The organism is Aeromonas sp. HMWF016 (genome assembly GCF_963878195.1).
GTDB classification, from domain to species: Bacteria; Pseudomonadota; Gammaproteobacteria; order Enterobacterales; family Aeromonadaceae; genus Aeromonas; species Aeromonas lacus.
This window is the reverse complement of record NZ_CAWNWX010000042.1, coordinates 8,825-66,495: the sequence shown is the minus strand read 5'-3', so window position 1 is coordinate 66,495 and position 57,671 is coordinate 8,825. Positions and strand designations below refer to the sequence as shown.

Below are 57,671 nucleotides of genomic sequence, written 5' to 3'. Positions count from 1 at the left end.
CGATGATATCCCGCACCACGGCGCCGATATCGGCCTCGTCATTGAGGGCGGGCCGGGTCAGCACATCGGCCTGCTGGGCGGGAGAGAGGGTCTTCCAGATCAGGGTCTGCATGATGTCCCTTCCTTATTCCATCATTTTTTCGATGGGCAACACCAGAATGGAGCTGGCGCCGAGAGCCTTGAGCTGCTCCATGGTCTCCCAGAACAGGGTCTCGCTGGATACGACGTGCAGGGCCACCTGATTGGTGTCACCGGCCAGCTGCATGATGGTGGGGCGCTCGGCACCCGGCAGCAGATCGGTGATGGCATCGAGCTTGTCTTTGGGGGCGTGCAGCATGATGTACTTGCTCTCGCGCGCCTGCTGCATCCCCTGAATGCGGGGCAGCAGTTTGTCGATCAGCTTCTGCTTGGCATCGGACAAGGGATTGGGGGCCTGAACCAGCACCGCCTTGGAGCGGTAGATCACCTCCACCTCTTTGAGGCCATTGGCCTCCAGCGTCGCGCCGGTGGAGACCAGATCGCAGATGGCATCTGCCAGGCCCGCGCGCGGCGCCACTTCCACCGAGCCGCCCAGCATCACGCTCTTGAAGCCAAGCCCCTTTTCATCAAAGAAGCGCTTGAGCAGCCCGGGGTAGGAGGTGGCAATGCGCTTGCCCGCCAGACTTTGTGGCCCCGTGTAGGTCACATCTTCTGGCACCGCCAGCGAGAGACGGCAGCCGCCAAAATCGAGCTGCTTGAGGGTTTTGACCGCAAAGGACTGGTCCTGTGAAGCGCGAATAAGCTGCACCTCTTCCAGCACGTTCTCGCCGATGATGCCAAGGTCGACCACCCCTTCCATCACCAGCCCCGGGATATCGTCATCACGCACCCGCAGGATATCGATGGGCATGTTCTCGACATGGGCGATAAGGCGCTGCTCGCGCAGGTTGATCTTGAGGCCACAGCTCTTGAACAGGGCTTGGGAGTCCTGGCTCAGACGACCGGACTTTTGCATGGCGATACGCAGACGTTGTGTTTCCATTGCTCGATTTCCTTTTAGTCAAAAACGAAAAAACCCTCGGAAGTGGGTGCTTCCGAGGGTTTATGAATCTTGCGGTCCTTTTGGAAGTCACCAGTAACGTGTCTTCCAGCAGTCAACCTCCTGAAAGACTATTCGGGATGATGATGGTGGTGATGAGTCTTCAGGCTGGTGAACTGCATGTAATCAATCCTTTACAAATAAGATGTCGTTGTTGACGCCCGATTTAAACTACCTGCCTTGACGGAAAAAGCAACCGGAAAATGTAATTTGGTCGATTAAAGTTGAGAAAACGGTTTTCTGGTCGATAACTAGACAATAACCCCTGCAGGAGTCGCCATCATGCCCAGCCAGGACCTGTTGTTCCCCATTTTGCCCCGGGCACCTGCCACCCCAGGCAGCGAAGAGATCAAGCGGGAAGTGAACCAGATCAGCAAGAAGCATCAGCTGCGCAAGACCAGCACTGACAACAGTGACTCCCAGCAGCGCCAGCAGGCTTATAGCCAGAAAAAGCACGATCAGCAGAAGGTGGAAGAGAGTGATCAAAAGCCGGATCCCGACCACCAGATCGATCTCTTCGTCTGAGCAGATTATCTGTCCCGCTTTTGCCGCACTTTTGGCATAATGGCCGCTTTGACCGCGGGACGCCCCTTTGACCATCCAGACCCTGTTCAAGCCAGATGGCCCTCTGGCCAGCCATATCGACGGTTTCAAAGCCCGCGCTCCCCAGCTGGAGATGGCCGAGGCGGTAGCCCGCGCCATCAAGAGCCATGGTCGCTTGCTGGTGGAGGCGGGGACAGGTACCGGCAAGACCTACGCCTATCTGGTGCCGGCGCTGGAGTCCGGCAAACGGATCGTGATCAGCACCGGCTCCAAAAACCTGCAGGAGCAGCTCTTTTACCGGGATCTCCCGACCATCACAGGCGCGCTCTCCTATACCCCGCCGGTGGCCCTGCTCAAGGGGCGCAGTAACTATTTGTGCATCGAGCGGATGAACCGGCTCTTGAGCGAATCCCACCTGCAAAAACCGGAAGTGCTCAATGATCTGGTGAAGGTGAAATCCTGGTCCACCGCCACCGACAATGGCGACGTGGGGGATATTCCGGGGCTGCAGGAGAACGCCGAGATCCTGGCTCATGTCACCAGCACCAATGAAAACTGCCTCGGTCGGGATTGCCCCTATTACGACGACTGCCATCTGGTGGTGGCCCGCCGCCGCGCCATGGACGCCCAGGTGGTGGTGATCAACCATCACCTCTTCTTCGCCGATATGGCGGTCAAAGACACCGGATTTGGCGAGCTGGTACCGGAAGCTCAGGTCTATGTGTTTGATGAAGCCCATCAGCTGCCGGAGATCGCCACCAGCTACTTTGGCAAGTCGGTGGGTAGCCGTACCATTCAGGATCTGGCACAGGATATCCAGCTTGCCTATCGGGCTGAAGCTCACGACATGGCCCAGCTCGGCAAGGCGGCTGACCGGCTCGCCATCGCCAGTCAGGATCTGCGGCTCGCCTTTGGCGTGGATGGCGGTCGCGGCAATACCCGCGACATGCTGCGCCAGCCGCTCTGGGGCCAGGCACTGGCTCGCCTCAATGACGCCATCGGGCTTTGCTATGAGGTGCTGAAGCTGGCGCTGGGGCGCGGTGAACAGCTGGATCACGCCTTCGAGCGCATCAGTGAACTGCGCACCCGCCTTGGTGAAGTGCTGGCGGTCAATCAGACCGGCTTCTCCTACTGGTATGACTGCTCGCGGCTGCACTTTACCCTCAACCTGACGCCGCTCTCGGTAGCCGAGCGGTTCGGGGCCGAGGTACTGCGCTCTGAGGTAGCTTGGGTCTTTACCTCCGCCACCCTGACGGTTGATATGCGCTTTGATCACTTCAAGGCCGAGCTGGGGCTGGCAGGCAGCGCCGAGCTTATCCTCGACAGTCCGTTTGACTATGGCGAGCAGGCGCGGCTCTGCGTGCCGCGTTTCCTGCCCGAGCCCAACGCCTTTGGCCGTGGCGAGCAGTTGGCCAATCTGATGATCCCGCTGATCAACAAGACGCCGGGTGGCTGTTTCTTCCTCTGCACCAGTCATCAGGTGATGCGTCAGGTGGCCGAGGTGCTGCGCCGGGAGATTGGCCGCACTGTGCTGCTGCAGGGGGAGGACAACAAGCAGCGGCTGCTCAAGGAGTTTGTCGATAATGGCCGCGCCGTGCTGGTGGCGACCAGTAGCTTCTGGGAGGGGATCGACGTGCGAGGCGCTGCACTCTCCTGTGTTATCATCGACAAGCTTCCCTTTGCGAGCCCCGATGACCCTCAGCTCAAGGCACGGGTGGAGGATTGCAAGTTAAAGGGCGGCGATCCCTTTGCCGAACTTCAGCTGCCCAAAGCGGTGATTGCGCTCAAACAGGGGGTAGGGCGGCTTATTCGTGATCGCAGTGATCACGGCGTGCTGGTTATCTGTGATCCACGCATGGTCAACAAACCCTACGGTGCCACCTTCATCAAGAGTCTGCCCGCTATTCCGCGAACCCGGGAGCTGGCGACGCTGGGCAATTTTTTTGACCGCAGTCGAATAAACCCGCCTGAGATGTGGCCTATTGCGTCCGTTCAGGTGAGTGATTTTCGCTGACAAACGATTTGAACAACGGGCGTGCATCTCTCGCTTGTCCGTTATGTAATTGACTGATTTTATAGAGATTGGAAAGCATGAACGAGTTGAAGATCCTGGCCGTTGATACCGCCACCGAAGCCTGCTCCGCCGCCTTGCTGGTGGGTGACAAGGTATTCTCCCGTTGGGAGGAGGCGCCACGGGATCACACCCGCAAGATCCTGCCGATGGTTCAGGCTCTGTTGGACGAAGCGGGAATAACCTTGGACAAGCTCGATGCCATCGCCTTTGGCCGTGGTCCGGGTTCTTTTACCGGGGTGCGGATCGGTATCGGCGTCGCACAAGGGCTGGCGTTTGGTGCTGGCGTGCCGCTGATTGGCATCTCTACCCTGGCTGCCATGGCGCAAGGGGCTCATCGGCTGGAAGGGGCCGAGCGGGTGCTGACCGCCATCGATGCACGCATGGACGAGGTCTATTTCGGTCACTACGAGCTGATCGATGGTCGTATCCAGCTGGTGGGTGAAGAGGTGGTGAGTGGCCCGGCCGCACTGGTGGAAGCCCGTGGCAAGCACTCTGGCTGCTTTACCTGTGTTGGTACCGGTTTTGAGACCTATGGGGAAACCCTCAAGGCTCTTGCCGACGAGCTGGTGGTCAGCCAGGTGCGTTTCCCGGCCGCAGAAGACATGTTGCCGCTGGCCCGCACTGCCTGGCTGGCGGGTGAAGCGGTCGCGGTCGAGCAGGCGACCCCGGTATATTTGCGTGACAAGGTGACCTGGAAAAAGCTGCCGGGTCGTGAATAAGGGCAAAGGAGCCATGGCTTTCATGTCGCCTTTGCCCACCGAGACTCGCCCTGTCATGGGTTGGGTCGTGGCCTTGGGGCCGGTTCGGCGAGAGGAGAGTGACATGTTGAAACGTGCGATGGTGGTTGGGGCGACAGCCCTGCTGCTCGGGGCCTGCAGTACGGTGCCCAAGGAGCTGGTCTATCAACCGGAGAACCAGCTGGTGGCCTATCAGCCGGCTCTCGGCAGTATGGAAGGCAAGCCTGCCCGCTGGAGTGGCATCATTTCCGCGGTGCACAACAAGTCGGATCAGAGCGTCATCGAGGTGGTCTATCTGCCGCTGCAGGCCAACGGCGTGCCGGAGCAGACCGAGCAGAGCCCGGGTCGTTTTCTGGCCATCATGAAGGGCTTTGTCGACCCGACCCTCTATGCCAAGGGGCGCAGCCTGACGGTGCTCGGCACCATCGGCAAACCGGTGGATAGCCAGATTGGCGAGCACAACTATCGCTTCTCGGTGCTCAATGTGACGGGCAGCAAGTTGTGGCCGCCGGTCAAGGAGGTGGAGGTTCGCTATGTGGATCCCTACTTCTACGACCCCTTTTACGATCCCTTCTGGCCAAGACGGCCACTCCATCGCTAGGAGCAGGCATTGAGTACCCCGATGCAAGAGCGTTTCGTCACCCTGGCGGATGGCCGCCGGGTGGCCTTGCTCGAGAACCGGCAAGCGGGTTCCGAGCTGCCACAAAAGCCCCTGTTGATCGCACTGCATGGCTGGCTCGACAATGGTGCCAGCTTCCTGCCCCTTGCCCCGTATCTCGATGATTTTCATCTGGTGTGCGTCGATCTGCCGGGACATGGTCACTCTGATCACAAGCAAACGCCCTATGTCTTTGTCGACTGGCTCGACGATCTCTACCAGATCACCCAGGCCGCAGGCTGGTCCCGTTTCATCCTGCTGGGCCACTCCCTTGGTGCCCTCATCGCTTCTGCCTATGCCGGCGTTTTCCCCGAACAGATAGAGCGGCTCATTCTGCTGGAGGGGCTCGGGCCGCTCACGCAGCCTGACGAGGAAGTTCCTGCCCAGATAAGGAGAGCGATCCTCAATCGCTGCCGTACCCGCGAGCGAAGTGCGGCTGGTTTTGCCTCCATCGATGAAGCGGTCGCGGCGCGTTGCAAGGTGGCAGAGATAACGCCAGAGGCGGCACGCCTTATTTGCGAGCGGCAACTTGAGGAGCGGGCAGAGCGCTGGCAGTGGCGCAGCGATCCCCGCTTGCGAGATCTCTCGCCGCTTCGGATGAGCGAGGGACAGGCGCAGGCGCTGATCAAGGCAATCTGCTGCCCGGTGCTCTTTATCCGAGGTGAACAGGGATTTGCCGAGCTGGAGGCACAGTGGCAGTTGCGACAGGGGGCCTTCAGGCAGATAGAGCAGGTGATTTTGCCGGGAAATCACCATTTTCATATGGAAAATGGCGCAGCAACCGCCGTTTGTATCGTAAATTTTTGTCAAGTTAGGTAGAATCACCGGCTTTCTATAATTCCAGGTTTGTCATCCCCCTCACATTTTTCCGTTGTTAATTTGCTGTTAATTGATGTTGCGCTGTGTAAATATGGGCGGCATTAGAGTACGTGCTTAAAACAGTTGATTGAAATCGATGTGAACAGGGACGGAGGCAACAGAGTGAGCGCACAGGTGCTAGTTATGCAGGAGAAGTTCGTGGAAAAAGTTTGGCTCAAGCGTTATCCACAAGGGGTCCCCGCCGAGATCAATCCGGAGCAGTTCAGCTCGCTGGTCGAGATGTTTGAATCCTCAGTGAGCCAGTTTGCCGACCAGCCCGCTTTCGTCAACATGGGGCAGACCATCACCTACCGCCGACTGGAAGAGCAGTCCCGCGCCTTTGCTGCCTACCTGCAAAACGAGCTGAAGCTGGAGAAGGGTGATCGGGTCGCGGTGATGATGCCGAACCTGCTGCAATACCCCATCGCCGTGTTTGGCATCCTGCGTGCCGGCATGATAGTGGTCAACGTCAACCCGCTCTATACCCCGCGCGAGCTGGAGCACCAGCTCAAGGACTCCGGCGCCAAGGCCATTGTCATCGTCTCCAACTTCGCCCATACCCTGGAAAAAGTGGTCTACGACACCCCGGTCAAGCACGTCATCCTGACCCGCATGGGGGACAACCTGGGTCTGGCGAAGGGCACCCTGGTCAACTTCGTGGTGAAATACGTCAAGAAGCTGGTACCCAAATACAACCTGCCGCACGCCACCACCATGCGCCAGGCGCTGGCCAAAGGGCGTTATCAGCAGTACATCAAGCCGGAGATCGCCTGCGAAGATCTCGCCTTCTTGCAGTACACCGGCGGTACTACCGGTCTCTCCAAGGGAGCCATGCTGACCCACCGCAACATGATTGCCAACGTCGAGCAGTGCCTTGGCGTCTATGGCCCCATGCTGGAGCGGGGCAAGGAGTTCGTGGTCACCGCTTTGCCGCTCTACCACGTCTTCGCGCTGACCGTGAACTGCCTGCTGTTTATGCGCCTTGGTGGTTACAACCTGCTCATCAGCAACCCGCGCGATATCCCGGGTTTTGTCAAAGAGATCAAGAAGTACCCCTTCACCTGCATCACCGGCGTCAACACCCTGTTCAACGCCTTGGTCAACAATGCCGAGTTTCAGAGCATCGCCTTTGACAAGCTCAAGCTCACCATCGGTGGCGGCATGGCGGTGCAACGCGCGGTGGCGGAGCAGTGGAAGAAACTGACCGGCACCCCGCTGCTGGAAGGTTACGGCCTGACCGAGTGCTCGCCGCTGGTGAGCGTCTGCCCCTACGATCTGAGCGATTACAACGGCTCCATCGGCCTGCCGGTCTGCTCCACCGATATCCGTCTGGTGGATGACAACGGTCAGGTGATCCACGAATTCGGTACCCCGGGCGAGATGCAGGTGCGTGGCCCGCAGGTGATGGTCGGCTACTGGCAGCGTCCCGAGGCTACTGCCGAAGTGATGCAGGATGGCTGGCTCTGTACCGGTGATATCGCTGTGTGCGACGAACAGGGCTTCTTCAAGATCGTCGATCGCAAGAAGGACATGATCCTGGTCTCCGGTTTCAACGTCTATCCGAACGAGATCGAAGATGTGGTGGCGCTCCATCCGAAAGTGCTGGAGGTGGCCGCAGTCGGCGTGCCGCACAAGGTCTCCGGCGAGCTGGTGAAGATCTTTGTGGTCAAGAAAGATCCAAAGCTGCAGGAGGACGAGATTATTGCCCACTGCCGCAAACATCTGACTGCCTATAAGGTGCCGAAACTGGTAGAATTTCGTGACGAACTTCCCAAGACCAATGTGGGCAAGATCCTGCGCCGCGTACTGCGTGACGAGGAGATTGCCAAGCAGTAAGGCGCTGCACCGGGCTTTCTGGTGTGCCGCAGTGATGCAAAACCGTGGGTCATCCCACGGTTTTTTCTTTTTGGCCCTGATCAACCGCGCAGGCACAGATGCAATATCAACTTATCACTCAGCAAGCCGAACTTGAGCAGTATCTCGCTTCTCTGGCCGACGTTCCCCTGGCTATCGATACTGAATTCGTTCGCACCCGCACCTACTATCCCCAGCTTGGCCTGTTTCAGATCTACGACGGCCAGCAACTGGCGCTGCTCGACCCGCTCACTCTCGATCTGGCTCCGCTCTGGCAGCGGCTTGGTCGGGCAGGGCAGATTGCCATTTTGCACGCCTCCGGTGAAGATCTGGAGCTGATCCAGCATCAGGCCGGCCATCTGCCCAACCAGATGCACGACACCCAGCTGGCTGCCGCATTCCTCGGCCACGGCGTATCGGTCGGTTTCGGCGCGTTGGTCAAGGAGTTCCTCGGCGTGGAGCTGGAGAAGGATCAGGCCCGTACCGACTGGCTGGCCCGCCCGCTGACCCCGCGCCAGCTTGAATATGCAGCGGCTGACGTATTCTACCTGATGCCGCTCTACGAGAAGGTGATGGCCAAACTGCGGGAAAGCGGCAAGTTTGCCTGGTTCGAACAGGAGTGCCAAAACCACTCCGCCCGCAAGACCCAGGGCAGCGATCCCCGTCAAGCCTATCTCGATATCGTCAATGCCTGGCAACTGGGGCGGCGTGAGCTGGCCATCCTGCGTGAACTGGCCGCCTGGCGCCAGCAGGAGGCGGTACGCCGCGATCTGGCCCTCAACTTTGTGGTGAAAGAGCTGCACCTGTTCAAGGTAGCGGAGCGCCGTGCCGCTTCCCTGCGCGACCTCAACGAGCTCGGCCTCTCGCCTATCGAGATCAAGATCCACGGCAAGCGGATGCTCGATATCGTTGCCAAGGCGCAGCAGAGCGACCCTGACAGCTGGCCCGAGCCCATTCGCCGGCTGGTGGACTATCCCCAGTACAAGGGCGAGCTCAAGCGGATCAAGGCGCTGGTGGAGGAGAAGGCCAAGGCGAGCAACATTCCGCCCGAGCTGATTGCCAGCAAGAAGATCATCCACCAGTACTTCACCTGGAACTGGCGGATGGGAGATGCGGAGCGTGCCCGTGCCGACAAACCCATGCTGCTGCAAGGGTGGCGCCATGAGTTGGTAGGTCACCTTTTGGAACAATAAGCGAACTTATTGTTGCACCTATGAATCAATCCCCACCCTCGGGTGGGGATTTTTTATTGGACGACATTCAGAGAGAGGAATGATGGGGTGGCCGATCTGGCCAAGCGATCAATTTGGCTGGTGCTAGCGGAAATAGGGGAAGAGTGAAAAAGGCAGCGGAAACCGCTGCCTTTTTTGATCACCAGATAGGCTGGGTCAGGTAGGGGTTGCTCGCCTTCTCGCGGCCGAAGGTGGAGCTGGGGCCGTGGCCCGGGATAAAGACGATCTCGTCGCCAAGGGGCAGCAGAGTCTCGGTGATCGACTTAATCAGGGTCGCGTGATCGCCACGGGGGAAGTCGGTGCGGCCGATGCTGCCGGCAAACAGCACGTCGCCAACCCAGGCGAGTTTTTCGGCCTGGCTCAGCAGCACAATATGGCCCGGGGTGTGGCCGGGGCAGAAGTAGACCTCCAGCTCGCACTGGCCAAGCTGCACCTTGTCACCCTGCTCAAGCCAGCGATCCGGCGTGAAGGCGGGGGTATGGGCGAAGCCGAACATCTGGCTCTGCTGGGGCAGCATGTCGAGCCAGAAGGCGTCTTCCTTGTGGGGGCCAGTAATGGCGACGCCGGTCTTTTCCCGCAGCTCGGCGGCAGCACCAACGTGATCCAGATGACCGTGGGTCAGCAGGATATGGGTCAGGGTCAGGCCGCGTTTGGCGATGGCGGCCAGCAGTTTGTCCGCTTCGCCGCCCGGGTCGATCAGGGCCGCCTGATGGGTCTCGTCACACCAGATGAGGGAGCAGTTCTGGGCGAACTGGGTGACCGGGATCACCTCGAATTTCAACATAGAGTTCCTCTCTTGGGATGGGTCAGCAGCGCAGCGCGTTGGCATGTTGCTCGGCGAAATAGTCGAGGCAGGCCTGCTTGTCACCGCGAAACACGATGCGCTCCTGTTTGTTGCCAAGCTGATAGAGATACATGGGGTCGTAGTAACGGGTCAGCAGCAACGTGATCCAGGCCAGATGCAGCGCGGTATCTCCGCTCTTTTCCTGCTCGGTGAGAGCGGTCTGCATCAGGGCATCCAGCTCGCGGTGGGCCTGATCGCCGAGGCGGCGCTTGAGGCGAGCCAGCGCATCGGTGAGATAGGCGGCAAACAGCGGCCAACCGGCTTCCTGGCCATACATGGCTTGATAGCGCAGCCAGAGATCGTGCACGTAATCTTCACGGATCTGCTCGGCCCGATCGATCTGCGGTACATCCACTACTACCAGCGGTGCCTGACTCATGGCCTCATGGAGGGAGAGGGGCAGGCAGCAGCGGCCAATCAGCCGGCTCTCATCCTCGACCACGAAGGCCTGCTCGCCGCGATGGCGGCGTTTGAGCAGTTCGATGGCGAGGTTGTTTTCAAAGTTGATGTTGCTGGGCTGGCCGCCGGGCAGCTGGCCAAAGGAGGAGCCCCTGTGGTGGGCGTGCCCCTCCAGATCCACGGCTTGGGTCACCTGATCGAGCATATGGGTCTTGCCAGAGCCGGTCATGCCGGTCAGCACGCTCCAGTGACACTCGGCAGAGGCCTTGTCCTGGGTGTCGATCAGAAAACGGCGCAGCTCCTTGTAGCCACCGGCGACGCGGGGGCGAGTGACCCCCGCTTCAGCCAGCCACTGTTGTACGGTTTGCGAGCGCAGGCCGCCGCGAAAGCAGTAGAGCAGGGCATCGGGCTGCTGGCGCAACTGCGCCAGCCAGCCTTCGAGTCGCTCGGCACGTACTGCTCCCCCCACCAGCTTGTGTCCAAGCTCAATGGCGGCGGCCTGACCCTGCTTCTTGAAGCAGGTCCCCACCTGGGCGCGCTCATCGTCTGTCATCAAGGGCAGACTGGTCGAGCAGGGGAAGGCCCCCTCCTTGAACTCGATGGGGGCGCGCACATCAATCAACGGCACATCGCCTAAAAAAATCTGGGCGTAGTCCGTGGCCAGTGGCAATTCACTCATTGGACAATCTCGATATAGCGGGTGCCCTCAAGGGGCTTGATCTGGCCGATGGGCGAGAGCGCAAGGCCAGCTTCGCGCGCGATGGCGAGCAGCTCGGCTTCGCTCTCCTTGCTCACTGCAACCAGCAGGCCGCCGCTGGTTTGCGGATCGCACATGATGTTGCGGGTGCGATCGTCCATGGCATCGAGCTTGTGGCCGTAAGAGTCGTGGTTGCGCAGGGTCCCGCCCGGGACGCAGCCCTCGGCGAGGTAGTAATCCACCTCGTCCAGCAGCGGCAGCGCCTTGAAGTCGAGTCGGGCGCTGACATTGGATCCTTCGCACATCTCCAGCAGATGGCCCGCCAGACCAAAACCGGTCACGTCGGTCATGGCGTGAACACCCGGCAGTTCGGCAAAGCGTTGACCGATCTTGTTGAGGGTGCACATGGCGTTGGGGGCCAGTTGATCGTGTTCAGGCTTCAGCTTGCCCTTCTTCTGGGCGGTGGTGAGGATACCGATACCAAGGGGCTTGGTCAGATAGAGGGTGTCACCCACCTTGGCTGTGTCGTTCTGCTTGATGGCGTCGAGGGGCACGATACCGGTCACCGCGAGGCCGAAGATGGGCTCGGGGGCATCGATACTGTGACCACCGGCCAGCGAAATCCCCGCTTCATGGCACACCTGACGGCCACCGTCGATCACCTGCTGGGCCACTTCCGGCGCCAGGGTATTGATGGGCCAGCCGAGGATGGCGATGGCAACGATAGGCTTGCCGCCCATGGCGTAGATATCGCTGATGGCGTTGGTGGCGGCGATGCGGCCAAAGGTGAAGGGGTCATCGACGATGGGCATGAAGAAGTCGGTGGTGGAGACAATGCCCTGACCGTTGCCGATATCGACCACGGCCGCGTCATCCTTGCTGCTGTTGCCAACGATCAGGGTCGGGTCGTTGAAGCCCGGGATCTGGCTCGTGAGAATGGTGTCGAGCACCTTGGGAGAGATTTTGCAGCCACAGCCAGCACCGTGGCTGTATTGGGTCAGACGAATGGAAGACATACTTACCCCTTGTTTGTGCACCGTGTGCAGAGGCTCTGCGGGAGCCATCTTGGTCAATGCGCGGCCATCTACCGTCATGTAAAGAGCCGCAAAAATAGGTGGCCTTGGCTGCTTCTGGAAGCAGTGATGTCAGGCAGTCACGCAGGGCTGCCGGGTAGGACGGGGAAAAAGAGGCGACAGATGCGCCAACACAGCCCCGCCAAGGGCCACAGGACAGGGCATTATGCCACAAATGCCCCCTTCGGTTCGAACAGGAATTCACACAAAGCGAAGGGGATTGGCGGGTGGAAGGTAAGGGAGGAGGGCGCTGGCGTGAGCCGCTCAGTTATCGGCAGAGGGGAGAGCACTCGTGGATTTGCCCCGCAGAGGTTGGCTTAGCCTCTGCGGGGCAATCAGCTGGCGAAAGCAGATTAGCCGGCTTGCTCCAGCATCGGTTGGCGAGCCTTGCCCAAGCGGCGCAGGCGCCGTTGCAGTGGCCGCTCCAGCAGGTTGTAGCTCAACGCCGAGAGCCCGATCAGCACCGCCAGCATCAGCAAGGTTGCCACTACCCCCAGCAGCGGGTTGGTCTGGCCATACCACCACTCGGTGATCCCCGGTGCCAGATAGTGGATGAGCTCGCACCCGGTGAGCAGCACCAGCGCATGGAGCAGATAGATGGAGTAGGAGAGATCCCCCAGCCAGTTGGTGAAGCGGTTATCCAGGAGGCGCAGCAGCGGACTCTGGCGCTCCCCCTGAGCGGCACAAATCCAGATCAGCAGCACGTAGGAGCCGATCAGCAGCAGTGTCAGTGGTGGCGTCATGGTGAACTGCATCAGCGCGAAGGGCAGTACAAAGGCAACCAGCAGCGGCAGATCATGTTTCATCATGGGCAAGCCTTTCGCGGCCTTGACCCTCGGCAGCAGCCAGAGGCCGAGCACAAATTCACTCACCCCGCGCCCCACCGCCAGCGCCCCGCTGGTGACATCCAGGGTGCCGCGACTGTGCACGATAAAGGCCAGCACCGTCAGCGCCATCAGGGGGGCGAGATGGCTCCAGCGACTGCGGGTGACCGCCAGCGGAATAAGCAGCGGAAACAGCAGGTAGCTGATCCACTCTACGCTCAGCGACCAGGCGGCGAAGTTCCAGGTCAGTCCGTGGTCGGTCACCACCTGCAGCAGCAGGAAGGCGCTCGGCAACGCTTCGGCCGGGGTGAAGGGGGAGCCGAAGGGGGGCATCCCTTCCCACTCCCACATCTTGAACAAGGGGCCGGCGTAGAAGCCCACCCCATGCTGCGCCTTGTAAAGCTCCCAGCCGACCAGCAGCAGCAGGGTCACCAGATAGAGAGGGTAGACGCGGGTCAGCCGTAGCCAGAGAAAGCGGCCATAGCTCACGGTGCGGGGCGTGCGGGTGAAGGCCTCCCCATAGACATGGGCCAGCACCACGCCGCTCAAAATAAAGAACAGGTCGACCCAGAGGTAGCCATTCTCGATGAGTTGGGTGTGGCCTGCGATCGACTCCATCCACTGGGGAAAGAGCAGTAAGCGGGCATGGAACAGTACCACCATCAGGGCAGCGATGCCCCGCAGCGGCGTTAACAGCGGCAATGATTGATTCATAACGGGATCCCTTGTGATGTTCAGCTTGGCCTGACATCGACTTTTGTTGTTGTACCGTCCATCAATTCTGATAGGACGGTTGCCCCGGCTTGGTTGCCGCAGGCGGGATCACACTACGGAAAAGAGAGTCATACGGGTGTGATTTAAATCATGAATGTGCAGTTCTTGTGCAAACAAATTTAAACAAATGCAGGCGTGGGATGCAGGGAGGGAAGAGGAGGAGAGAGAACCCCAATAAAAGCAGATAGTGTGGTCATCGGAGCGAGGGTCAGGTCTATAGGCGTTAAGCAAAACAATCAGGCCCGCAAGGGGCCTGATTGATCACAAGAGGAGGGTGGTTGCCGATCAGCGGGCGCGTACCACCAGACCCTTGAGGTAGAAGCCTTCCGGATAGGCGGTACCGATAGGGTGATCAGAGGCCTGGGAGAGCAGCTCCAGGATCTGGGCATCGCGACCGGCGTCGAGCGCTGCATCGGCGACGATCTTCTGGAACAGGCTCTGCTCCATCAGGCCGGAGCAGGAGTAGGTCAAGAGCACGCCACCCGGCGCCAGCAGCTGGAACGCCAGCATGTTGATGTCCTTGTAGCCACGGCAGGCACCCAGCAGCTGGGCCTTGCTCTCGGCAAACTTGGGCGGATCCAGCACGATGACATCGAACTTCTCGCCCTTCTCGCGATATTCACGCAGCAGCTTGAACACGTCGTGACGGACAAACTGGGTGTTGCTGGTATCCAGCCCGTTCAGCTCGGCGTTCTGGCGGGCGATATCCAGCGCATTCTGGGAGAGATCGACGTTGACCACCTCTTTGGCACCGCCCTTGAGGGCATAGACGCCAAAACCGCCGGTGTAGCAGAAGCAGTTGAGGACGCGCTTGCCTTCGGTGTACTTGGCGGCAGCCTGACGGTTGTCACGCTGATCCAGATAGAAACCGGTTTTGTGGCCGTTGCGAATGTCTACCAGGATCTTGACGCCGCCATTCTCCTCGATGACGACCGGCTCGTTCGGGGTCTCGCCATAGATGACGCCAGTGCGCTCTTTCAGCCCTTCCTTTTTGCGTACTGCCACATCGGAGCGCTCATAGATGCTGCACTCAGGGTAGAGGGTACGCAGTGCTTGTGTTATCAGCTCGCGCTGGAATTCGGCACCGGCGGAGAGAATTTGGCACACCAGAAAATCGGCGTAACGGTCGATGGTCAGACCCGGCAGACCGTCGGATTCGGCAGCGCAGAGGCGATAACCGGTGAGCCCCTGACGCTTGATGAGCCCGTCACGGGACTCTTGCGCGTATTTGAGGCGACGGATGAAGAAGTCGAGATCGACGGTTTCATCCTTGTCGAAGGTCCAGACCCGGGCACGGATCTGGGAGCTGCCCGACCAAGCGCCACGAGCGAGCCATTTGCCGTCATGGGTGAGGATCTCGACGGTATCGCCGTCAATAGGGTTGCCCTGAACCCGCTCGATCCCCTTGGAGAAGATCCAGGGGTGGCGACGCAGCAGGGATTTTTCGCGGCCTTTGACGAGATAGATGGAAGCGCTCATGGATGTTTGCCAGATGGTCAAAAGAAAAGGGGCCACATTCTATGTGGCCCGCAGGTAAAACTCAAACGGCCCGGTGCATCAGCGTGCCCGAACCGGATGTGACTGACTGATCAGATCCGGATCCCCTTGAGTGCCCAGGTCAGCTCGCTGGCGGTGGCCTTGAGCCCTTGCGTGCCAGCTACTGAGGCGCTGGCAGAGGCTTCCACTTGCGCCGCTTCGTGGCGCACCTGATCCAGATTGTGGGTGATCTCGGCGGCCACCGAGCTCTGCTCTTCGCTGGAGGTGGCGATCTGGGTACTCATCTCCAGCACCGCATCGCTGTGATTGCTCAGCTTTTCGATATCGAGCCCCACCTCGCTGATCAGTTGCTGGCTGCTGGCCGCGCGACCCACGGTTTTTTCCATGATGTCGTTCAGCGCCCCGGTGCCGGCTTGCAGCTCTTCGATCATCTTCTGGATCTCGACCGTTGCCTGCTGGGTGCGGCTGGCGAGGGTACGCACTTCGTCGGCCACCACCGCAAAGCCGCGCCCCTGCTCACCGGCGCGGGCCGCTTCGATGGCGGCGTTAAGGGCCAAGAGGTTGGTTTGCTGGGAGATGGCGTTGATGACGCTTACCACCTCGTTGATGCGGTTGGCATTGTGGGTCAGGCGCTCGACCGCGCCGGAGGCATTGCCAATCTCGTCGGCCAGGGTGCGGATCGCCTCTATGGTACGGGCCACCCGGTTGGCGCCATTGGCCGCCTCTTCGCTCGATTGACGGGTCTGCTGCAGGGTGTCGTTGGCATTGCGCGCCACTTCGCGAATGGCGGCTGACATCTGTTCCATGGCGGTGGCCAGCGAATCCATGTGCTGGCGCTGGGCGCGCGCCATGTTTTCGCCTTCACTGGCGTGGTCGCGAAACTCGTCGGCGGCCATGGTCAGCGCCTCGGCAGACTCTTCGACCAGCTTGACGATCTGGTGCTGGCGATCGGTAAAGCGGTCGATGCTGCCCGCCAGGGTGGAGAACTCGTCCCGCACCGGGAAGAAGTTGAGGCGAAAGGTGAGATCGCCGTCGGCCACGGTTTGCAGCGCCTTGTTGGTGGAGTACAGGGCGCCGGAGACAAAGGTCATCATGTAGTGGATCACCAGTGCCATCAGGGCCGCCAGCGCGCCAATCATGGTGAGCGTGGTGCCCTGATCATCCCACATTGAGGACGTACTGGTGTCGAGCTCGCCGGTCACATAGCCAGCCTGACCCGCTGGTGCGGTGAAGCGGTAGCGATCGCCCTGTTGCTCGAGCCCGCTCACCCCTTGTGGCTGGATGCGCAGATCGGCTGGCAGAGTGAGCGTTGGCTGCTGGCTGACCAGTTGTGCGGTGGTCTCGACCCGCTGCTGCAACTGCTCAACCTTGAGTTTTATCTCCTGCTCGTGGCTGTTTGCCAGCAGATACCAGCTGAGAAAGGCGATGATCAGCAAGGGAAGCCAGAAGGCGATGTGGAATTTTTCACTGATGGTGAGGTGAATGAGATAGCGGTCAACCCACCGGAATTTAACTTCTTTCATAATGGAGCTGCATCCTGCAGAGATAGAGTGTCGGGCACATTATCGTCTCGGGAATTTTTTTCTTAAGCAGAAGGTGTGAGAAATGGGAGAGCAATCGTTTGTCATTCGGGTGTGGGGGCAGGTGCAAGGGGTCGGATTTCGCTATTTCACCCGCGAGCGTGCCTTGCAGCTGGGGCTGCGCGGCCATGCCTACAACCTGGAGGATGGCTCGGTGGAGATCCTCATCAGCGGGCCGACGCAGGGGGTACAGATGATGCTGGGCTGGCTGGAACATGGCCCGCGCACTGCCAGGGTGACCCGGATGGAATATGAAGAGGCGCTGCCGCCGAGCGGTCAGGGCTTTCATACCAACTGATCTGCCGGGGACATCATGACTGCTGATACGCGTGATCCCTTGCTGGCGCAGGCCCGGGTACTGGTTGCCAGCTACCGCCATGCCGCTCGCGCGGTGCGCCGTGAAGCGAGCGAGCCCCATGTCCATGGTTACCGCATCGCCGCGCGCCGCATGCAGGCGCTGCTCGCATTGTGGCGACCCGCCCTTTGTCATCCAACACTGGAACGACGGCTGCAGCGGGCCACTGGCCGACTCTCGGCCCTGCGTGATGCACAGGTTTATGCCGCGCGCTTTGGCGCGTCATCCATAGTCGTCTTGCCCAAGGTGACGGTTCCCCTTTTTTCGGGCTTGCTTGCCCGCTGGCTGGATGAATTAGAGCAAATTCCCGATACCTCAGGGCTGGCTCGTCACTACCGGCGCCACCTTGCCCGCCGCCTCGATGCTGCATTGAGCCGACTTGATGAGAACCAAGTCGGTAACGTCTCCCATCGCCAGCAGCTGCGTCGCTGGCATCATCTGCGCCTTGAGATAAAACAGGCGCGCTACGGTGCCGAGTTGCTGCTGGAGCTGGGGGCGGGGGAGGCGGAGTGGGTCAGCGCCTTTGGTCATTGGCAGGAGCAACTCGGCCAGTTGCAGGATTGGCGGCAGTGGCGGCGAGCCCTGAAAGGAAACAAGCGGCAGCGCAGAGTGAGGCAGAAACTCAAGCGCAAGATAGTGACGCGATTGCGCCGCCTCGATTACCAGCAGGCGGAACTGGTGGGGCTCAAGGTGGCGATGTTGGATAGCCCGCTCTAACCATCCTGCTGGATGCTCAATGGGAGCAATCCGCAGAGTCGCAGAGACTAAAAGAAAAAAGAGGCCCACAGGCCTCTTTTTTATCGGGTCGATGCGCTTACTTGACGCGCATACCTGGCTGGGCGCCTTCCTGCGGCTCCAGGATCCAGAGATCCTTGCCGCCCGGGCCTGCAGCCAGCACCATGCCTTCGGACATGCCGAAACGCATTTTGCGCGGCGCCAGGTTGGCTACCATCACGGTCAGCTTGCCTTCCAGATCTTCCGGGTTGTAGGCGGACTTGATGCCGGCAAACACCTGACGGGTCTCGCCGCCGATATCCAGTTGCAGCTTGAGCAGCTTCTCGGCCTCCGGTACCGCTTCGGCCTTCTTGATCAGCGCCACGCGCAGGTCAATCTTGGCGAAGTCGTCATAGGTGATGGTTTCGCTGATGGGGTCATCAGCCAGCGGGCCGCTCACTTTCGGTGCCTGCTCCTTGGCCAAGTCTTCTTTGGATGCGTCGATCATGGCTTCGATCTTGGCCGGCTCGATGCGGGAGAAGAGGGCCTTGAACGGCGCAACGGTGTGATCGACCAGCGGCATTTCGATGCCATCCCAACTGAGGGTCTCGGCCAGGAAGGCTTCGGCACGCTCGGCCAGCAGCGGCATGACGGGCTTGAGGTAGGCCATCAGTACGCGGAACAGGTTGATGCCGACCGAGCAGACCGCTTGCAGCTCGGCATCTGCCCCTTCCTGCTTGGCGATGACCCAGGGAGCCTTGTCGTCCACATAGCGGTTGGCCTTGTCGGCCAGCGCCATGATTTCGCGGATGGCACGGCTGAACTCGCGGCTCTCATAAGCCTCGGCGATGGCAGTACGGGCGTTGGCGAACTCGGCGTAGAGCTCGGGTTCGGCGCAAGTTGCTGCCAGCTTGCCGCCAAAACGCTTGGCGATAAAGCCGGCGTTGCGGGAGGCGAGGTTGACCAGCTTGTTGACCACGTCAGCGTTGACGCGCTGCACGAAATCTTCGAGGTTCAAGTCCAGATCGTCGATGCGGCTGTTGAGCTTGGCGGCGTAGTAGTAACGCAGGCACTCCGGATCCAGGTGGTTCAGGTAGGTGGATGCCTTGATGAAGGTGCCTTTGGACTTGGACATCTTGGCACCGTTGACGGTCACATAGCCGTGCACGTTGACCTTGGTCGGTTTGCGGAAGTTGGCACCTTCCAGCATGGACGGCCAGAACAGACAGTGGAAGTAGGCGATGTCCTTGCCGATGAAGTGGTAGAGCTCGGCGTCGGAGTCCGCTTTCCAGTAACTGTCAAAGTCGATGTCGCCACGCTTGTTGCACAGGTTCTTGAAAGAAGCCATGTAACCGATAGGGGCATCGAGCCAGACGTAGAAGTACTTGCCCGGGGCGCCCGGAATTTCGAAACCGAAGTAGGGGGCGTCACGGGTGATGTCCCACTGCTGCAGGCCGCTCTCGAACCACTCCTGCATCTTGTTGGCCATCTCTTCCTGAATGGCGCCGGAGCCGCGTACCCACTCTGCCAGCCATTTTTCAAACTGCGGCAGGTCGAAGAAGAAGTGCTCGGAGTCTTTCATCACCGGAGTGGCACCGGAGACGGCAGATTTCGGATCGATCAGCTCAGTCGGGCTGTAGGTGGCGCCGCAGCTGTCACAGTTGTCGCCATACTGCTCCGGAGACTTGCACTTGGGGCAGGTACCCTTGACGAAACGGTCCGGCAGGAACATCGATTTTTCCGGATCGAACAGCTGGGAGATGGTGCGGCTCTTGATAAAGCCACCATTTTTCAGGCGGCCGTAGATCAGCTCCGCCAGCTCGCGGTTTTCGTCGCTGTGGGTGGAGTGATAGTTGTCAAAGCTGATGTTGAACCCGGCGAAATCGGCCTGGTGCTCCTTGGAGACCGCAGCAATCATCTCTTCCGGGGTGATCCCCATCTGCTGTGCCTTGAGCATGATCGGGGTGCCGTGGGCATCATCGGCACAGATGAAGTGCACCTGATGACCGCGCATTCGCTGATAACGAACCCAGATATCGGCCTGGATATGTTCCAGCATGTGGCCAAGGTGAATGGAGCCATTGGCATAGGGGAGGGCGCAGGTTACCAGCATTTTACGAGGATCAGTTGCCATATTACGTTCTTGATGTGCTTGTTGGGATGATAGAGTGCCGTGCATGTTACCCGAATTGGGGGTAGCCTGCCTAGGGTTGTGGCTGTGCCGAGCTTGGCCGGATACACCATCTGTACCGCAGGCAAGCCACTGATTTGTGTGCGGTAACCGTTCACCTCAAGATAATGACAAGATAATGAGGAGTTAATGGTGATTGATTCAGTAAAACAGATCCTCGCCGAATTTAAGCCGGCAGGCTGGAGCAAGGATCTGGTCGGTGCCGGATTTGTGCTCGATGTCGTCAGCAAGGATCAAAGTCTCTCTATCCGTCTGGTGTTGCCCTTTGCCGCACTGTCGCTGCTCGATACCCTCAAGGAGGAGTTCGACGCCAGATTGCGCGCTGCCACCGGCGCCTCCCGTATCGACTGGGCACTGGAGATCGATGTTGCCAGTATGCCGCGGGCGCAGGGGCTTAATGCCGTGCAGGGGATCCGCAACATCATCGTCGTTGCTTCCGGCAAGGGGGGGGTGGGCAAATCCACCACGGCTGTCAATCTGGCACTGGCGCTGCAAAAAGAGGGGGCGCGGGTCGCCATTCTTGATGCCGATATCTATGGCCCCTCCATCCCCACCATGATGGGCACCCTCAAGGAGCGCCCGGTCAGTCATGACGGCAAGCTGATGGAGCCGGTGATGGCCTGCGGCCTCAAGAGCAACAGCATCGGCTATCTGGTCTCCGAGCAGGATGCCACCATCTGGCGCGGCCCGATGGCGAGCAAGGCGTTGGCGCAGATCCTCCACGAGACCCGCTGGGGCGAGGTGGATTATCTGGTGGTCGACATGCCGCCGGGCACCGGTGATATCCAGCTCACCATGGCGCAGCAGGTTCCCACTTCGGCGGCGGTCATCGTCACCACCCCGCAAGATGTGGCGTTGGCCGATGCCCGCAAGGGGATAGCCATGTTCCACAAGGTCAATGTGCCGGTACTCGGCATCATCGAGAACATGAGCTACCACGTCTGCAGCGCCTGTGGCCACCATGAGCCGCTGTTCGGTACCGGTGGCGGCCAGAAGATGGCAGAGCAGTATCAAGTGGCACTGCTTGGTCAGCTGCCGCTGCACATCGACATCCGCCAGCATATGGATGATGGTTGCCCGACTGTCTTCAGTTCGCCGGAAGGCAGCCTGGCTCAGGCTTATTTGAAGCTGGCGCGCAGGGTGGGGGCTGAGCTCTTTTTCAGCGCAAAACCGATTGCGACCCCGCTTTACACTGTCGCGCTGGATGAATAATCAGCTGTCGGTCACCTGAAGGGGATTTGAGGGTGGGCATGACCCACCCTTTTTTATATAATGGATCGGTTTAAACCATCCCCACTGCTCTTCTCTTTTAGGTATTTGTCATGTCTGATACTCAACATTCGTGTGTGATCATCGGTATTGCGGGCGCATCTGCGTCTGGCAAAAGTCTTATCGCCCAGACCATTTATGAAGAGCTGGTGGCCGAACTGGGCGCAGGTCAGATTGGTGTGATCACCGAAGATTGCTACTACCGTGATCAGACCCACCTGACCATGGAAGAACGGGTAAAAACCAACTATGACCACCCCAACGCGCTGGATCACGACCTGCTGGTACAGCACCTGAGCCAGCTGGTCAAAGGTGATGCGGTCGCCATTCCCCAGTACTCCTACACCGAACATACCCGGATGAGCGAAGTAACCCCGTTTGCGCCGCGCCGGGTGATTATTCTGGAAGGGATCCTGCTGCTGACCGACAGCCGTCTGCGGGATCTGATGGATGCCTCCATCTTTATGGATACCCCGCTCGATATCTGCCTTCTTCGCCGACTTGTGCGTGATGTGCAGGAGCGTGGCCGGACCATGGACTCCGTGCTCAAGCAGTATCAGAAGACGGTGCGTCCGATGTTCCTGCAGTTTATCGAGCCGTCCAAACAGTATGCCGATGTGATCGTGCCCCGTGGTGGCAAGAACCGCATCGCCATCGACATGCTCAAGGCGCGTATTCGTCACATGTTGATTGGTTAAGATGAAACAAGCCGGGTGATGCCCGGCTTTTTTAAAAGCACAATTTGTCAGGAGAGTCGCCCAATGCGTCTGTGTGATACCGATATTGAACGCCATCTGGATGAAGGCAAGATCGTCATTGAGCCACGGCCCGGGGTAGAGCGGATCAGTGGTGTCAGTGTCGATGTGCTGCTGGGTAACGAGTTTCGGGTATTTCGCGATCATACCGCTCCCTATATCGATCTGAGCGGCCCGAGCAGCGAGATGGCCGATGCCATCGATCGGGTAATGAGCGACGAGATCCACATCCCGGATGGTGAAGCCTTCTATCTGCACCCGGGTCAGCTGGCGTTGGCCGTGACCTATGAATCAGTCACCCTGCCGGCAGATATCGTCGGCTGGCTGGATGGCCGCTCTTCATTGGCGCGGCTGGGTCTGATGGTGCACGTGACCGCGCACCGCATCGATCCGGGTTGGTCCGGTCGCATCGTGCTGGAGTTCTACAACGGCGGCAAACTGCCGCTGGCGTTGCGCCCCAAGATGAAGATCGGCGCCTTGAACTTCGAGATGCTCTCCGGTGTCGCGGCACGTCCCTACAACAAGCGGGAAAATGCCAAGTACAAGAGCCAGCAGGGGGCTGTCGCCAGCCGTATCAACCAGGATTGATGCTGCCCGCAGGCATGATTGAAAACGAGGAGCACGCTGTGGCTCCTCTTTTTTTGGTTATGTTACAGGCGAGCGGGCGCTGTGAAGATACGGATGGCTCCTGGCTGGTCGGATGAGAATGGTTGGCAAACGATATTTTTATGCTTTTTTATGCCTGGTGGGGGTGAAAAAGGGGGCTGAAATGGACGTTTGTTGGCTGAATTGTCAGCAACTTTGTTGTTTGCTGGCAACAATTGCTCGCTTTAATTAATCTCTGGCAAGCCGCATGGTTACTGGCTGTAAGATATTTTTTACCAAAAAGCTCTTTTTTTTTATGGCTGAAATATTTCACGGATAGCTATGGTGTTGGCCGCCATCTGGCATAATCCGCCGCAACTCATAAACAGGCTTTTTTTTATGTTTGAAATGTTTAGTGGTTTGGGTTTGTGGTGGTCAATCGGTTTGGTATTGGCCGTTTTTTTTGTGCTTGCCTATGAATTCATCAATGGCTTTCACGATACCGCCAACGCGGTAGCAACGGTTATCTACACCAAAGCGATGCCCGCTCACCTGGCGGTTGTGGCTTCAGGGATCTTCAACTTTTTCGGTGTCATGTTTGGCGGTCTGGGTGTGGCCTATGCCATCGTCCATCTGCTGCCCATCGACCTGCTGCTTGGGATGGATTCCACCCAAGGGTTGATCATGGTCTTCTCGCTGCTCTTTTCCGCCATCGTGTGGAATCTGGGTACCTGGTTCTTCGGGATACCGGCCTCCAGCTCACATACCTTGATCGGTTCCATTCTGGGGGTTGGCGGTGCCTATGCCTGGATCAGCCACAAGCCGGTGACTGAAGGGATCAACGTGAGCAAGGCGATTGACATCATGCTCTCCCTGATCATCTCCCCCACCATCGGTTTCATCGTGGCAGCGCTGCTGCTGCTGGTTATGAAACGAATCTGGACCAGCAACAAGATCCACAAGACCCCGGAAGAGCGTCAACTTGTTGATGGCAAGAAGCACCCGCCATTCTGGGCTCGCCTCACTCTGGTTGCTTCTGCGATGGGTGTCAGCTTTGTGCACGGCTCCAACGATGGCCAGAAGGGTATCGGTCTGGTCATGCTGGTACTCATCTGCATGGCGCCAGCCTACTTCGCGCTGGACATGAATAGCCGCTCTTACGATCTGGACCGTACCCAGGATGCCAACCAGCGCATCATGGAAATCTACAAGCGCAATCAGGATGCGGTGAGTGGTGTTATCAATTTCAACTCAGCTTCTACTGTGCAAGAAGAGCTGATGACTCACTGTTCCGCAGACAGCGTGCTGCAGGCAATGAACACTCTGGATTCCCGTCTTGGTGCTGTACGTACCTATGAAGAGATGAGCCTGACCGATCGCCGTGAAGTGCGTCGTCTGCTGCTCTGTATCGATGATACTGCTCGCAAGGTAGCCAAGCTGCCACTGCCAGCGAAGGAGCTGACCGACTTGGCCAAATGGCGCAAGGATCTGACCGCGACCGCTGAATATGCTCCGACCTGGGTTATCGTCTCCATCGCACTGGCGCTGGGTTGCGGTACCATGGTGGGCTGGCGTCGTATCGTCCATACCGTGGGCGAGAAGATCGGTACCACTGGCATGACCTACAGTCAGGGCATCGCTGCCCAGATCACTGCGGCTACTTCAATCGGTGTGGCTAGTTTGACCGGCATGCCGGTATCCACCACCCATATCCTCTCCTCTGCGGTAGCGGGTACCATGGTGGCCAACAAATCAGGCCTGCAAAGCCAGACCATCAAGACCATCCTGATGGCATGGGTGCTGACCCTGCCGCTGACCATGCTGCTCTCTGGTGGCCTGTTCATCATCAGTCACCATCTGTTCTCATGATGTTTTCAAACACTTATATATCAAAGGGCCTTCGGGCCCTTTTTTATTTCGACATGAGTTCCATACCCTTTTTTCCCTATCGATTAGGACCTGTAGCACCTTGCTAATTCAGATTGATATTATGTAGAGCGACTACTAACAAGTAGGGTGGGGGAGGGATATCTCGTTCTTGGTACAAGCAAAAAGCCACACAGTGTTGCTCTTTGTTTGTTAGATACAACCCTGCTCGGTGTTTATCGCAGCTCGCGTTATCCTGCGATATCCGGTCAATAGATAGTCTTTCGTCCTTAGACATGAGCAAGAGAGCCGTAGCCAAGCGCTTTCCAATCAGCATCAGTGTTTTCTATTCACAGGAACCTGGGTTATTTGGTTGGTACATGTAATTAGCAGAGGGGAAGGATAACAGTATTTCCAGCCAGAAAACTACCGCTACAAAATATACGACTACATGATGCCGCATTTGCAGCGTTGTGAACCTGAGAATAGGATTTAGCTCAACCTGTAACGCTATAACTGATGTAAGTCGGATTGTGGTTTTATGTGGAGCGGACTTAATCTGGATAGTGGATAGATTCCTGATATCTAAATAACATTGACTGTTCAAGCTGTAATCAGCGACTCGGCAAAAATGAGTCGGAACTAGAACGAGAGATGTACTATTAGGCGCATGACCAATGAGTTTTGTATGCCAACAAACTAGTTTGTAACTTCAGCTTTTGTGGCCATATTTCGAATAAATAGTATTCAAGTAGAAAACTTAGTAAGTCTTTAGGTTTAAGGGAATAAACCAAGAACTGATAATTACGTGAATATCGCCCATAAAAAAGAGCCACACAATGTGTGGCTCTTTGCTTGTTCCAACAACAGAACTATTAAGGACGACCTGCCGGGCAGGAAGCTACATTGACTGCTGCGGTACTACCACCGTGACGGCCAGAGCTAACTACTTCACCACGAACCAGAGGCGGGTAGTCCACCGGTTCACGAGCTGGCAGGGCAGGGGCTTCGGCAGGGGTTGCCATCGGCGCAGATGCCTTGCGAGCTCGGGCCAACAGACCTGCACCGTGCTTAACCTGTTTGGTAACGGTTACGGGAGTCTCTTCAGCTACAACTTTTACCGGCTCTTCAGCAACAAGGTCTGCAGTTACTGCTTCGGTGACCTCAACTGCTTCAACTGCGGCTACCGGAGCTTCGGCAATAACTTCAGCCGGCTGTTCAGCTTGTGCAATCTCAACCTGAGTAGCTTCAACGACTACTGCGGCCGCGGGTGCTGCCACTTCAACAGCTTCAATGACAGGTGTTGCTGTAACTTCGGTCTGTACTGCATGAGCCTGTTCAGCTGACTCCTCAGCAACAGCTTCGACAACCACATGTTCGGTCAGTGCAGCAGAGGCTTGCAGGGCTGCAGCGACAGCTTCAGCGCTCGGGATGGTGACAACAGGCACTACCGGCTCTTCAACCTGCGCTTTGGCGATATCTGCCTGGGCGGCGGTAGTCAGAGTCGGTTCAACTTGCTGCTCTTCATCACGCTGGCTACGCGCTTCTTCATTAATGCGCTTGCGACGTTGGCCTTCGATACGCTGGCTGCGCGGAGTGCGGCGGGAACGGCGCTGACCTTCGGCCTGCTCGTCCTGGTCGCCAGTCTCAACAGCTGCAACCTGAACCTCTTCCACTACAGGCAGGGCAGGGGTGTCGCTCGCAGCAACATCAACGCGGATCTGCTTGCGCAGCTGACGACGTTCGCGGCGCTCAGCCACTTTCTGCTCTTTCTCCTGACGCGGTTCGATGGCATCAACGGCTTCCACCGCGTCAACGACGACCTCGGCACGAGGCTCACGGGGGGAGCGTGGCTCACGAGCCGGGCGTGGAGCACGGGGTTCACGTTCTTGACGCGCTTCGCGGGGTTCACGCTCCATCCGCTGTTCAGTGCGAACTTCACGTTCCTGACGGGGCTCGCGCTCTTTACGCGGACGGCGATTGCGGTTTTCACCACCTTCGCGGTTGCCATTTTCACGCTTCTCGCCAGCTTCCGCGTTGTTGCGATTGCCACGGTTGTCGTCACGACGAGGACGCTGACCACGGCCACGACCTTCTTCGCGCTGATGACGCTGACCCTCTTCCTTGCGTGCTTCACGAGTAGCCGGTTTATCAGCCGGAGCTTTTACTTCGGCAGGGGTTGCATCGCTGCTGAACAGGCCGGTAATACCTTTGATCAGCTTGCTGAAGAAACCTGCTTCGGCAGGTGCAGCGGCAATGGCCGGGGCTGTCTGCTGCTGTGCTGCAACTGGCGCGGGTTGAGTCGGCTGGGCAAAGCCTTGCAGCAGCGGCTGCTCACGCTCGATCACCTGAGCTTGCTTCGGCTGGTAGACCGGCTTGGCAATCTCGGTTTTCAGCTCATAGCTGGCCGCTTCCGGGATCTCGTTCTGACGAATGCGGGTCACTTCGTAGTGCGGGGTTTCCAGATGCTGGTTCGGAATGATGTAAACACGGACATCATTGCGCTGTTCCAGACTGGCGATGGCAGCACGCTTCTCGTTAAGCAGATAAGCGGCAACATCCACCGGCACTTGGCCGTGAACCTGCTCGGTGTTGTCCTTCATGGCCTCTTCTTCGATGAGACGCAGGATGGACAGGGCGAGAGATTCGTTGTCACGGATCACGCCTTGACCCTGGCAACGGGGGCAGATATGGCTGCTGGATTCGTTGAGGGAGGGACGCAGACGTTGGCGAGACATCTCCAGCAGACCGAAACGGGAGATCCGGCCCAGCTGGATGCGGGCGCGATCCTGATGAACCGCTTCACGCAGACGGTTTTCCACTTCGCGCTGATGGCGAACCGGCGTCATGTCGATGAAGTCGATAACGATCAGACCGCCCAGGTCGCGCAGACGCAATTGACGGGCAATTTCGTCGGCCGCTTCCAAGTTGGTTTGCAGCGCAGTCTCTTCGATATCACCGCCCTTGGTGGCGCGGGAGGAGTTGATATCGATGGAGGTCAGCGCTTCGGTCGGATCGATAACGATGCTGCCGCCGGAGGGGAGGCGCACTTCACGCTGGAAGGCCGATTCGATCTGGCTCTCAATCTGGAAGTGGTTGAACAGGGCAACTTCACCCTTGTACAGCTTCACACGGTTGAGGAAATCGGGACGTACCAGCTCGATATGGGCCTTGGCACGTTCGAAAATCACCGGATTGTCGATCAGGATCTCGCCCACATCGCGACGCAGATAGTCACGGATGGCACGCACGATGACGTTGCTTTCCTGGTGGATCAGCACCGGCGCAGCGCGCTCCTGGGAGGCCTTGTGGATGGAGTCCCAGTGGTTGAGCAGCACGTTCAGATCCCACTCCAGCTCTTCCGGAGACTTGCCCACACCGGCGGTGCGTACGATCAGGCCCATGCCTTCCGGCACGGTCAATCCACTCAGGGCTTCTTTCAGTTCAGTCCGCTCATCACCCTCGATGCGGCGGGAGATACCACCGGCACGGGGGTTGTTGGGCATCAGTACCAGGTAGCTACCTGCCAGGCTGATAAAGGTGGTGAGGGCTGCACCCTTGGTGCCACGCTCTTCCTTGTCGATCTGGACGATAACTTCCTGACCTTCACGGACCACTTCTTTGATGTTGGGACGACCCTGATAGGAGTAACCGGAGGGGAAGTAATTGCGGGCGATCTCCTTCAACGGCAGGAAACCGTGGCGCTCGGCGCCGTAGTCGACAAAAGCAGCTTCAAGGCTGGGTTCTACGCGGGTGATCTTACCCTTGTAAATGTTCGCTTTCTTCTGCTCGTGTCCCGGACTTTCAATATCCAGATCGTAGAGCTGTTGTCCGTCAACCAGCGCTACGCGCAACTCTTCTTCTTGAGTTGCGTTGATAAGCATTCTTTTCATTGAGTTCTCATTATTGTGTCATTTTGATTTCCTCCATCTGGGTCCTGCCAGCGCCGGCCTCGGGTCTTCAGCATACTGTGGCAACCTCCCGGTTGGGGTATGCATGAGGCGCAAACTAAGGGCGTTCTGGTCATCTTTTCTCGAGAAGAGATGAATAAGGATGCCGAAATGGAGACAAATAAACGGTGATGTTTGTGTTCTCCATGCGTTGTACCTCGCACCCGGGAACCGTCATGTTCTTCTAGACACGGTGTATCGGGATTGGGTGGCATACTTTTTGGCCACTTAGTACAAGGCTTGAACACAATGACAAAACCTTGTTTATTATCCCATTTAAACCTCTTTTATAGCAAGGCGCCATTTTTCAACAAACCAGCAGCCAAGGGGCGCTGGCAGTGGTAAAATCCGCGCCATGACACAGATACATCAACAAGTGCAGCTGCTCACCATCGAAGCTGAGCATGACGGGCAGCGCATCGACAATTTTCTCAAGACTCAGCTAAAGGGCGTCCCCAAGAGCCTGATCTATCGCATCCTTCGCAAAGGTGAAGTGCGAGTAAACAAAAAGCGCATCAAACCGGAGTACAAACTCTGCGCAGGCGATGAGGTGCGGGTTCCTCCCGTACGCGTTGCCGAGAAGAATGAGCTGCCTTCAGCAAATCTGGGCGTTATCCAGCGTCTGGAGAGCCAGATCCTGTTCGAAGACGATGCAATGATCGTACTGAACAAGCCCTCCGGCATGGCAGTACACGGTGGCAGCGGCCTGAGCTTTGGCGTTATCGAGGGGTTGCGCGCCCTGCGTCCGGAAGCTCGGTTCCTCGAACTGGTTCATCGACTGGATCGCGACACCTCCGGCGTGTTGCTAGTTGCCAAAAAACGCAGCGCCCTGCGCAGCCTGCATGAGCAGTTGCGGGTCAAGACCATGCGCAAGCAATATCTGGCGCTGGTGCGCGGCAAATGGCAGGCTCACGTCAAGGTGGTCAATGCACCTCTGCGCAAAAACGATCTGCAGTCTGGCGAACGGGTGGTACGGGTCAGCGCTGATGGCAAACCCTCCGAAACCCGTTTCCGTATCGTACGTCAATTTGCCGAAGCGACCCTGGTCGAGTGCAGCCCTATCACCGGTCGTACTCACCAGATCCGGGTGCACACCTTGCATGCCGGTCACCCGATTGCGTGTGATGATAAATATGGTGAAGCAGCGTTTGACGAGAAAATGCGCAGCCAAGGGCTGAAACGGCTCTTTTTGCATGCCTGGAAGCTCAGCTTCACCCATCCGGCCGATGGTCGCGAGATGCAGGTAGAAGCGCCGCTGGCACCTGAACTCGACAACTTCCTCAACGGCTTGCCACGCTGATGCAGGATATCCGGCTCGCCATTTTCGATTGGGACGGTACCCTGATGGATTCGGTGGGCCGGATTGTTGCCTGTGTGCAGGGGGCCGCCAGAGATTGTGAGCTGGCGGTACCAGCACCAGCCCAGATCCGGCAGATCATCGGATTGAGCCTTGATGTTGCCATGTCCCGCCTGTTCCTTTTACGTAGCGACAGTGGCACCGCCATTGATGAGTGCCAGATTGCCACACTCATCGATCGCTATCGTCATCATTATCTGCACGACACTACCCCCAGTCCGCTGTTTGCCGGGGCAGGGAAGCTGCTACATGACTGGCGGTCACGAGGGCTGCACCTGGCCGTCGCGACCGGTAAATCACGCCGTGGGCTGGATCGGGTATTGGATGAGACCGGGCTGCGCCCGTTGTTTATGACCAGTCGTGGGGCTGATGAGGCACGCTCCAAGCCTGATCCGCTGATGCTTGAGCAAATCCTAGACGAACTGGGGCTTTCACCCCGTCAGGCCGTAATGATTGGCGACTCTGTTCACGATATGGCGATGGCCGAGGCAATCGCCATGCCGCGCATTGGCGTCACTTGGGGGGTGGATAGTCATGATGCCCTCAGTCGTTACGGGCCAGTGGCAGTGGTTGACTCTATGACGGTTCTTCGCGCGCTGTTGTAGACGCCTCTCTTTGAGAGACATCAATCTGATTGATAAAATCCCGGTCAATTGGCCGGGCTTTTTATATCTTCTAGCTCATCTATTTGCCCACCATCAGGGCAGGGCGATGCCGTGGCACTCCAGCAGTTCGATCAGGCCGATCAGCGGCAGACCGATCAAGGCGTTAGGATCGCGCCCTTCCAGCCCTTTGAACAGCACGATCCCCATCCCTTCGCATTTGAAGCTGCCAGCACAATCGAGGGGCAGTTCAGCCTCTACATAGCGGCGAATGGCGGATTCGTCGAGATCGCGAAAGTGAACCGTAAACGGTTCAATCAATTGATGAATCTCATTGGTTGCAGCGTTAAGTACGCACAGGCCGGTGTAAAAGATGACGCTGCGCCCTTGAGCCGCCATCAGCTGCGCGATGGCATTGTCTATGGTGCCCGGCTTGCCGAGGATGCGGCCATCGCAGACACACACCTGATCAGAGCCAATGATCAGCCCGTGATCACGACTATTTGCAATGGCCAGGGCCTTTGCCCGGGCAAGTCTGGCCACCAGCTCCTGAGCGGATTCATCTGCCAGCGGTCGTTCGTCTACGTCGGGAGCTGCACATTCAAAGGGGAGGCCAAGCTTCTCCAGCAGGGCTTTGCGATAGCGAGAAGTTGAGGCGAGGATAAGATTCTGTGGCATAATCCGAATACCGATGAAAGCAAGTACCGGCATTCTAGGGACTTGTGGCGTTAAAATCATCGGCGGTAAGGACTTTTTCCTTTGACTATCAGTTGTTGGACCTATATTATTCGCGCCCTATGCAAAAGGTGAAGTTGCCCGTTAAGGTTGATCCAGTCCGTAGTGCCTTGAAGCTGCTCGACTATGTCGGGATAGTGGAAAAGTCGCAGATGCCCAGGCTGGAGGAATCAACCGCTGGCTTGCAGAGTGATATCGATGTATCACTGCACTTTGGCAAAGATGTCCAGAAGTTGACCGTTATGAAAGGCACTGCCCATGCCAAGGTTGACCTGGTTTGCCAACGTTGCGGAGAGACATTCGAGCACCTCTGCGAAGCTGAATTTATCTACACTCCGCTGTTCGAAAGAACAAACGAGGAAGAACTGCCGGAAGCTTATGAGCCCATTGAGTTGGACGAAAACGGCGAGATGGATCTTCATCAAATCCTGGAGGATGAACTCATCCTCTCGTTGCCTCAAGTCGCAATGCATCCTTTGGATGCCTGCCCGAGAGGAAACATGGATATGACTTGGGGTGAAATCGAACCTGCTGATGAGCGGCCGAATCCCTTTGCAGTTCTTGAAGAGCTTAAACGTAAGTGAATTTAGGAGTTAGCCTACAATGGCCGTACAACAGAACCGTAAAACCCGTGCCAAGCGTGGCATGCGTCGTTCCCACGATGCGCTGACCACCGCTGCCCTGACTGTTGATCAGACCAGTGGCGAAATCCATCGTCGTCACCACGTGACTGCCGATGGTTTCTACCGCGGTAAAAAGGTAATCGCTTAAGGATTGCCTTTGTCTACGCAAACTGTCGCGCTAGACATCATGGGGGGAGATATTGGCCCCTCGGAAACAGTGCCTGCCGCCGTGCAGGCACTGTCTCTTTTACCCCAGCTAAAACTGATCTTGGTCGGTGACCAACATCAGACATCCTCTCTGCTGCAGCAACATGGCTTGCTGAATCATCCTCGCGTTCGTTTCGTACATGCATCCCAGGTGGTTGGCATGGGCGATAAACCGATCGTGGCGCTGCGTACTCTGAAAGACTCCTCCATGCGGGTGGTTCTCAATCTGGTGAAAGCCGGTGAGGCCGATGCCTGCGTGAGCGCCGGCAATACCGGTGCGTTGATGGCGATGGCCAAGTGCGTGCTCAAATCTCTGCCCGGAGTCGATCGGCCGGCACTTATCAAGGCGCTGCCGACATTGAGCGGCAAACGTACCGTCATGCTGGATCTTGGTGCCAACGTCAGCTGTGATGCGGATACCCTACTGCAGTTTGCGGTGATGGGCGCCGTCGTTGCCGAGAAAGTCGAAGGCATCGCTTCTCCTCGTGTTGCCTTGCTCAACATCGGGGAAGAGGAGATCAAGGGTAACGATCTGGTGCGTCACAGTGCCGAATTGTTGCGCCAGTGCAACGCGCTCAACTATGTCGGTTTCATTGAAGGGGATCGCATCTTCAGCGGCGAGTGCGATGTGATCGTCTGCGACGGTTTTGTTGGTAATGTCGCCCTCAAAACGGCCGAGGGGGTAGTCAGGATGATGGCTCAGCTGGCGGGATATCCCCGCAAGAAGCGCACTTTTCTTGGCAGGATCGCCGGTTTTATGTTCAAACGGCGTTTTTCATACCTGAACCCCGACCAGTATAACGGGGCAAGTCTGTTAGGATTGCGCGGCATTGTGGTAAAAAGTCATGGGCGAGCCGAGCGGCGCGCCCTGTGTAATGCGATCCTGCTGGCCGCACAAGAGGCCAAACATCAACTTCCACTGCAAATAGCAGATCGCCTTGAAGCTGTCTTTTCCGACAGGGACCTATAAGAACTCTATGCATAGCAAAATTCTGGGTACTGGCAGCTACCTGCCGAGTTCAGTGCGTACCAACGCCGATCTCGAGCAGATGGTTGAGACCAGTGACGAGTGGATCGTGGAACGCACCGGGATCCGTGAGCGCCGCATTGCCGGTGCTGATGAGACCGTTGCCACCCTCTCTTACCAGGCCGCCCTGCGGGCCCTGGATGCCGCAGGCCTGACCGCGGCCGATCTCGACATGATTGTGCTGGCCACCACCAGCGCAGAAAACGCCTTCCCGGCAGCTGCTTGCGAACTGCAAGGGCTATTGGGTGTACAGGGGATCCCTGCCTTTGATGTGGCGGCAGCCTGCGCCGGTTTCACCTATGCGCTCTCCATTGCCGATCAGTTCGTCAAATCCGGCGCTGCCCGCCATGTGCTGGTCGTCGGGGCCGATGTGTTGTCGCGCATGTGCGATCCGGAAGATCGCGGCACCATCATTATTTTTGGTGATGGGGCAGGTGCCGTGGTGATTGGCGCCAGCGAAACACCGGGCATTCTCTCCACTCATCTTCATGCCGATGGCCGTTATGGCGATCTGCTCAAGCTGCCGCAACCCCGTCGCGGTATGCCGGGCGCCGAACTCGAAGCCTACATGTACATGAAGGGCAACGATGTGTTCAAAGTGGCGGTCACCCGTCTGAGCGAGATCGTGACCGAGACGCTGGCAGCTGCTGGTCTCGAGCCGAGCGAGCTCGACTGGCTGGTGCCTCATCAGGCCAACTTCCGCATCATCAGCGCCACAGCCAAGAAACTCGGTATGGGCCTCGACAAAGTGGTGTTGACCCTCGACAAGCACGGCAACACCTCTGCTGCATCCGTACCTATCGCCTTCGATGAAGGGGTGCGGGATGGCCGGATCAAACCGGGCCAGCTGGTCTTGCTGGAAGCCTTCGGCGGCGGTTTTGCCTGGGGCTCGGCGCTGGTTCGCCTCTGATCCAAAGCGGGATGAGCGAGTACTGTCATCCCGCAACGATTTCATTTTTGCTTATCTAAAAGGAATCAATGATGACCCAATTTGCCATTGCCTTCCCGGGACAAGGCTCCCAAACCGTGGGCATGCTGGCCGAACTGGCCGAGCAACATGCCGTGATCAAGGAGACCTTCGCCGAGGCGAGCCAGGTGCTGGGTTATGACCTGTTTGCCCTGGTAATGAATGGTCCGGCCGAAGAGCTGAACAAAACCTGGCGCACTCAGCCCGCGCTGCTGACTGCCTCTGTCGCCCTGTGGCGCCTGTGGCAACAGCAGGGTGGGGCAACGCCTTCCGTCATGGCTGGTCACAGCCTGGGTGAGTATTCCGCTCTGGTTTGCAGCGGTGCGCTGGCCTTTACCGATGCCGTCAAACTGGTCGAGCTGCGTGGTCTGGCCATGCAGGAAGCGGTACCGGAAGGTACTGGTGCCATGGCTGCCATCATCGGTCTGGATAACGAATCCATCGCCGCCAACTGCGAAAAAGCAGCGCAAGGGCAGGTGGTCTCTCCGGTCAACTTCAACTCCCCGGGCCAGGTGGTCATCGCTGGTCACAAAGAGGCCGTCGAGCGCGCCAACGTGCTGATGAAAGAGTCGGGTGCCAAGCGTGCGCTGCCGCTGCCGGTCTCCGTGCCGTCTCACTGCGCCCTGATGAAACCTGCCGCAGAAAAACTGGCAGCTGCGCTGGACGGGATCGAGATCAAGGTTCCTGCCATCGCGGTCATCAATAATGTCGACGTATCCTGTGAACAGGATCCGGCCGCCATCAAGCAAGCGCTGGTGCGTCAGCTGTTCAGCCCGGTGCGTTGGACCGAGACTGTCGAGCGGATGGCCAATGAGGGCGTTACCCTCGAAATCGAGATGGGACCGGGCAAAGTATTGACCGGGCTCGCCAAGCGCATCGACAAGCGCGTGGAAGGTATTCACGCCAACGATGCTGCCTCTTTCGAGCTGGCGCTGGCCCAGATCAAGTAAACAGGAGCAAGTAATGAGCTTTACCGATAAGGTTGTGTTGGTGACTGGTGCCAGTCGTGGCATCGGCCGTGCGATTGCCGAAACTTTTGCGGCCCGTGGCGCCAAGGTAGTCGGCACTGCGACCAGCGAGAGCGGTGCAGAGGCGATCAGCGCCTATCTGGGTGAGCAGGGTTGCGGCATGGCACTGAACGTGACCAGCCAGGAATCCATCGAAGCCATTTTCGCTGCCATCAAGGCGCGTTTTGGTGACATCGACATCCTGATCAACAACGCCGGTATCACCCGCGACAACCTGTTGATGCGGATGAAAGATGACGAGTGGAACGAGATCATCGATACCAACCTGACCTCACTCTACCGTCTGAGCAAACCGGTTCTGCGGGCGATGATGAAGAAGCGCAATGGTCGCATCATCAGCATCGGTTCCGTCGTTGGTACCATGGGCAATGCCGGTCAGGTCAACTATGCAGCCGCCAAGGCGGGTCTGGTTGGCTTTACCAAATCACTGGCGCGTGAAGTGGCCTCCCGTGGTATCACGGTCAACGCGGTTGCCCCCGGTTTCATCGAAACCGACATGACTCGCGCCCTGAACGAAGAGCAACGTGCCGGCATTATGAGCCAGGTGCCTGCCGCTCGTCTGGGTGATCCGAAAGAGATTGCCGCCGCTGTGGTATTCTTGGCTTCCGATGAAGCAGCTTATATCACCGGTGAAACCCTGCATGTTAATGGCGGGATGTACATGGTGTAATCAATTTGTCGTGAGTTCTGTTCAAATTTGCGATAGTACGCCGAAGTTTGGCGAATTTCGTGGTTTGACCAGCGGCAAGCTACTTGCAAACTCACGTCAATTGAATAAACTACCCCAACCAGACGCAATAGCGTATTTTTAAAGGAAAATTCAGGTCATGAGCAACATCGAAGAACGCGTAAAGAAAATCATCATTGAACAACTGGGTGTTAAAGAAGAAGACGTTAAGAACGCTGCCTCCTTCGTCGACGACCTGGGCGCTGACTCTTTGGATACCGTTGAACTGGTAATGGCGCTGGAAGAAGAATTCGATACCGAAATTCCTGATGAAGAAGCCGAGAAGATCACCACTGTTCAAGCGGCTATCGACTACATCACCGCTAATCAGGAATAAGTTCCTGTTCTGAAAGAAGCGGCCCAAGGGCCGCTTCTTTCGTATTTGTTTCTTTTCAAATCACCTCTCGGAGACTACCTCAGTGTCAAAACGCAGAGTCGTGGTGACCGGCTTGGGGATGCTTTCCCCGGTAGGCAACACAGCCGAATCCAGCTGGCAAGCCCTGCTCAACGGGCAGAGCGGCATTTCCCTTATCGACCATTTCGATGCCAGCGAGTTTGCAACCCGTTTTGCTGGTCTGGTCAAGGACTTCGATCCCGAGCAGTACGGTATCAACCGTAAAGACGCTCGCAAGATGGATCTCTTTATTCAATACGGTATTGCTGCCGGTATGCAGGCACTGGATGATTCCGGCCTCGTCATCAACGACGATAATGCCGAGCGCGTCGGTGTGGCGATCGGTTCCGGGATTGGCGGTCTGGGTCTGATTGAACAGAACCACGACAGCCTCGTCAACGGCGGCCCGCGCAAGATCAGCCCCTTCTTCGTTCCATCCACCATCATCAATATGGTGTCCGGTCATCTCTCCATCATGAAGGGATTGCAAGGTCCGAATATCGCTGTGACTACCGCCTGTACCACAGGTACTCATGCCATCGGCATGGCCGGCAGGATGATCGCTTACGGCGATGCCGACGTGATGGTTGCCGGCGGCGCAGAGAAAGCTTCCACCCCGATGGGGATGGGCGGCTTTGCAGCTGCCAAGGCGCTCTCCAACCGCAACGACGAACCGCAGAAAGCGAGCCGTCCGTGGGATAAAGATCGCGATGGTTTCGTGCTGGGTGACGGTGCCGGTGTGCTGGTACTGGAAGAGTACGAACACGCCAAGGCCCGCGGCGCCAAGATCTACGCCGAACTGGTCGGGTTTGGCATGAGTGGTGACGCCTATCACATGACTGCCCCTCCCGCTGATGGCAACGGTGGCGCTCGCGCCATGAAGAATGCCATCAAGGATGCCGGTATTGCCCCCGAGCAGGTGGGTTACATCAATGCCCACGGCACTTCGACCCCGCTGGGCGATGTGGCCGAACTGCGCGGCATGAAGGCGGTCTTTGGTGAGCACGCCAAGTCACTGATGGTCAGCTCTACCAAGTCAATGACCGGTCACCTGCTGGGCGCTGCCGGTGCTATCGAGGCCATCATCACTGTGCTGGCCCTGCGCGATCAGATTGCACCGCCCACCATCAACCTGGACAACCCGGATGATGAGTGCGATCTGGACCTGGTGCCCCACGTGGCCAAGCCGGGTAACTTCGAGTACGCCCTCTCCAACTCGTTTGGTTTCGGCGGTACCAATGGTTCCCTGATCTTCAAACGCGTATAATTGCCTGCGGGCAATGACAGAGGCCCGATACTGCCGGTATCGGGCCTTTTTTATCGGAGGGATCTCTTTGCTGATCAATGGATTGAAGCTCGATACCATCTCGGCCCGCGACCGTGGTCTGGCCTATGGCGATGGCCATTTCACCACCATGGCCGTAAGAGAAGGAAAGGTATTGCAGTGGCCAGCGCATCTGGCTCGACTGCAGCAGACCAATAGCCGGCTGGGGATGGTTGAACCGGACTGGGCACTGCTGACCCGGGAACTCGAAATACTTGTTGCCGGTGAACAGCAGTGTGTCGCCAAGGTGATGCTGACTCGGGGGGAGGGGGGGCGCGGTTATGATGGCAGCGAGTGTCAGCAGACAACCCGCATTCTCTCGCTGGCGCCTTTTCCTGCCCAGTATGCCCAGTGGCAACAAGAGGGGATCTACTTGCTGGTGTGCCGTCAGCGAATTGGTGATGCCCCCATGTTGGCCGGGCTCAAGACGCTCAACCGGTTGGAGCAGGTGCTGCTCAAGAGCGAACTTGTCAGCCGTGGTGCAGTCGAAGGAGTAGTGCTCAGCAGCCGTGGCGTGCTGGTCGAAGGGGTCAGTGCCAATCTGTTTTGGCGTCGGGGCAAGACGGTGTTTACGCCCGATCTGGCCCGTTGCGGGGTTGACGGCATCATGCGCCGTCAAGTCATGGCGATGCTGAAACAGATGAGTATTGAGTTGCGTGTGGTAGAGGCTCCGCTGGAGTCACTATGGCAGGCGGAAGAGGTGTGGCTCACCAATACCCTGATGGGGGTGGTGCCGGTCAACGGCATCGAGGATAAACAGTATCCCGCCCCGGTATTGAGCCGCCGTTTACAGGAGCGTTTGGTCATTGAAGTTTAATCGGCTTTACACCCTGCTCGCGGGGGCGGCACTGACTGTGGCCGTCGCCGGGGGCTATGTGCATTACAAATGGCAGCAGGTGGAGACGCTCACCAACAAGGGGCCGACTCGCCTCTTTACGGTAGAGAAGGGGGCTCATGCCGCTCGCCTGATCGCCGAGTTGGGGGATGGTGAACCCAGTCCGTGGGCGGTGCGCCTCTGGTTGCGCGGACATCCCGAGCTGGTTGCCATCAAGTCAGGCACTTATGAAATCAAGGAGGGGGCCCTGCTCAAGGATACCCTCTCGCTCTTTGCCTCGGGCAAGGAGTTTCACTTCAGCCTCACCTTCGTCGAGGGTTCCCGCTTTGAGGATTGGTTGAAGCAGTTGTCCAGTGCGCCTTATCTGGAACGGCTCACGGTTGAGTTGCCCGAGGCTGATCTGGCCAAGGAGCTTGGCATTGACAATGGCAAGCTGGAGGGATGGTTTTTGCCGGAAACCTACGCCTATACCACCCATGCCAGCGATCTCTCCATTTTGCGTCGTGCTCACCAGGACATGGAGACATTCCTGCAGCAGAGCTGGGAGAAGCGGCAGGCCAATCTGCCTTACAAGACCCCCTATGAAGCGCTGATCATGGCCTCGATCATCGAAAAAGAGACCGGTCTGCCTGAAGAGCGGGCACAAATTGCCTCGGTGTTCGTCAATCGTCTGCGTCTCGGCATGAAGTTGCAGACCGATCCCACCGTGATTTACGGGGTGAAGGATCGCTATGACGGCAACATTCGCCGCAGCGATCTGACCGACAAGAACCCCTACAACACCTATGTGATCGATGGTCTGCCGCCGACGCCCATTGCCATGCCCGGCAAGGCATCCATCGAAGCGGCACTCAACCCCAAGTCGACCGACTATCTCTATTTTGTCGCCAAGGGCGGGGGTGCTCACTATTTCTCCAAGACCCTCGATGAACATAATCGGGCGGTTCGCGAATACATATTGAAGAAATCCTGATGTCTAAATTTATCGTTATTGAAGGTTTGGAAGGGGCAGGGAAGAGCTCTGCCGTCCGTTACGTCACCGACTATCTGCAGCTCCACGGCATCGAGCGGATCGAATGCACCCGCGAGCCGGGCGGTACGCCGCTGGCCGAGCGGATGCGGGCCATCGTCAAAGAGGTGCATGACGAGCGCCTTACCATCGAAGCCGAACTGCTGCTGATGTATGCCTCCCGGGTACAACTGGTGGAGACCCGCATCAAGCCGGCATTGGCCGAAGAGGTCTGGGTGGTGGGGGATCGCCACGATCTCTCCTCCCAGGCTTATCAGGGTGGTGGCCGTGGTATCGATGCCGCTCTTATCGGTGCCATCAAGCAGGCGGTACTCGGCAACTTCAAACCGGATCTCACCCTCTATCTCGATATCGATCCTGCCCTTGGCTTGCAGCGCGCGCGCCATCGCGGTGAGCTGGATCGGATCGAACTGGAGCAACTGAGCTTCTTCGAGCGCACCCGAACTCGTTATCTCGAACTCGCCGCCAAGGATGATTCCATCGTGGTAATCGATGCGGGGCAAACCCCGGATCAGGTAAAAGCGGCGATTGAAGCTGCGTTGGATGCACGCCTATGTATCCCTGGCTGATCCCCGACTGGCAGGCTCTGAGCCAGACGGCGGCGGCCGGCAGACTGGGGCATGCCTGGTTGCTATTAGGCGATCCCGGTCTTGGCAAGGAGCAGCTAGCTGAACGGTTGGCGCGTTTGCACCTTTGCCAACAACCGGATCGCGGAGAGCCGTGCGGCCATTGCCACTCCTGCCAGCTCTTTGACAAAGGCCATCATCCGGATCTTGGTACCATCAGTCGCGACAGCAAGACCATCGGGGTCGAAGTGATCCGCGAGATCTGCAATCGACTGCAGGGCTCGGCCCAGCTTGGCCGTGGCAAGGTGGTGATCATTCCTGATGCGGAGCGGATGACCGAATCGGCAGCCAATGCTCTGCTGAAAACTCTGGAGGAGCCTGCCGGTGACAGCCTGCTGATCCTCATCGCCTCCCAGGTTTCCCGTCTGCTGCCGACCATTCTCAGCCGTTGTCACAAACATGTGTGCCAGCTGCCGAGCGAGGGTGAAACGGTGCGCTGGCTTGCTGAACAGGGACATCAGGCAACCCTAGCACAGGTGCGGATCTGTCAGGGGGCGCCGCTGCGGGTACTCTACTACATCGAGCAGCAGCAAGATGGAGCCCGCCGTGAGCTGCTGGAGGATCTGGTCGCCCTCGCCAAATCCCCGATCAAGGCGACCACATTGTGCAGCCAGCTCGGTCAGGAGACACAAGTTCGCCTGCATTGGGTGCAGCTCTTTTTGTGCGATGCCTTGAAAACTCAGGCAGGATGCGGTCACCATCAACTGGCGATGCCGGATCTGGCTACCTTGAGCCAGCAGTTTGCCGGGCTGCATTCCAGTGAAAAACTGCTGGATGCCGAGCAGCAACTGGTCGCCCTGAAAGCCGCATGTCAGCCGGGGCAGCTATCCAATCCCACCATTCATCTGATGAACTGGCTTAGTCGCTGGTTATAGAACGTCATTAGCAATAAAGGTTTTGTATGTTACTCGTTGACTCCCACTGTCACCTCGATCGTCTCAGCTATGGCAGCAAACAGAGCAATATGGCTGATGTGCTGGCCAAAGCGGCAGCGCAGGAGGTGGGATACTTTCTCTGTGTCAGCGTGACGCAAGAACAATTTCCGACCATGATGACGGCAATTGCCCCTTATCCCCAGGTGTTTGCCTCCTGCGGGGTGCATCCCCTGAATCAGGAACCCGGTGTCGATGCCGAGTTGCTGCTCAAGCAAGCAGCCGACCCACGTGTGGTGGCCATTGGTGAGACCGGTCTCGATTACTTCTACTCACCCGAGAACAAGGAGGTTCAGCAAGCCTCCTTCCGTGAACATATCCGGGTCGCCCGTGCGCTGAACAAACCGCTGATCATTCACACTCGTGATGCCCAGCAGGATACTTTGCAGATCATGCGCGAAGAGGGGGCGGATCAGGTTGGCGGCGTGTTGCACTGTTTCACCGAGTCTCTCGAGATGGCAGAAGCGGCAATGGAGATGGGGTTCTATATCTCCATCTCGGGGATCGCTACGTTCAAGAATGCCACAGCGTTGCAGGAGGTAGTGAAGGAGCTTCCCCTCGACAGATTGCTGGTCGAGACAGATGCCCCTTATCTTGCTCCGGTTCCACATCGGGGGAGGGAGAACGAACCCGCCTTCGTGCGTGACGTTGCCCAGTTTATTGCCGACCTGCGCCAAATCCCTCTCAGCGAACTGGCCGAAGCAACTAGTCACAACTTTTTTGAGTTGTTCAAACTCGCCCGGAAGTAAGAGCTGACGCCCCGCATTGCGGGGCGTTTTACTTTCAGTAATCCGATATAGGGCTAAAGAAAGAAGCAATACATAAATCCGTTATCTCTCACTTGCGCAGCATTGAATTGCTATCATCGCATTGACCCAGGTGCTGGATGGCATTGACACCAATGAACTGGCGGGACTTCGCGATCACACCCTGTTGCTGTTGATGTTCAGTGGTGCCTTACGCCGCTCGGAAGCGGCCCGAATTGAGGTGAGTGACCTCGATTTTGTGGGGCAGGGGATCCGGCTTCGCCTCAAACCAAGCAAGCATCAACTCCATGAGACCGAGATCGCCCTTATCCCCGGCAAGCACTATTGCCCGGTTGCAGCGATTGGCAACTGGCTCAAGAAGAGCCGGATCAATGAAGGACCGCTCTTTCGGCGGATGAATCGCTGGGGCCAACTCACACCAGACCCTCTGGGGCCGCAGGGTATCAACCTGATGATCAAGCGGCGCACCGGTCAGGCTATCGATGACCTTTATGTCAGTGGCCACAGTCTGCGTCGTGGATTTATCACCTCGGCCGTCACTGCCGGCAAACCGATGAACAAGATCATCGAGGTTACCCGACACAAGGATATGCGCACCCTGCAAGAGTACTTTGACGATGCCCATAAATTCTCTGATCACGCACTGGATGGACTGCTTTAGCACAAATGCGTCACTGCATTTTTTATGTTAAATGATATCCCATTGATCTGGTGGTATATTTGGTTGGCTTCGTAGTTAGCTGGCAGAGTAGGGGAAGCCCCCATCTTTCACCACTATGCGAAGAGAACGTGAGAGATAACCAGTAATAAAAACAAGTATTGCAAGGTCATATGAGCCAGGAAATCAACGAGCTTGAGGCAAAAGAGACCGCCTCACAGAACAATGCCAAACGCCAGCGTCAGCATGTAAAACGCAAACAAGAGAGTCATACCCGGTTGCAATGCTGGATCAGTAATCGCCATGCCGAACGGTTGGCGGCACTCGGCTTGCATCTTGAAGATAGCCAGGCATCACTCATCGAACAGGCGATCGATCTGCTCTATCACCATGAGCTGGGGAGCGAACCTCACGCAGAGAAAGTGGAGATAGCTCTGTTGGAAGAGAGTGTCGAGTAGCGATGAACTTGGCTCAGAAGAGATAAAAAAAGCCAGGTACGAATTCCGTGTACCTGGCATAGGGGAATTGGCTCCTTGCAGAGCCGTGCGCTAACTGGTGTTCGGATTGCCTTAAGCTTAGACAAGGCTCAAGGCTTTTCAAGAACCCGGTAAAATTTCAACCAGAGTGTGGGTTTTGCAGACTCGAACAGCATCGAGTCATCCTTCCTCGTTCAGTCAAAATCAGCCAAACAGATTGTTGTCGCGCACCAGCTCCCGGGGGAGGGCATTCTTGATCCGGCTACCCACCCATTTCCCCATTCCCAGGGTATGACCCTGATAACGAACGATCACCTCGCCAGAGCCTCTCTCCTGTTCGGGCCAGACGTCCCGTCCCATCATAAATTCACGGGCATTAACACTGTCGAGTTCAACAACGCCTTTGCTTGCTTTGTCGCCATATGCCAACGCCCACTCATGGGTCAGCCGGTAGCCTTTCTTGAACGTCTCGGCCAACTTGATGCCGATGCGATCGAAGCGCAGCTTGCCCTGAACCTGTTCAAACAGATGAGGAAAGAGCCAGATCTCGTCATTGCGGCCAAACAGTTGCCCTTGTGGCGCCACACCAAAATTGGCCTCAATCTCTCGCAGCATAGGCTCTGACTCTTTCGCTGCCAGTGGCAGGAAGGGGAATTTGCCGAGCTTGCCCGGCTTGAACATGGTGTTGGGCACAGAGTGATGTTTACGTAATCTGGCGACGAAAAAGCCTTCACTGTCGAAGATTTGGGGCCAAACGTGCAGGTATCCTTCGGAAGTACATGCCTGCTCTGCATGGGGGAACAGGTCAGCCAGCGAGTCAAAACTCAAGGCATCGCCAAACTTGTCCAGCAGTGACTGACAGACCTCCTGGTTCTCCTGCAAACTCAGCGTGCAGGTGGAGTAGACCAGTACGCCACCCGGTTTCAAGGCATGGAAGGCACTCTCCAGCAGTCCTTGCTGTACCGCCGCAATCTCGTCGATGCTCTCGATACTCCAGTTGCGCAGCGCATCTTCATCCTTGCGCACAGTACCTTCACCGGAGCAGGGGGCATCAAGCAGGATGGCGTCGAAGGTCTCCGGCAACCACTGGCCAAACACCTTGGCATCAAAATGGGTCATCCCCACATTGGTCACCCCGCAGCGCTGAATATTGGCGCTCAGCACCTTTAGCCGACTACTGGAAAACTCGTTGGCAACCAACATCCCCTGATTGTTCATCAGGGCGGCGATCTGGGTGGTCTTGGAGCCGGGGGCTGCCGCCGCATCCAGCAGCATGCCGTCTGCTTTGATCTTGTCGCTGGCAAAGAGCGCAGTCACTGGCAGCATGGAGCTTGCTTCCTGAATGTAGAAGAGGCCGCTCAAGTGCTCGGCCGTGTTGCCAAGCGGCACGTTCTCGTCTGTGCGGCTCAACCAGAAGCCGGTCTCGCACCAGGGCACGGGATCGAACTGCCAGCCTTGCGGCTGCATTTTTTCAACAAATTCAGAGACGGCAATTTTGAGCGTGTTGACCCGGATGCTGCGGCGCAGCGGTCGCCGGCAACTTGCAACGAACTCATCCATGGAGAGATGAGCAGGCATGATGGCCGCTATATGGCGCAAAAAGTGATCGGGTAGATAGGTATTGTCGTGCACTGTGCCGTCTCGTTGACCGAAAAAGAGGGGCGACATCTTATCACAGGGCTAGGAATATTCTTAAAGTGCAGCAGGTAAAAATGAACAAGCCCGGCCAAATGCCGGGCTTGGGTTGCTACGTGAGGGGAGGGCTCATGGCTTGATGCGGGGGCTCCACTCCTGCCACTCTTTCTCGGCCTTGCCGTAGAGGGGATAGCTGTGACCGGCCTTGACGGTCGGCCCCATCTCTTTTTCCGGTGTATTGAAGGCAATGCCGCCGGCAAGCAGACTCTGCACTGTCTCGACCTCGATAGTGCCACCGGTCAGGCCAATGTCCGCCTTGACCCCGGAGACATTCCAGAAGCGGGAGTTGGCGCGTACCAGATGGGCATACTCCTGCTCCACATTGACATCGATCACCACCTCGCTACCATCGCGGGCCAGTGCTACCTTGGTAACGCTGCCGACCACCATCTTGCGAAACAGCAGCGGGCTGCCAACCGAGAGACCATTAACCGACGGGCTTCTCAGGGTGAGGGCCAAACCGGCAAGGCCGCTCTGGCTCAGGGGGAAGCTGTTTCGACCAGCCCCTTTGCCAGGCTCAGCCTCGACAAAGGCCCCCTTGATCAGGGTATCGAGATGGGCAACACCGCCCAGACCCAGCTTGGCCTGCACCAGGGTAAAGCGCGCTCCGGATTGCAGGAAACGCTCGGCGTACTGGCCATCCAGCTCGGCCTTGAAGATCACCTGTCCCAGGGTCGGCTCCAGTTCAATCTGCTCAATCTTGCCGATATCCACCCCGCGATAGCGGATCGGGCTACCCATTCCCAATCCCGGGTTGCTCTCGGCCACCAGAGACAAGGTGCGGATCTTCGCCTTGGCTTGCTCCTTGTTGCCAAATAGCTGATGGCTGCTGCGGCCATTGGCCAGATAGTCGAACTCGATGGCACCGCGCAGCAGGGTACCGAGGTTGCCAACTTTAACCTGCACTCCATCGACCCGTACCCGGGTGTCGATAGCCGGTTTTTTCCAGAATTGCGGCTGACGAGCGAGGAGAGGGGCATAGATGCCGTCAATCTCGAGCTCGATCTCGACTCCCTCTTTGGCAGCACGCAGCTGTTTCACCTTGCCCGCTTCCAACCCCAGATAGAGCACGGGAGAGCCAATGCCGATGCCGTCCGCCTGATCAGCTTTGAGCAACCAGCGCTGGGGCTTGGCATCGCGGGTACCGAGCAACGCCAGCTCCTGATTGGGGTAGAGGCGGTTGATCCGCTCGCCGCTGCTCGCCTGCACCAGCTTGATGCCACCGCTCAACCAGGCACTGGCCGGACTGGTCTCCACCTTGATACCGCTAAGATCAGCATCTATTTGTAGCGGCGCCGCGCGATAGAAGCGGGCACGGTTCAATAGATGGGCGTAAGCGGGCTGGATCTGCAGGGCCACGCTGGCATTGCCGCGCCCATCGAGATCGAGCTGGCTGATGCGACCAACCTGCAGCCCCTTGTACCAGATGGGAGCATCCTGATTAAGGCCAGCCAGATCGTCCGCTTGCAACATCACCTTGATGCCAGCTTGTGGCGCCCGATCGGTCAGCCCCATCCTGGCCACTTCCTTGCCCGCCACATAGTCAAGGCGAATGGCTGGGCCGGAGAGCAGCCGATCGGCATTCTTCACGCCGGTCGGGGAGAGGGAGACGCTCTCCCACACCAGCTGACTCTTGTCGGTGATGCGATATGCCTGCTCCGGATTGATCAGCGCCGTCACCACCCGGCCCTTATCAGTGAGGTGGATGGGATCGACGCGACCAATTTCGATCCCTTCGAAGAGAATGGGCATCCCCTCCTTGATCGGCAGATCGCCCGCCATGATATCGATGCGCTTGCCGCGCGCCGCTTCTGCCAGCCCCTTGTAGAGGACGAAGGTCTGCCCTTTCTCCGACTCGGGAGACTCTTTGGGGGAGTCAAAGGCGATGCCGCCGCTCAGAATGGAAGTGAGGCTGCCGGCCTCAACGCTGACGCCAGCCAGACTGAAAGAGCCCTTGATGCCGCTGATGTTCCAAAAGCGGGTATCGGCTTTAACCAGATGTTCAAAACGAGGCTCGATCACCAGATCCAGAATGACGTTCTGGTTGTCCTGACCCAAGCGGGTATTGATGACACTGCCCACTTCGATACCGCGGAAATAGAGCTTGGCACCGATACCGACCGAGCCCAGCGAATCAGCGGTGAGGTGCAGCATACGCCCCTGTGCTTGATAACCGGGGGGAGGGCCATCGAGGGCATCAAATTTCTCCTGCAGCGGATTGCTCTCGCGCCCTGGTTGCAAGTTGATGTAGTTGCCGGAGACCAAGGTATCGAGACCGGAGATCTCGGTCAGCGATGCCTTGGGGCTCACCAGCCAGAAGTCGGATCCTTTGCGAATAAGCGGGCGAGCACGGCTGTCAATCTTGGCCAGCACTGCGATGCGGCGACCATCCTCGGCCAGCTCCAGCTCCTGCACCACCCCGATAGCCACCCCCTGATACCGGATCTGGGTCTTGCCCGGCAAGATGCCGTTACCCTGAGCGAAGTTGATCTGGATAAGCTGGCCGCGGCTCGCAATCTGTTGATAGAGAAAGCCGCCAGCCAGCAGCAGGGCGATAAGTGGTAACAACCAGACTGGCGATAGCCAGCGGCGCTTTTCGATGACGGGTTCAGCCCCGATCATAGTGACTCCTTATTGACCGGGCACAGCCGCCCATCAGACAGAAACAGAAAACGCATCAACGGGCCGCCTTGTCCCAAAGCAGCCGGGTATCGAGCATGCGGGCCGACATCATGGTCAACACCACCACGCCGGCAAAGGCGGTGGCACCCGGGCCAGCCCGGACGCTCAGCATGACGCCGCGATCGACCAGCGCCACCATCAGCGAAATGACAAACAGATCCAGCATCGACCAGCGGCCGATAAAGTCGATCACCCGATACATCAAGAGCTGGCGCTTGCGCCGCACCGGTTTGGCCCGTTGCAGCTGCCAGCAGATCCAGGCCAACCCGATTATTTTGCCCACCGGTACCAGTATGCTGGCGGTAAGCACTATGGTGGCAATCCCGCTCATCTTGCTGCGATAGAGCATCAGGATCCCGCTGAAGATGGTATCCGACTGCAATAGCCCCTTGTTGTAAAAGTGGGTGATGGGCAGCAGATTGGCGGGGAGCAACATAAAGGTAGCGAGAGCCAGCAAGCCCCATGACCAGGCTAGCGAATGAGGGATCCGCACCTGCAGCTTGCTATCGCATCGTGGACAGACACATCCCGCCTGATAACGCACCAGCAGGCCGCAGGTATGGCAGCGGCAGAGCCCCATCTCACGGGCGCTGGTCATCGCCTTTCTCCTTGAGCGGGATCCGATCCCAGTAGGGCGCCGGATCAAAGAGGATCAGCAAACTCATGTTGAGCAGCATCAGAATGCCGAGGCTGAGCAGCCCGCCGCCCAGCCTGACATCAGCGATATCGATCAGTTTGAACAGGGCAACCAGCAGGCTGACGATATAGACCTCCAGCATGGCCCAGTGGCGAAACACTTCGACTGCCTTCAAGGTTGGCGCAAGAAGATGCCAGCGTTTGGCAAGACCCGATGCCAGCGCAAAGATCCCGGTCAGCAGACCAATGGGGGCCAGCACGGCGCACCAGAGCACCAGAGAGGCAACCCAGAATTCACCCTCGCCAAACAGCACAAAAATCCCGTGCAGCAAATTGGCATCGGAGTTGACGCCAGCCAGCCGCAGATAGATGAGGGGCTCGAAAAAGGCGGAGGGGAGCAGCAGAAATCCGGTGATGGTCAGCGCCATCAATTGGGAGGGACGAAAAGCATAACGGCCATAGAGATGCTGGTGACAGCGAGGGCAGTGGGCATGACGACGCAGCGGCAGCGCCTTGCGTTGGATAAGCAAGTCGCACGCCGGACAGACGATCACGGAACCGGGCTCCATCATACCATTCAACCTGTTGAAGCAATTGGTGAAATTTACCCTAAAACCGGTGCCCTGTCTTGCCCGCCTCCTTAATGTTACGAAAGTATAATTGACGTTAACGTAAACGTGATATTAGATGGTCAAACCAGACAGATGAAAGGAGTCATGATGTCCAGTTTGCCCCCCTCGGCAGGGCTGCGTTTTCGCACCGCTCTTGCCAACGAAAAGCCACTACAGATCGTCGGCACCATCAACGCCTATATGGCGCTGATGGCCGAGCGCAGCGGCTTTCAGGCGATCTACCTCTCGGGTGCCGGTGTCGCCAACGCCTCCTACGGTTTGCCGGATCTCGGCATGACCTCCCTCAACGACGTGCTGATCGATGCTGAGCGGATCACTGCTGCCACCCGAGTGCCGCTGCTGGTCGATATCGATACTGGCTGGGGCGGGGCGTTCAATATCGCCCGCACCATTCGCTCATTCGAGCGGGCCGGTGTCGCCGCCGTCCATATGGAAGATCAGGTTGCCCAGAAGCGCTGCGGTCATCGCCCCAACAAGGCGGTGGTGTCGCTGGAGGAGATGTGTGATCGGATAAAAGCGGCAGTGGATGCCCGCGAGAATAGCGAGTTCGTCATCATGGCGCGCACCGATGCACTGGCGGTAGAGGGGATGGAGTCGGCTCTTGAGCGCACCGCCGCCTATGTGGCTGCCGGTGCCGACATGATCTTCGCCGAGGCGGTAACCGAACTGGCCCAGTACGACCAGTTCAAGCAGGCGGCCGGAGTGCCGATCCTAGCCAACATGACCGAGTTCGGCAAAACCGAGCTGTTTGACAAGGAACAGCTCGCAGCCCACGGGGTCGATATGGTGCTCTACCCCTTGAGTGCCAACCGAGCCGCCAATCAGGCCGCCCTCAACGTCTATCAGCACATTCGCCAGGATGGCCATCAGCGCGCCGTCGTGGCGACCATGCAGACCCGGGAGTCGCTCTACGACTTCCTCGGATATCACCACTACGAGCAGACACTGGATCGTCTGTTTTCAGCCAAGGAATAGGAGGCAGCTTATGGGACAACAGAAACCGTTGGGCGGAGCAGGTCTGCGCGGTCAAAGCGCAGGGGAGACCAGTATCTGCACCGTGGGCAAGAGCGGCACCGGTCTTACCTATCGCGGTTACGACATCAAGGAGCTGGCTGATAGCGCCCAGTTCGAGGAGGTCGCCTATCTGCTGCTCAAAGGCGAGTTGCCGAGTAACCAGCAACTGGCCGACTACAAACGCGAGCTGCGCCGCTTGCGCACGTTGCCGGCGGCGCTGCTCGAGGTGCTGGAGCGCATTCCCGCCGATGCTCACCCCATGGATGTGCTGCGCACCGGCTGCTCCATGCTCGGCGATCTGGAGCCGGAAGATGGTTTCGAGCATGAACACGAAGTAGCGGATCGACTGCTGGCCGCCTTCCCGGGGATCCTGATCTACTGGTACAAGTTCAGCCACGAAGGAGTGCGTATCGCCCTCGATACCGATGAAGAGTGCATCGGGGGCCACTTTCTGGCGCTGCTGCACCAGAAGGCGCCGAGCGAGCTGGAGCGTCGGGTGATGCATGTCTCTCTCATCCTCTACGCCGAGCATGAGTTCAACGCCTCCACCTTTGCGGCGCGGGTCTGCGCCTCGACGCTCTCTGACATGTTCTCCTGTATTACAGCGGCCATCGGCACCCTGCGCGGCCCGCTCCATGGCGGCGCCAACGAGGCCGCCATGGCGATGATCGAACATTGGCAGGATGAAGCGCAGGCAAGGTGCGAACTGCTGGCCAAGCTGGCGGCCAAGGAGAAGATCATGGGCTTTGGCCACGCCATTTACCGCACCTCGGATCCGCGCAACGTCATCATCAAGGAGTGGTCGGCCAAACTGGCCGAGGCGGTGGGTGATGATCGCCTCTATCGCGTCTCCTGCGAGGCGGAGAAGGTGATGTGGGAAGAAAAAGAGCTCTTTCCCAACGCCGACTTCTTCCACGCCAGTGCCTATCACTACATGGGGATCCCGACCAAGCTGTTCACCCCCATCTTCGTCTGCTCGCGGGTCACCGGTTGGTGTGCCCATGTGATGGAGCAGCGCGAGCACAACCGGATCATCCGCCCGAGCGCCGATTACGTCGGCCCGGCACCCCGTCACTTTGTCTCCCTACAACAACGATAAGGAAGTCACGATGTCCGCCAACGTCGACGTCAACCACAGACCCGAGCCCGATCAGGTGCTGGTCGATATTGCCGATTATGTCTGCAACCACCCCATTACCAGCGAAGCGGCCCTCGACACCGCCCGCTACTGCCTGATGGACACCCTTGGCTGTGGCCTGCTGGCTTTGCGCTTTCCGGAGTGTACCAAGCACCTTGGCCCCATAGTCCCCGGCACCCTCGTACCCCACGGTGCCCGGGTGCCCGGTACCCAGCTCTGCCTAGATCCGGTCAAGGCGGCCTGGGATATCGGCGCCATCATCCGCTGGCTCGATTACAACGACACCTGGCTGGCCGCCGAGTGGGGTCACCCATCCGACAATCTGGGGGGCATTCTGGCCACTGCCGACTGGCTCTCCCGTACTCGCGTCGCCGAGGGCAAGGCACCGCTCACCATGAGCGATGTGCTGGTGGCTATGGTCAAAGCCCACGAGATCCAGGGGGTGTTGGCGCTGGAGAACTCTTTTAACCGGGTCGGTCTCGATCACGTGGTACTGGTCAAGGTTGCCAGCACAGCCGTGGTGACTCATATGCTGGGGGGCAGCCGCAATCAGGTGATCGATGCGGTCTCCCAGGCCTGGGTCGATGGCCAGAGCCTGCGTACTTACCGTCATGCCCCCAATGCAGGGTCGCGCAAGAGCTGGGCGGCGGGGGATGCCACCTCCCGCGCAGTGCGCCTCGCCCTTATCACCATGAGCGGCGAGATGGGCTATCCCGGCGTACTGAGCGCGCCCAAGTGGGGTTTTTACGATGTGCTGTTCAAGGGTAACCAGTTCGCCCTGCATCAGGGGTACGGCAGCTATGTGATGGAGAACGTGCTGTTCAAGATCTCCTATCCCGCCGAGTTCCATGCCCAAACCGCGGTGGAGTGCGCCATGAAGCTGCATGGTCAGGTGAAGGGGCGTCTGGAGGAGATCGACCGTATCGAGCTCACCACCCATGAGTCGGCCATTCGCATCATCAGCAAGGTCGGGGCCCTCAACAACCCGGCCGATCGGGATCACTGCCTGCAGTACATGGTGGCAGTGCCGCTCATCTTTGGTCGCCTGATCGCCGAGGATTACGAGGATGACGTGGCGGCCGATCCCCGCATCGATGGGCTGCGCAGCAAGATGGTGGTGCAGGAGGACAAACGCTACAGCCGCGAATATCTGGAGGCAGACAAGCGCTCCATCGCCAACGCCATCCAGATCTTCTTCAAGGACGGCACTCACACCGCCAAGGTGGAGGTGGAGTATCCGGTCGGCCATCGTCGCCGGCGGGAGGAGGGGATCCCGCTGCTGGTGGAGAAATTCCAGCACAATCTGGCCACCCGCTTCCCTGCGAAACGGGTCAATGACATCCTTGCCCTCTGTCAGGACGGGCCACGGCTTGCCGCCACCCCGGTACACGCCTTTATGGATCTGCTGGTGATCTGACCGATATCTACAGGCAAATAGCGATAAACGAAAAGCGGGCCCATCGGCCCGCTTTGTCGTCTGGCAGCTGTTATCTGGCAACTTCATACCCAATCAGGCGTTGCTGCTTCTGCCTGTTACCAACGATCTGGCCTCGCGTTTTTGTTGTGTCACTACCACGGCCACCATCCGCTTCCCGCGAGCTGTTTCACTGACGCAACAATGATCCATTTCAACTCGATTTATTTGCAACAATCTGCGTCTATCGAGCTTAAACCAGCACACTGCTATCACCGCTAAAGAGCGCCGTCATGATGTCCGTCTCGCGACTGGCAATGGTTTCAAGAAACTCGTTGGCACGCCCCATCTGGTGACACACCTGATAGCCCCGCTCGACAAAGGAGAAGAGCTCGCCAAGCCCTGCCAGATGTGCCGGCCCCGACACCAGCTTCAGGGTTGCCCCCAGCAGCGGTTTTCTCGCCAGCCGATCCAGTGTCATGCCAAGCTGGCTCACCAGCGCAATCTGATGCTCCCGACGCGCCTGTTCACCCACGGCGCGATAGGCAATGGTGTAGTGTTCCGCGGTAATGGGATTGAGCCCGCCAATGCGGCGCAGTGCGACCACCATCAGGTAATCGAGCTCTTCGGAGAGGGCGTCGAGCTCGATCGCCTGCGCCAGCACCTTGTGGCCAGACTCCGGCAACAGCCGCTCTGCAGTCGGCATCACCCGCATCACGTCGGCATCGCGGCGAGCACTGTCACCCGGCCCATAGAGATCGGTCAGAAAGAAGCGGGCGGCCGGCCCATAACGATCGCTCTCCAGCAAGTCCCTGTGGGTGCGCCCCAGCCGGTCGGCCTGCCACTGACGCAAACAGTCCCGATCCTGCATATCCTGCGGATGGCTACGCATCTGCTCACGCAAAGCCGCCACCCGATTGAGCTGGCGATAGAGCTGGCCAAGGGTGCTCTCGTCATCGGGGGAGTGGGATTGATGGGTCATCGACAGCTCTCTGATTGTGTGTAACAGGACGGAGTTATAGATTCGAAATAGACAACCGAATGAAAAACAAACAGTTTTTACACCTTCTTCACTGCCAAGTGTAGCCTGAAGGCGACCGGGAATAAATCCTGCGCCACGCCAGCCCTTGCCACGACGGCAGACACTGTTAAGTGAGTCCCATTTATGTAAATGACTCTTTCACTTGTTGTGAACATGTGTTTAATATCAACAGATATGTCATTACCCTGAGTACTCATCATGTTTCTATACGATTCGCTCGCTGGCAGTCGCGGGCTCTCAACCATCCAGATCAGCCGTCAGCACCCGCTGGGGCTGGCCGGTGCCCGGGTGGCCGCAGAAGCCATTGCCCAGGACATGTGTGAAAACTATCAACTGGATTGTGAATGGGCGGATGAAGAGGAGACTGAATTGCGGTTTCGTGGCTCGGGCGTTCATGGTTCGCTCATTCTCGATGAGGATAATTTGCAGCTCGACGTTCATCTTGGCCTGATGCTGCTGCCGGTACGCAGTGTGCTGGAGCAGGAGATCCTCGATTATGTGGAGAATCGATTACCCTGCCCGAAACGGGTATGAAACCAATTTCACCCGCCATTTTAAATAGCGGTGAAGAGAGTAAGACATGTATTGAACAGGCTATTTCTGCTCGACTCTCTGATTATTGTTCGGTGAATGTTTAGCAATGCATTTTGGATTTTTAATATAGCCATCACTTTTCGTACTTAATATTTCGAGCCGGCCTGACTACCTCATCTTTAATTACGTTTTCCGCTCATTGCGAGATGAAGGGAGAAGGTTTCTGGCTGTCTCGACTATTTCATTTTGCAGGGAAACAGCATGCCAACGAGTGAATTTATCTCTTGCGTTGATACCGCATGGCTACGCATGGACAGACCCAACAACCTGATGCAGATCATCGGCGTTCTGATGTTTGAAGGGCAGCTTGATGAAGAGCGTCTGCGCAACGGGTTGCGCCACACCATTTCGGTACAGCCCCGCTTCCACCAGCGGGCCGTGCTGGAGGGGGGATCCTACTGCTGGCGCCATGATCCCGACTTCGATCTCGACCAGCACCTCAAGCGGGTGATCCTGCCCGGCAAGGCGGGCAAAATCGAGCTGGAGAAGCTGGTGGCCGATCTCGCCTCGACCCCGCTCAACCACCAGCGTCCCCTGTGGGACATGCACCTGACCGACACCTCGCTGGGCGGTCAGGCGCTGGTGGTGCGCATCCACCACGCAATGGGGGATGGCTTCTCGCTGGTACGGGCCATGCTCACCATGATGGACAACTCCCCGCAGCCGGTCACTCCCATCCGTCCCAAGGCTGCGCCGGAGCCCGCCGATGAGGAGGACGATGACGACACGCCCCACGGCAGCAGGCTGGTCAAGGCGGGCCTCAAGCTGACCGGCACCCTCTGGTCCAAATATGTCGAGGTGCTGACCCATCCCACCAAGGCGGTGGATTACCTCAAAGCCGGTCGCGATGTGGCCAGCGAGCTGTGCAACATTGCTACCCTGGGCGATGATTCACCCTCCCGCCTCAAGGGCAAGACGGCCAGCAGCAAGCGGGTTGCCTGGTCGGAACAGATCCCGCTGCCCGACATCAAGGCGGTGGGCAAGGTGCTGGGCTGCTCGGTCAACGACCTGCTGATCGCCGCCACCGCCGGCGCGTTCCGGCACTACCTGGAAGAGAAGGGTGACGATGTCGACAACATCGAAATTCGCGCCCTGGTGCCGGTCAATATGCGCTCGCCCGACGATGATGGTGCCCTTGGCAACCGCTTCGGGCTGGTGGCCCTCGATCTGCCGATCGATATCGCCCATCCGCTGCAACGCCTCTATGCGGTGCGGGATCGGATGCAGGCGCTGCGCAGCTCGCTGCAGCCTGTTGTGGTGCTCAATCTGCTCCATGGCCTTGGCATGGCCCCCAAAGCGGTACAACAGCAGGCGGTCGATCTGCTGGCGGCCAAAGCCAGCGCGGTGATCACCAATGTGCCGGGCCCCCAGCAGACCCTCTATCTGGCCGGCGCGCGCCTGCGCCAACCGCTGTTTTGGGTACCGCAGGCCGGAGATATCGGCGTTGGCGTCTCCATCCTCTCCTACGATCACGGCGTGCAGCTGGGGCTTATCACCGACAAGAAGCTGGTGCCGGACCCTGATCAAGTAGTCGACCGCTTCGCCGTGGAGTTTGAACAGCTGCTGCTGCTGGTGTTGCTGGAACCTGAGCTGCTGTTCGACCCGAACGGCCTTGATGCGCTGCTGGGCTGATCCAGCACATAAACATCCCGATAAAAAGAGGCCAACCTGCGGGTTGGCCTCTTTGCTATCTGTTGCCTGACGCTGCTGCGCAAAGCTTGGGATTAATCCTCCAGCTCTTCGCGCGCAGCCTCCACATCGAGACGTTCCATCGCATCCATCGGCTCGCACTCGGCCGCTTCGGCATAGAGGGCTTCGGCTGCTTTCAGGCGGCTTTTGCCATGCAGCATCACCTGGGCATTGGCATACTCCATCCGCGCGATGGCGGAGTCGGGGATCAGTGCCAGCGCCTCCTTGAAGTGACGCTCGGACTCCTCCTTCTTGGCGCCATAGGTGAGGCCGCCGATCATCGCACCCAGCTTGTCGACGATCTCGGCGTGCCATGCGCCAAAGGCGATATGGGCTTCGGCGTGGTCGGGTTCGATCTCCAGCGCCTTTTCCAGGCTTGCCTTGATCTTGTCGCCAATGCCCTGAGAGAGGGCTTTGGAGATGGAGATGACCTGACTGTAGCGCCCGAGGGCCAGAGCATGAAAGTACCAGGCGTTGGCATTGTCAGGCTGGCGTTTTTGCAGCTTCTCGGCATGGCTGGCAGCCCGCTCGAAGGCGGCACGCTTGGCATACTTGTCCTCCAGCAGGTAGCTGGCGTGGATCACCAGCGCCTTGTTCGCCACATTGAGACCCGCCTCACCGGCCGCTTCGCCAAGGGCGACGGCTTGGGCAAAATCCCCTGCGTGATAGGCCCGCCAGGCATCCTGTACCTGCTCATCTTCCGGCCATGGCTCGGCATCCCCCTGATGGAGGCGCTCCCAGTTATCAGCCAGCTTCTGGCCGGCATAGTCATAAGCCGAATCCGCGTAGGGGAAGGGGACGAATTCGAGTTGTGAGGTGGTCATGCTTGTTCTCCCTGTAGCATTTGAGTCAAACCTTTTCGGTGTATTGGTGGGCGAGAGCGCCCAGATGAACACGGGCATCGTCCCGCAGATAGGGGGCGACCAGCTGCATCACCTGAAAGACGCCCAGTGCAATATCGGCGTCGCTCCGGGGGTGCAGTGCCCGCTGGTACGAGATCCAGAATGTGCCCACCAGCGCCACGTTGGCAGCCAGTGAACGCAGCTGTTGGGGGCTTCCCTCCATCAGGCCGACCGTCTGCAGGTGAGTGCAGATGGTGATGGCTGTCTGCTCCTTGCGGCGCAGCAGGGCGGAGAAGCGCTGCTCGACCCGATGGTAGCCATTCATCAGAGTGGAGATATCGTAGTAGAAGAAACGGTATTTCCAGATGGCTTCAAACATCAGGTGGAGGAAGAGCCAGATATCCTCGGGCTCATCGGACGGGGCGCTGACCGCATCAAGCAGGCGCTCCATCTCCTGCTCGAACTCGTCGAACAGGGCATTGACGATCTCCTCCTTGTTGTGGAAGTGGTAGTAGAGATTTCCCTGGCTTATCTCCATCTCGGCCGCAATGGCCGAGGTGGTAACGCTGGGTTCGCCCAGCAGATTGAAGCGGGCGAGGGCAGTGGTCAGGATCCGTTCCCGGGTACGGCGTTTGGGCTTGCGATCCATGCTACTCCTTCACGTGTGGACGACGTACGCCACGGCGATAACGCCTGGCAAGCCAGTGTTGCAGCTGTTCCAGCGACTTGTCGAGGGCCGCGACCGAGCCGCTGCTGGGGGCCAGCAGGGTGCGGTCGGGGTCGGCGAGCGCCTTCAGATTGAGCTCGAAGCCATGCTTGGCAAGGATGGGCGCCAGTTCGTGGCGACGCTGCCAGAGATCACGGCGGGTGTGCTGGAAGGCGTGTTCGCACAGGCGACGACGATCCCGATAGCTGAACACATTGGTAAAAAACATCTCGCCATCGGCGGGGGATGGTTCGAACAGCAGTGCGTCGGCGTTGGGGTATTGATGGCGATAGCGATCCATCCCCACATGCATCCGCGAGTGAATGATGGCGCGGAAGGTCTGGGCCAGCACCACAGGCAAACCGCTATCCACCAGATTGGTGGGCTCTCCGGCCGCCATCCCTGCATCGAAGGGCACCAAAGGATTGATGCAGAAGACCAGATCAGCCCCTTCCTGCAACGCCACCGAGGCGTGCAGGGTCTTGATCAGGGCGCCATCAACATAGTAACGGCCATTGATCAAGGAGGGGGGAAAGAGGCCGGGCAGGGCCGCAGAAGCCTGCACGGCCGCCGAAATGGGCACATCGTCGAGCCCCGGCCCGCCAAAGGCGACCGGATGGCCGGTATCCAGTTCGGTCGCCACCACGAACAGGCGGCGGCTTAGCTGGCGAAAATCATTGCTGCGACCGGGACGGGAGAAGAACTGGGTCAGGATGCGATCTACCCCGCGGTTGTCGAACAGCCCGGTCGGGATCGCTCTGGAGAGGCCCTGCAGCGATTCAAACAGGCTGCGTTTCCAGGGTGCAGCCAGATAGCGCATCAGGCACTCCAGCGCCAAAGGCGGGATGGAGCCGAGTCGCACCGC

General features: G+C 58.2%; 53 protein-coding genes, 1 pseudogene and 1 other annotated feature (1 of these 55 cut by a window edge). Of the genes and pseudogenes, 35 read left to right on the top strand and 19 right to left on the bottom strand.

Annotated elements, in window-relative coordinates; all coding sequences use genetic code 11:
• Positions 1-112 carry the 5' portion of a histidinol dehydrogenase gene (hisD, locus tag AACS24_RS06370; RefSeq protein ID WP_108570578.1) on the bottom strand. The gene continues 1,214 nt to the left of window position 1, outside the view, so only the first 112 of its 1,326 coding nucleotides appear in the window; it begins with the start codon at positions 110-112; its stop codon lies off the left edge, out of view.
• 12 nt (positions 113-124) lie between these two features.
• Positions 125-1,021 (bottom strand): ATP phosphoribosyltransferase, encoded by an 897-nt coding sequence (hisG, locus tag AACS24_RS06365; protein WP_108570577.1) that lies wholly within the window; start codon positions 1,019-1,021, stop codon positions 125-127.
• 24 nt (positions 1,022-1,045) lie between these two features.
• Positions 1,046-1,174, bottom strand: a sequence feature (His leader region).
• 186 nt (positions 1,175-1,360) lie between these two features.
• On the opposite strand from hisG, the gene AACS24_RS06360 reads away from it, so the two are divergent.
• From AACS24_RS06360 to rnd, 7 genes are all read left to right on the top strand, one after another.
• Positions 1,361-1,603: a hypothetical protein gene (locus tag AACS24_RS06360; RefSeq protein ID WP_108570576.1), complete on the top strand. Its 243-nt coding sequence runs from the start codon at positions 1,361-1,363 to the stop codon at positions 1,601-1,603.
• Between the two features lie 67 nt (positions 1,604-1,670).
• Positions 1,671-3,635 carry an ATP-dependent DNA helicase gene (locus tag AACS24_RS06355; RefSeq protein WP_108570575.1) on the top strand — a complete coding sequence of 655 codons (1,965 nt, stop codon included), beginning with the start codon at positions 1,671-1,673 and terminating at the stop codon, positions 3,633-3,635.
• A gap of 77 nt (positions 3,636-3,712) precedes the next feature.
• Positions 3,713-4,414 carry a tRNA (adenosine(37)-N6)-threonylcarbamoyltransferase complex dimerization subunit type 1 TsaB gene (gene tsaB, locus AACS24_RS06350; protein ID WP_181364147.1) on the top strand — a complete coding sequence of 234 codons (702 nt, stop codon included), beginning with the start codon at positions 3,713-3,715 and terminating at the stop codon, positions 4,412-4,414.
• Between the two features lie 103 nt (positions 4,415-4,517).
• A complete protein-coding gene (locus AACS24_RS06345) occupies positions 4,518-5,033 on the top strand; it encodes a Slp family lipoprotein (protein ID WP_108570574.1) in 516 nt (171 codons plus the stop codon).
• Between the two features lie 9 nt (positions 5,034-5,042).
• Positions 5,043-5,909 (top strand): alpha/beta fold hydrolase, encoded by an 867-nt coding sequence (locus AACS24_RS06340; protein WP_181364146.1) that lies wholly within the window; start codon positions 5,043-5,045, stop codon positions 5,907-5,909.
• A gap of 198 nt (positions 5,910-6,107) precedes the next feature.
• Positions 6,108-7,784 (top strand): long-chain-fatty-acid--CoA ligase FadD, encoded by a 1,677-nt coding sequence (gene fadD / locus AACS24_RS06335; RefSeq protein WP_108570586.1) that lies wholly within the window; start codon positions 6,108-6,110, stop codon positions 7,782-7,784.
• Positions 7,785-7,882: 98 nt separating this feature from the next.
• Positions 7,883-8,995 carry a ribonuclease D gene (gene rnd, locus AACS24_RS06330; RefSeq protein WP_108570572.1) on the top strand — a complete coding sequence of 371 codons (1,113 nt, stop codon included), beginning with the start codon at positions 7,883-7,885 and terminating at the stop codon, positions 8,993-8,995.
• A 178-nt stretch (positions 8,996-9,173) separates the two neighbouring features.
• Here the strand turns inward: rnd and AACS24_RS06325 are convergent, their stop codons facing one another.
• The 6 genes from AACS24_RS06325 to AACS24_RS06300 all read right to left on the bottom strand — a co-directional run bounded on the left by AACS24_RS06325 (position 9,174) and on the right by AACS24_RS06300 (position 16,665).
• On the bottom strand, positions 9,174-9,818 hold the full coding sequence (locus AACS24_RS06325) for an MBL fold metallo-hydrolase (RefSeq protein ID WP_108570571.1): 645 nt from the start codon (positions 9,816-9,818) through the stop codon (positions 9,174-9,176).
• 22 nt (positions 9,819-9,840) lie between these two features.
• A complete protein-coding gene (gene mnmH / locus AACS24_RS06320) occupies positions 9,841-10,956 on the bottom strand; it encodes a tRNA 2-selenouridine(34) synthase MnmH (protein ID WP_108570570.1) in 1,116 nt (371 codons plus the stop codon).
• On the bottom strand, positions 10,953-11,990 hold the full coding sequence (gene selD, locus AACS24_RS06315) for a selenide, water dikinase SelD (RefSeq protein ID WP_108570569.1): 1,038 nt from the start codon (positions 11,988-11,990) through the stop codon (positions 10,953-10,955). The genes mnmH and selD overlap by 4 nt, the downstream gene beginning before the upstream one ends.
• Before the next feature lie 410 nt (positions 11,991-12,400).
• Positions 12,401-13,585, bottom strand: coding sequence for an acyltransferase family protein (locus AACS24_RS06310; protein WP_108570568.1), 1,185 nt, complete (start codon positions 13,583-13,585; stop codon positions 12,401-12,403).
• 345 nt (positions 13,586-13,930) lie between these two features.
• The gene (locus AACS24_RS06305; protein WP_025201720.1) at positions 13,931-15,124 is read right to left on the bottom strand and encodes a class I SAM-dependent methyltransferase; all 1,194 of its coding nucleotides are present in this window, start codon (positions 15,122-15,124) and stop codon (positions 13,931-13,933) included.
• A gap of 110 nt (positions 15,125-15,234) precedes the next feature.
• Positions 15,235-16,665: a methyl-accepting chemotaxis protein gene (locus AACS24_RS06300; protein WP_108570567.1), complete on the bottom strand. Its 1,431-nt coding sequence runs from the start codon at positions 16,663-16,665 to the stop codon at positions 15,235-15,237.
• An 82-nt stretch (positions 16,666-16,747) separates the two neighbouring features.
• On the opposite strand from AACS24_RS06300, the gene AACS24_RS06295 reads away from it, so the two are divergent.
• Positions 16,748-17,020 (top strand): acylphosphatase, encoded by a 273-nt coding sequence (locus AACS24_RS06295; protein ID WP_033113652.1) that lies wholly within the window; start codon positions 16,748-16,750, stop codon positions 17,018-17,020.
• Between the two features lie 15 nt (positions 17,021-17,035).
• Positions 17,036-17,794, top strand: a complete 759-nt coding sequence (locus tag AACS24_RS06290; RefSeq protein ID WP_108570566.1) for a CHAD domain-containing protein — start codon at positions 17,036-17,038, stop codon at positions 17,792-17,794.
• Positions 17,795-17,891: 97 nt separating this feature from the next.
• Here the strand turns inward: AACS24_RS06290 and metG are convergent, their stop codons facing one another.
• Positions 17,892-19,925, bottom strand: coding sequence for a methionine--tRNA ligase (gene metG / locus AACS24_RS06285; RefSeq protein ID WP_031227580.1), 2,034 nt, complete (start codon positions 19,923-19,925; stop codon positions 17,892-17,894).
• Positions 19,926-20,111: 186 nt separating this feature from the next.
• Here metG and apbC point away from each other — a divergent pair, with 186 nt between their 5' ends.
• The 4 genes from apbC (at position 20,112) to AACS24_RS06265 (ending at position 24,460) form a co-directional block, all read left to right on the top strand.
• Positions 20,112-21,194 carry an iron-sulfur cluster carrier protein ApbC gene (gene apbC / locus AACS24_RS06280; protein ID WP_108570565.1) on the top strand — a complete coding sequence of 361 codons (1,083 nt, stop codon included), beginning with the start codon at positions 20,112-20,114 and terminating at the stop codon, positions 21,192-21,194.
• A gap of 110 nt (positions 21,195-21,304) precedes the next feature.
• A complete protein-coding gene (gene udk, locus AACS24_RS06275) occupies positions 21,305-21,949 on the top strand; it encodes a uridine kinase (RefSeq protein WP_005345570.1) in 645 nt (214 codons plus the stop codon).
• A 63-nt stretch (positions 21,950-22,012) separates the two neighbouring features.
• Positions 22,013-22,594 carry a dCTP deaminase gene (gene dcd, locus AACS24_RS06270; RefSeq protein WP_005336719.1) on the top strand — a complete coding sequence of 194 codons (582 nt, stop codon included), beginning with the start codon at positions 22,013-22,015 and terminating at the stop codon, positions 22,592-22,594.
• A 396-nt stretch (positions 22,595-22,990) separates the two neighbouring features.
• Positions 22,991-24,460: an inorganic phosphate transporter gene (locus AACS24_RS06265; protein WP_033113655.1), complete on the top strand. Its 1,470-nt coding sequence runs from the start codon at positions 22,991-22,993 to the stop codon at positions 24,458-24,460.
• 872 nt (positions 24,461-25,332) lie between these two features.
• Here the strand turns inward: AACS24_RS06265 and rne are convergent.
• Positions 25,333-28,350, bottom strand: a complete 3,018-nt coding sequence (rne, locus tag AACS24_RS06260) for a ribonuclease E (protein ID WP_108570564.1) — start codon at positions 28,348-28,350, stop codon at positions 25,333-25,335.
• Positions 28,351-28,762: 412 nt separating this feature from the next.
• Here rne and rluC point away from each other — a divergent pair, with 412 nt between their 5' ends.
• Positions 28,763-29,707 carry a 23S rRNA pseudouridine(955/2504/2580) synthase RluC gene (gene rluC, locus AACS24_RS06255; RefSeq protein ID WP_042030945.1) on the top strand — a complete coding sequence of 315 codons (945 nt, stop codon included), beginning with the start codon at positions 28,763-28,765 and terminating at the stop codon, positions 29,705-29,707.
• Positions 29,707-30,369, top strand: a complete 663-nt coding sequence (locus tag AACS24_RS06250; protein ID WP_108570563.1) for an HAD-IA family hydrolase — start codon at positions 29,707-29,709, stop codon at positions 30,367-30,369. The genes rluC and AACS24_RS06250 overlap by 1 nt, the downstream gene beginning before the upstream one ends.
• Before the next feature lie 93 nt (positions 30,370-30,462).
• On the opposite strand, the gene AACS24_RS06245 is transcribed toward AACS24_RS06250, so the two are convergent.
• On the bottom strand, positions 30,463-31,044 hold the full coding sequence (locus tag AACS24_RS06245) for a Maf family protein (RefSeq protein ID WP_108570585.1): 582 nt from the start codon (positions 31,042-31,044) through the stop codon (positions 30,463-30,465).
• 119 nt (positions 31,045-31,163) lie between these two features.
• Here AACS24_RS06245 and yceD point away from each other — a divergent pair, with 119 nt between their 5' ends.
• From yceD to AACS24_RS06170, 15 genes and pseudogenes are all read left to right on the top strand, one after another.
• Positions 31,164-31,685 (top strand): 23S rRNA accumulation protein YceD, encoded by a 522-nt coding sequence (yceD, locus tag AACS24_RS06240; RefSeq protein ID WP_108570584.1) that lies wholly within the window; start codon positions 31,164-31,166, stop codon positions 31,683-31,685.
• A 19-nt stretch (positions 31,686-31,704) separates the two neighbouring features.
• Entirely contained in the window at positions 31,705-31,872 is a 168-nt protein-coding gene (rpmF, locus tag AACS24_RS06235) for a 50S ribosomal protein L32 (protein ID WP_005300935.1), read from the top strand.
• A gap of 9 nt (positions 31,873-31,881) precedes the next feature.
• A complete protein-coding gene (gene plsX, locus AACS24_RS06230) occupies positions 31,882-32,901 on the top strand; it encodes a phosphate acyltransferase PlsX (RefSeq protein ID WP_108570562.1) in 1,020 nt (339 codons plus the stop codon).
• A gap of 7 nt (positions 32,902-32,908) precedes the next feature.
• Positions 32,909-33,868, top strand: a complete 960-nt coding sequence (locus AACS24_RS06225) for a beta-ketoacyl-ACP synthase III (protein ID WP_033113678.1) — start codon at positions 32,909-32,911, stop codon at positions 33,866-33,868.
• Between the two features lie 71 nt (positions 33,869-33,939).
• On the top strand, positions 33,940-34,875 hold the full coding sequence (gene fabD / locus AACS24_RS06220; RefSeq protein ID WP_108570561.1) for an ACP S-malonyltransferase: 936 nt from the start codon (positions 33,940-33,942) through the stop codon (positions 34,873-34,875).
• 13 nt (positions 34,876-34,888) lie between these two features.
• Positions 34,889-35,623, top strand: a complete 735-nt coding sequence (gene fabG, locus AACS24_RS06215; RefSeq protein ID WP_108570560.1) for a 3-oxoacyl-ACP reductase FabG — start codon at positions 34,889-34,891, stop codon at positions 35,621-35,623.
• Positions 35,624-35,780: 157 nt separating this feature from the next.
• Positions 35,781-36,017, top strand: coding sequence for an acyl carrier protein (gene acpP, locus AACS24_RS06210; RefSeq protein WP_005300909.1), 237 nt, complete (start codon positions 35,781-35,783; stop codon positions 36,015-36,017).
• 82 nt (positions 36,018-36,099) lie between these two features.
• Positions 36,100-37,341 (top strand): beta-ketoacyl-ACP synthase II, encoded by a 1,242-nt coding sequence (fabF, locus tag AACS24_RS06205; RefSeq protein WP_041207727.1) that lies wholly within the window; start codon positions 36,100-36,102, stop codon positions 37,339-37,341.
• A gap of 67 nt (positions 37,342-37,408) precedes the next feature.
• Positions 37,409-38,215, top strand: coding sequence for an aminodeoxychorismate lyase (gene pabC, locus AACS24_RS06200; protein ID WP_258222891.1), 807 nt, complete (start codon positions 37,409-37,411; stop codon positions 38,213-38,215).
• On the top strand, positions 38,205-39,206 hold the full coding sequence (mltG, locus tag AACS24_RS06195) for an endolytic transglycosylase MltG (protein ID WP_181364145.1): 1,002 nt from the start codon (positions 38,205-38,207) through the stop codon (positions 39,204-39,206). The genes pabC and mltG overlap by 11 nt, the downstream gene beginning before the upstream one ends.
• Positions 39,206-39,832 (top strand): dTMP kinase, encoded by a 627-nt coding sequence (tmk, locus tag AACS24_RS06190; protein ID WP_108570558.1) that lies wholly within the window; start codon positions 39,206-39,208, stop codon positions 39,830-39,832. The genes mltG and tmk overlap by 1 nt, the downstream gene beginning before the upstream one ends.
• Positions 39,817-40,764 carry a DNA polymerase III subunit delta' gene (holB, locus tag AACS24_RS06185; RefSeq protein WP_033113685.1) on the top strand — a complete coding sequence of 316 codons (948 nt, stop codon included), beginning with the start codon at positions 39,817-39,819 and terminating at the stop codon, positions 40,762-40,764. The genes tmk and holB overlap by 16 nt, the downstream gene beginning before the upstream one ends.
• A 26-nt stretch (positions 40,765-40,790) precedes the next feature.
• Positions 40,791-41,570, top strand: a complete 780-nt coding sequence (locus AACS24_RS06180; RefSeq protein WP_108570557.1) for a TatD family hydrolase — start codon at positions 40,791-40,793, stop codon at positions 41,568-41,570.
• 121 nt (positions 41,571-41,691) lie between these two features.
• Positions 41,692-42,249: pseudogene (locus AACS24_RS06175) on the top strand (site-specific integrase); the annotation flags it as partial.
• A gap of 170 nt (positions 42,250-42,419) precedes the next feature.
• Complete coding sequence (locus tag AACS24_RS06170; protein ID WP_042030958.1) at positions 42,420-42,704, top strand: hypothetical protein; 285 nt, start codon at positions 42,420-42,422, stop codon at positions 42,702-42,704.
• A gap of 222 nt (positions 42,705-42,926) precedes the next feature.
• Here the strand turns inward: AACS24_RS06170 and rsmF are convergent, their stop codons facing one another.
• The 4 genes from rsmF to AACS24_RS06150 all read right to left on the bottom strand — a co-directional run bounded on the left by rsmF (position 42,927) and on the right by AACS24_RS06150 (position 48,307).
• On the bottom strand, positions 42,927-44,354 hold the full coding sequence (gene rsmF, locus AACS24_RS06165; protein ID WP_108570556.1) for a 16S rRNA (cytosine(1407)-C(5))-methyltransferase RsmF: 1,428 nt from the start codon (positions 44,352-44,354) through the stop codon (positions 42,927-42,929).
• Positions 44,355-44,486: 132 nt separating this feature from the next.
• On the bottom strand, positions 44,487-47,039 hold the full coding sequence (locus AACS24_RS06160) for an MlaD family protein (protein WP_108570555.1): 2,553 nt from the start codon (positions 47,037-47,039) through the stop codon (positions 44,487-44,489).
• A 55-nt stretch (positions 47,040-47,094) separates the two neighbouring features.
• Positions 47,095-47,697 carry a paraquat-inducible protein A gene (locus tag AACS24_RS06155; RefSeq protein WP_033113812.1) on the bottom strand — a complete coding sequence of 201 codons (603 nt, stop codon included), beginning with the start codon at positions 47,695-47,697 and terminating at the stop codon, positions 47,095-47,097.
• Complete coding sequence (locus AACS24_RS06150) at positions 47,681-48,307, bottom strand: paraquat-inducible protein A (RefSeq protein WP_043850816.1); 627 nt, start codon at positions 48,305-48,307, stop codon at positions 47,681-47,683. Before AACS24_RS06150 ends, AACS24_RS06155 begins: the two co-directional genes overlap by 17 nt.
• Before the next feature lie 147 nt (positions 48,308-48,454).
• On the opposite strand from AACS24_RS06150, the gene prpB reads away from it, so the two are divergent.
• The 3 genes from prpB to AACS24_RS06135 are packed head-to-tail and all read left to right on the top strand — an operon-like array spanning position 48,455 to position 51,936.
• Positions 48,455-49,342 carry a methylisocitrate lyase gene (gene prpB / locus AACS24_RS06145; protein ID WP_108570554.1) on the top strand — a complete coding sequence of 296 codons (888 nt, stop codon included), beginning with the start codon at positions 48,455-48,457 and terminating at the stop codon, positions 49,340-49,342.
• Positions 49,343-49,352: 10 nt separating this feature from the next.
• Positions 49,353-50,480: a bifunctional 2-methylcitrate synthase/citrate synthase gene (gene prpC / locus AACS24_RS06140; protein WP_033113809.1), complete on the top strand. Its 1,128-nt coding sequence runs from the start codon at positions 49,353-49,355 to the stop codon at positions 50,478-50,480.
• A gap of 10 nt (positions 50,481-50,490) precedes the next feature.
• The gene (locus tag AACS24_RS06135) at positions 50,491-51,936 is read left to right on the top strand and encodes a bifunctional 2-methylcitrate dehydratase/aconitate hydratase (RefSeq protein WP_108570553.1); all 1,446 of its coding nucleotides are present in this window, start codon (positions 50,491-50,493) and stop codon (positions 51,934-51,936) included.
• A 250-nt stretch (positions 51,937-52,186) separates the two neighbouring features.
• Here the strand turns inward: AACS24_RS06135 and AACS24_RS06130 are convergent, their stop codons facing one another.
• Positions 52,187-52,915, bottom strand: coding sequence for an FFLEELY motif protein (locus tag AACS24_RS06130; RefSeq protein WP_108570552.1), 729 nt, complete (start codon positions 52,913-52,915; stop codon positions 52,187-52,189).
• 258 nt (positions 52,916-53,173) lie between these two features.
• On the opposite strand from AACS24_RS06130, the gene AACS24_RS06125 reads away from it, so the two are divergent.
• Complete coding sequence (locus AACS24_RS06125; RefSeq protein WP_108570551.1) at positions 53,174-53,509, top strand: polyhydroxyalkanoic acid system family protein; 336 nt, start codon at positions 53,174-53,176, stop codon at positions 53,507-53,509.
• A 261-nt stretch (positions 53,510-53,770) separates the two neighbouring features.
• Positions 53,771-55,201 carry a wax ester/triacylglycerol synthase family O-acyltransferase gene (locus tag AACS24_RS06120; RefSeq protein WP_108570550.1) on the top strand — a complete coding sequence of 477 codons (1,431 nt, stop codon included), beginning with the start codon at positions 53,771-53,773 and terminating at the stop codon, positions 55,199-55,201.
• Between the two features lie 92 nt (positions 55,202-55,293).
• Here the strand turns inward: AACS24_RS06120 and AACS24_RS06115 are convergent, their stop codons facing one another.
• The 3 genes from AACS24_RS06115 to AACS24_RS06105 form a co-directional block, all read right to left on the bottom strand.
• Complete coding sequence (locus AACS24_RS06115) at positions 55,294-56,082, bottom strand: hypothetical protein (protein ID WP_108570549.1); 789 nt, start codon at positions 56,080-56,082, stop codon at positions 55,294-55,296.
• Between the two features lie 25 nt (positions 56,083-56,107).
• Complete coding sequence (locus tag AACS24_RS06110) at positions 56,108-56,749, bottom strand: TetR/AcrR family transcriptional regulator (protein WP_041207755.1); 642 nt, start codon at positions 56,747-56,749, stop codon at positions 56,108-56,110.
• Position 56,750: 1 nt separating this feature from the next.
• The coding region (locus AACS24_RS06105) for a patatin-like phospholipase family protein (protein WP_258222889.1) at positions 56,751-57,671 on the bottom strand (921 nt) is incomplete at its 5' end.

Coding starts and splice junctions, on each gene's coding strand:
- hisG (WP_108570577.1), bottom strand. CDS start 1,021: ATGGAAACACAACGTCTGCGTATCGCCATGCAAAAGTCCGGTCGTCTG.
- AACS24_RS06360 (WP_108570576.1), top strand. CDS start 1,361: ATGCCCAGCCAGGACCTGTTGTTCCCCATTTTGCCCCGGGCACCTGCC.
- tsaB (WP_181364147.1), top strand. CDS start 3,713: ATGAACGAGTTGAAGATCCTGGCCGTTGATACCGCCACCGAAGCCTGC.
- AACS24_RS06345 (WP_108570574.1), top strand. CDS start 4,518: ATGTTGAAACGTGCGATGGTGGTTGGGGCGACAGCCCTGCTGCTCGGG.
- rnd (WP_108570572.1), top strand. CDS start 7,883: ATGCAATATCAACTTATCACTCAGCAAGCCGAACTTGAGCAGTATCTC.
- AACS24_RS06325 (WP_108570571.1), bottom strand. CDS start 9,818: ATGTTGAAATTCGAGGTGATCCCGGTCACCCAGTTCGCCCAGAACTGC.
- mnmH (WP_108570570.1), bottom strand. CDS start 10,956: ATGAGTGAATTGCCACTGGCCACGGACTACGCCCAGATTTTTTTAGGC.
- selD (WP_108570569.1), bottom strand. CDS start 11,990: ATGTCTTCCATTCGTCTGACCCAATACAGCCACGGTGCTGGCTGTGGC.
- AACS24_RS06310 (WP_108570568.1), bottom strand. CDS start 13,585: ATGAATCAATCATTGCCGCTGTTAACGCCGCTGCGGGGCATCGCTGCC.
- AACS24_RS06305 (WP_025201720.1), bottom strand. CDS start 15,124: ATGAGCGCTTCCATCTATCTCGTCAAAGGCCGCGAAAAATCCCTGCTG.
- AACS24_RS06300 (WP_108570567.1), bottom strand. CDS start 16,665: ATGAAAGAAGTTAAATTCCGGTGGGTTGACCGCTATCTCATTCACCTC.
- AACS24_RS06295 (WP_033113652.1), top strand. CDS start 16,748: ATGGGAGAGCAATCGTTTGTCATTCGGGTGTGGGGGCAGGTGCAAGGG.
- AACS24_RS06290 (WP_108570566.1), top strand. CDS start 17,036: ATGACTGCTGATACGCGTGATCCCTTGCTGGCGCAGGCCCGGGTACTG.
- metG (WP_031227580.1), bottom strand. CDS start 19,925: ATGGCAACTGATCCTCGTAAAATGCTGGTAACCTGCGCCCTCCCCTAT.
- apbC (WP_108570565.1), top strand. CDS start 20,112: ATGGTGATTGATTCAGTAAAACAGATCCTCGCCGAATTTAAGCCGGCA.
- udk (WP_005345570.1), top strand. CDS start 21,305: ATGTCTGATACTCAACATTCGTGTGTGATCATCGGTATTGCGGGCGCA.
- dcd (WP_005336719.1), top strand. CDS start 22,013: ATGCGTCTGTGTGATACCGATATTGAACGCCATCTGGATGAAGGCAAG.
- AACS24_RS06265 (WP_033113655.1), top strand. CDS start 22,991: ATGTTTGAAATGTTTAGTGGTTTGGGTTTGTGGTGGTCAATCGGTTTG.
- rne (WP_108570564.1), bottom strand. CDS start 28,350: ATGAAAAGAATGCTTATCAACGCAACTCAAGAAGAAGAGTTGCGCGTA.
- rluC (WP_042030945.1), top strand. CDS start 28,763: ATGACACAGATACATCAACAAGTGCAGCTGCTCACCATCGAAGCTGAG.
- AACS24_RS06250 (WP_108570563.1), top strand. CDS start 29,707: ATGCAGGATATCCGGCTCGCCATTTTCGATTGGGACGGTACCCTGATG.
- AACS24_RS06245 (WP_108570585.1), bottom strand. CDS start 31,044: ATGCCACAGAATCTTATCCTCGCCTCAACTTCTCGCTATCGCAAAGCC.
- yceD (WP_108570584.1), top strand. CDS start 31,164: ATGCAAAAGGTGAAGTTGCCCGTTAAGGTTGATCCAGTCCGTAGTGCC.
- rpmF (WP_005300935.1), top strand. CDS start 31,705: ATGGCCGTACAACAGAACCGTAAAACCCGTGCCAAGCGTGGCATGCGT.
- AACS24_RS06225 (WP_033113678.1), top strand. CDS start 32,909: ATGCATAGCAAAATTCTGGGTACTGGCAGCTACCTGCCGAGTTCAGTG.
- fabD (WP_108570561.1), top strand. CDS start 33,940: ATGACCCAATTTGCCATTGCCTTCCCGGGACAAGGCTCCCAAACCGTG.
- fabG (WP_108570560.1), top strand. CDS start 34,889: ATGAGCTTTACCGATAAGGTTGTGTTGGTGACTGGTGCCAGTCGTGGC.
- acpP (WP_005300909.1), top strand. CDS start 35,781: ATGAGCAACATCGAAGAACGCGTAAAGAAAATCATCATTGAACAACTG.
- tmk (WP_108570558.1), top strand. CDS start 39,206: ATGTCTAAATTTATCGTTATTGAAGGTTTGGAAGGGGCAGGGAAGAGC.
- holB (WP_033113685.1), top strand. CDS start 39,817: ATGTATCCCTGGCTGATCCCCGACTGGCAGGCTCTGAGCCAGACGGCG.
- AACS24_RS06180 (WP_108570557.1), top strand. CDS start 40,791: ATGTTACTCGTTGACTCCCACTGTCACCTCGATCGTCTCAGCTATGGC.
- AACS24_RS06170 (WP_042030958.1), top strand. CDS start 42,420: ATGAGCCAGGAAATCAACGAGCTTGAGGCAAAAGAGACCGCCTCACAG.
- AACS24_RS06160 (WP_108570555.1), bottom strand. CDS start 47,039: ATGATCGGGGCTGAACCCGTCATCGAAAAGCGCCGCTGGCTATCGCCA.
- AACS24_RS06155 (WP_033113812.1), bottom strand. CDS start 47,697: ATGACCAGCGCCCGTGAGATGGGGCTCTGCCGCTGCCATACCTGCGGC.
- AACS24_RS06150 (WP_043850816.1), bottom strand. CDS start 48,307: ATGATGGAGCCCGGTTCCGTGATCGTCTGTCCGGCGTGCGACTTGCTT.
- prpB (WP_108570554.1), top strand. CDS start 48,455: ATGTCCAGTTTGCCCCCCTCGGCAGGGCTGCGTTTTCGCACCGCTCTT.
- prpC (WP_033113809.1), top strand. CDS start 49,353: ATGGGACAACAGAAACCGTTGGGCGGAGCAGGTCTGCGCGGTCAAAGC.
- AACS24_RS06135 (WP_108570553.1), top strand. CDS start 50,491: ATGTCCGCCAACGTCGACGTCAACCACAGACCCGAGCCCGATCAGGTG.
- AACS24_RS06130 (WP_108570552.1), bottom strand. CDS start 52,915: ATGACCCATCAATCCCACTCCCCCGATGACGAGAGCACCCTTGGCCAG.
- AACS24_RS06125 (WP_108570551.1), top strand. CDS start 53,174: ATGTTTCTATACGATTCGCTCGCTGGCAGTCGCGGGCTCTCAACCATC.
- AACS24_RS06120 (WP_108570550.1), top strand. CDS start 53,771: ATGCCAACGAGTGAATTTATCTCTTGCGTTGATACCGCATGGCTACGC.
- AACS24_RS06115 (WP_108570549.1), bottom strand. CDS start 56,082: ATGACCACCTCACAACTCGAATTCGTCCCCTTCCCCTACGCGGATTCG.
- AACS24_RS06110 (WP_041207755.1), bottom strand. CDS start 56,749: ATGGATCGCAAGCCCAAACGCCGTACCCGGGAACGGATCCTGACCACT.